This window comes from Paenibacillus hodogayensis (genome assembly GCF_039536325.1).
GTDB lineage: Bacteria > Bacillota > Bacilli > Paenibacillales > NBRC-103111 > Paenibacillus_AB > Paenibacillus_AB hodogayensis.
In genome coordinates this window covers 57672-115342 of record NZ_BAAAYO010000011.1, presented here as the reverse complement: position 1 = coordinate 115342, position 57671 = coordinate 57672, and the positions used below count along the sequence as shown (strand labels likewise).

Here is a 57671-nt window from a genome sequence, read left to right as displayed (position 1 = left end):
ATACATTATGTATCGCAAAATAGGTCCTCCGGATAAGCATCCGGGGGATTTTTGACGTTTACGGCCAGAAAATCGGGAAATTTGCAAGTTGCACGAAGTTCCATTTTTGAATATGATGGTACTATCACTCTGAAACAGAAAGGTGGGCAGGGGTTTCGTTAAGAGAAGCGCCAGCACTCGGCAGCGGCTGCCGGACGGAAAGGGCATGCCGCATGACAAGGCGAGTGGACGAGGTAGAGGTGTTCGAAACATTCGGCGGGGACCTCTCGGCCTTGCATCAGGCCGAAAGCGGATATGCAAAAGGTTCGGGCAACCGGGCTGCCAATCATACCGCACGATGCGAGAAGCGACGATAACCGGATCGAAGATGCCGGATTTTATAGGACTGTGGGCTTGCTGTGTTCTTTGACAACGGAATAGGCACGAAAAAAATCGTACGCACGTACGTTTGTTTTGTCATGCGCAACTCCGGGTTTACATGAAGAAGAACGCGCAGGTCCATACTCAATCCAAAATTGACGGAGGTATGGAATATATGTGCGGAATAGTGGGATATGTGGGAAAACGGAGTTCGCAGCGGATATTGTTGGAGGGCTTGAAGAAGCTGGAGTACCGGGGGTACGATTCGGCGGGCTTGGCCGTCTTTACGGAAAGCGGCCTGGTCGTGCGCAAAGCGCAGGGGCGTCTGGCCGTGCTGGAGTCGCGGCTGGAGCAGGAGCCGCTTGACGGTACGATCGGCATCGGGCACACCCGCTGGGCGACGCACGGAAAGCCGTCTGACGTCAATTCCCATCCGCATACGGATAATTCGATGAAATTCTCGGTCGTGCATAACGGCATTATCGAGAACTATATGGCTTTGAAGGAAGAATTGACGGCCAAGGGGCATGTATTCGTCTCGGAAACGGATACGGAGGTGATCTCTCACCTCATTGCCGACCTGTACGACGGCGATATCGTAACGGCGGTGCAGCAGGCGGTCAAGAAGATGAGCGGCGCATTCGCGCTTGGCGTTCTGACCGAATACGAGCCGGAGAAACTGGTGGCGGTCCGGCTGGCGAGCCCGTTAATTATCGGCGTCGGAGACGGGGAGAACTTCATCGGCTCGGATATTCCGGCCATTCTGGAGTATACGCGCGACGTGTACATTCTGAATGATGGCGAAATGGCGGTTTTGACCCGGAACGGTGTCGATTTGCGGACGATCGAAGGGAATTTTATTTCCCGGGAAACGTTTCATGTCGATTGGGATCTGACAACCGCGGAAAAAGCCGGATTCGATCATTTTATGCTGAAGGAAATATACGAACAGCCGAAGGCGTATCGCGATACGATGGGCAGCCGGATCGACGAAGCCGGACAGCGCATCGTGCTGAGCGAGGTAAAGCTGACTCCACAGCAGATTTGGGACATTCATAACATTCATATTGTCGCTTGCGGGACGGCTTACCACGCTGGCTTGGTCGGCAAATCGGTCATCGAGCAGTTGGTGCGCATTCCGGTGGAAACCGATGTGGCCTCGGAATACCGGTACCGTTCTCCGATCATTACCGCCCATACGCTTGTCATTGTCGTCAGCCAATCGGGAGAGACGGCCGATACGCTAGCGGCGCTGAGAGAAGCGAAACGCAATGGGGCCCGTGTCATAGCCATTACAAACGTAGTCGGGAGCTCCGTTTCCCGCGAAGCGGATGACGTCATTACGACATGGGCGGGACCGGAGATTGCCGTGGCCTCGACCAAAGCGTATACATCGCAGCTGATCGCTTTTTATTTGCTCGGCCTGCATCTGGCCCAGACGTTGGGTACGCAGGATGCGGCGGCCATTCAGGAGACGATCGCAGCGCTTCAGAAGCTGCCGGAGCAGGTGGAGCAGCTGTTGGGGCACGCCGAGGAGATTAAGCAATATGCCGAACAGATTGCAACGCATGACGATCTGTTCTTCATCGGCCGCGGAGCGGACTATGCGGTCGCCCAAGAAGGCTCGCTCAAGCTGAAAGAGATCTCTTATATTCATTCCGAGGCGTATGCGGCCGGCGAGTTGAAGCACGGAACGCTCGCTTTGATCGAGGAGGGCATTCCGGTGATCGCTCTGGCGACCCAGGAGCAGCTTCTCGAGAAGACGGTGAGCAATATTAAGGAAGTCAAGGCCAGAGGGGCTCAAGTGTTCGCTATCGCTTTCGAAGGCAATCACGAGATCGCCAAGTCGGTCGATCTGGTGTTCGAGATCCCGCGGACCCTCCCGCTGCTTGCTCCGGCGCTGTCGGTTGTCCCGCTTCAGCTGCTCGCTTACTACGCCTCGCTTGCGCGCGGCAACGACGTCGACAAGCCGCGGAACTTGGCTAAGTCGGTGACGGTGGAGTAAGGGGTTGTGGTGTTGGGTAATAAAAAAGTGTGGAACCAGTAAAGGAAGTCTGGAACCGCAGAACCCCGTCCCGATGAGATACCATCGGGGCGTTTTTTTTATAATGAGTCCTGAATTCGTTAAATACTGTTTGTAACTGAACAATATACTTTGTAACTGAATAAAGATTGTAACTGAACACTAAAGTGTAACTCTCATATAAAAGCCGAAACAAATTCAGGATTATCTCCTGAATTTGTTTCGGCTTTTTTCAAGAGTATGAGGGAGCAAAGTTGAAAAGAGATGGGTAACCCATTAATTATACTGATAAATATGAAGTATCAAGTGCACGCAATTGGAACAATTGGCTACCGACTATTGGCAGCCTATTGTGTAAAAGTAAGTTTTATTGACAGTTGAGTCATAACTGTATCAAACTTTGTCACATCGTGGTACAATTTTCCTATATATTTGATAGTCGGATGGTTAGAAAAATAATTACAAGCGCGAAGGTGAAGCTATGGTGAAGCAACTTGATGATAAATTACACAGTCGTATTGCAAATTGGAAAAAGAATCTTATTGATATGAGCAAAAGGAATACGCTGCTCAATTTCAAACCTAAGAGAACCAACAGCGTTAAGTTCCTGGATGACCCCTCCAATTTGTATAAACTGCTAGTTGATGATGAAAAACAGTTAAACTGCGAAAAGCTTTCCACAACATTTTCTGTTCAAATATCAAAGATTCAATCTATGGCCATTGATGAACATGAAAAGAAAAAGCGGATCGCGGAAGAAACGCAAAATTTAAAAAAAATCTTAAACAAGCTTAGAACCGCCGCGAAAACTCGAATGAATGAACAGGGAATAAACATCTCCTATTTTTCCTTCGGTTTATTAAAATGGAAAGAAACACAGACATCGGCAACTTCTGATTACTTTTTAGCGCCAATATTGTTGGTACCCGCAACTTTGAAAAGAAGTAGTGCAAATGACCCTTTTACAATTAGTCAGTTTGAAGACGAGATCGCAATTAACCCCTTTCTTGCGCATATGTTGCGTGAGCAGCATGGCATTAACTTGCCCGAGCTGGATGAAGATCCGTCGGCTCTTAATGTCGCTGAACTTTGGTTAGAAGTGCGAGATCTTATTTCAAACCTAGAAGATTGGAGCGTCGAAGAGGACGTTTATTTGTCTTTGTTTTCCTTCAACAAACTGGTTATGTATAAAGATATGGAAACGTATAAAGACCTCATTAAAAGCCATCCATTGATAAAGGAAATAGCAGGAGAGTCCGATAAGGAAAGTAGAAAGGGGACCTTCGATCATACCCGTATTCCAGATGAAAATACGATGGATTGCGCCGTTCCGTCCCAAGAAATATTTAATATTCTAGATGCTGACTCTAGCCAACAGCAGGCCATATTGGCAGCCAAAAACGAAATGAGCTTTGTGTTACAAGGCCCTCCAGGGACGGGTAAAAGCCAAACCATCTCAAATATCATTGCCGAAAACCTGGCCAACAATAAGAAAGTGCTTTTTGTTAGTGAAAAGATGGCCGCGCTCAATGTTGTTAAAACTCGTCTGGAAAATGAAGGGCTCGGGGATTTCTGTCTTGAAATGCATAGTCAAAAAGCAAACAAGAGACAGGTTTTGGATGAATTAAGTCATGTCATTAATATAGAGCCCTCTAAAAAGAGAATACCTAATAACGTGTATGGCCAGATCAACGTCATTCGTGAAAAACTTAATACATACGCTGAGAAGATGCATTTAACAAGGGAGCCGTACGGAAAAACAGTTTTTGAAGTTCATGGTACATTGGGCATGTTGGAAGATATCCCCGAAATAATGGTCGATTTTAACATTGCACCTGAAACAGAGCTCGAATCCATATACAGACTGCTAACCGATCTAGAAAGATATAGAGCATCGGTTTACAACGCTGATTTCCATCCGTGGGAAGGGTTTAACGATGAGAATTTCTCCCTTGAATTAAAATCGCGGGTCAAAAATTACTTAACGGAGCTCTTAGAAGACTTAAACAATACAATAAGAGTTGGTTCAACCATTGATGAAACTGTGGGGATTAAAGCTACTACATTGAAAGAACTAGAACAGGCCATTGAGATCCTGGACATGGCAATACATTCTCCGATGCCCCCAGCAGGGTGGTTTGATAAAAAGAATATTACTCAAATCATTGCTGACGCAAAGAGTTATCAAGAAAGTTTCTCTTACTTCTTGGATTACAAAAGAGAGTTGCTTGAGAAAGTAACAGAGAATGTGCTGGAGGATGAAAAACTAGAGCAAGTCTACAATCATTTGTTTGTTGAAAGTGAAACACTTGTTTCGGTCATCCCTGAGGGAAAACGTGCAGAAGTCCTCCTGAGCCAAAGTGAAATCATAAGATCCATTGAGGATTTTAATGCAACCACTGATAAGATATCAATCTACGCCGAAACAGCTTTACAATTGGGACTTCTGCAACTTGATAATCTGGAAGACCTGAATGGTTTATTGGTGTATATTTCGCTGATTAGTAAATCTGTTACTCCTTCTGCTGAATGGTTCGATAAAGAGAGATTTACTAAAGTAACAGATCACGCAATGGCAACAAAGAGTAAGTACGATGAGATTGAAGAGATTCGTCAAAAGTTATTGTCGAAGAATAAAGCGACTTTCCTTGGAATCAATGCTGAAAAAGTATTGGTTGATTTCGAAGTTAAGGAAAACTCATTGGGTTCGTTCAAACAAAGTCAAGAACCAGTCGACAACTTCTTGTATGACCAGAAATCAAAAATAACATTAGCTTTTAGCGATCTTTTTAATAAAATTAAACTTTTTAACACATATAAAGTTGAATTCGAAGAGTTATTCGGAACTCCAATCAACAATTTTACTTCAGTTGATAATTTAGAACTTGTTGTAGGGTTGATTACGAAGTCACCGCGTCCGCAGGAAAGTTGGTTCAACCTAGAAAATTACCATAATATTCAATCTGGAATTCGGGAAGGCAAAGATCTCTTTGGAAAGTACCTCAGTGAATACAACAAAGCGGTCAATTTATTTGAAGAAGAGGTTTATGACGAGCGAATATATGATATTTTCGAAAGATGCGAGCGCACATATCAATCATTTATGCGGATCTTTAATAGTTCCTTCAAAAGAGACCTAAAGTGGTTGAGAGCTAACCTGAAGTCCAGCGAAAAGATCAACTTTGAAACTTTCTACAAGTACATCCGAAATGTAAAAAGAGTAATGGATAACAAGAAATCCATTAGCCAAAAGGAAAGTGATTTTAGAACGACGCTTGGATGGCATTATCAAGAGACCGAAACAGATTGGTCTCAAATTGAGCAGGCAGTTGCTGTCACAAGAGAAATAATTGAGTGGCATCAAGGCAGAAACATTACAACTTCACTTAAACACTTGTTACTGCGTCCCACTGGTAAAGTGGAGCAAATATCTTCTTCCTTTAAACAACTGAAGCAAATCAGTAATGAGTTACGGTCTGGAATAAAATTGTTCCAAAATACATTCCCGAACTTAGTTCACTTATTTGGTGGGAACAACACGAGCGTAAACATTGAAGATTTGAACGCTCTTTTGCAAGTGGAATGGCATAAGGTTGATTCCTATTACAAGTTCATTGATGAATTCGCTACTCACCTGCAAAACCCGATGAGCCTCAGTGTATCGGGGCTCAAAGAAGACTTGAAAAGTTTAGACGAAATGAATCAACAAAACCAAATAATTGAAGATGGTTTTAATAATAGTTTGAGGATTCTAGGTGATTCGTTCAAGGGGAAAGACACGGAGTGGGATAAGTTTCTCAGTTTTATAAATGAATTCGCTAGCCTGTATGAATACAACATTAAAATCAATCAGGAGTTCAAGAATGTAATTCTCCGCGGTGGACTGGAATCTCAGATTGACGAGATATCACTTCGCAATTGCATTATTAGAATAGAGAAAGAAATGCCCATTTATATGGAAGCATTCCCAAAGGTGTTTGCTGGCTTCGAGGGTCCAGTGCGTAACTGGCCAATAAATTCTTTCAAAACTCAACTTAAGAAGTTAAAGCAACAAGTGTATGATTGGCAAGAATGGTTCTCTAAAATTGCTCCTTACTTCATTCGAGACTTAACATTTGAAGAATCAAAAGCGGCATGTGAAAAAGCAGTCCTTGTAAAGGGTTTAAAAGAACACTTGGATAGCGAACTTGAAGTTCTTAAAGAGGTTTTTGGTAATCGTTTTACTGGATACACAACGAACTGGGAACAGATCTTTGATGCGTTGGCTTGGACCGATGAATGGCACGAATTGTTCACTACTACTAATATGCCACAGCAGATTGTGGATTTTGTCAGTGCTGATGGAAATCGGGATAAAAACGAACTGAAAGGGGTGCTCGTTGAAGCCCAGAGGGAGTATGACCAATTATCTAGTCATGAGAAAAACTTCCATAAGTATTTCGCGATTTCGGTTATTTTTAAAGCCGATTTTTCAAACATTACACTAAATGAGTTTGTAGAATTTACAGAAGTAAGACTTGGTGCTATTGATCTGTTGGAGGACTGGGTCAGGCATCAGCGCATCGAAAAGCACGCGGCCTCAATGGGGTTAAGTCAATTCATTCTTGCCATAAAAAAAGAAAAAAACGGCGAGCATTCGTTTAAAGACCTCTTTCAAAAGCGATTTTTTAAACTTTGGCTCGATCATATTTATCAACAAGAACCGCTGCTTTTTGAGTTTGATGCGGACATCATGGATACTGACGTCATGACATTTAGAAAGCTGGATCGAACAAGCAATCAACTAAACGTGCATCGGATTAAAGAAAAATTAGAAAAGAACAGAAGTCAGGCAATAAATGCCTTGGCGTATCGACGAGAACTTCATATTATACAGGCTGAAATAGGGAAGAAAAAGCGGCACTTTCCGATTCGAAAGCTCATAAATTTAACGGCCCCGTTATTTAAGGAGATCAAGCCTTGTCTTTTGATGAGTCCACTTTCCGTCAGCCAGTTTTTAGATGCATCGGTGATTCAATTTGATGTGGTCATATTTGACGAAGCATCACAAATCTTTTCCGAAGATGCGATCGGCGCAATAGCCCGAGGGAAACAGGTAATCATCGTGGGAGATACAAAACAGCTCCCTCCCACAAACTTTTTCCACAGTAGTATGATTGATGAGGATTTCGATGAGGATGATCAGGAAGAAGAGGTCACGTATGAGAGTATTCTGGACGAATGCGCGCATGTTCTTCCGTCGATTAACCTGCGTTGGCATTATCGAAGTAAGCATGAATCACTAATCACCTTCTCCAACCAAGCGTTCTACCATAATAATCTGATTACATTTCCGAGTTCGGATAACGGGCATTACCTTGGCACGGAATTCGTACATGTGGAAGAAGGGTTTTATGACCGAGGCGGAAGCAAGACAAATAAGAAAGAGGCAGAAAAGATTGCGCAGCTCGTGTTTGAGCACTTCAGAGACCACTCTGATCAATCGTTAGGCGTAATCGCATTCAGTGAAGCGCAGGCTTCCGCCATTGAAACGGAACTTGAGAACATAAGAAACTCGAATTCGCTTTACGAACGGTTCTTCCAGGAAGGTGCACATGAGGAGTTCTTCGTCAAAAGTTTGGAGAATGTCCAAGGAGACGAGAGAGATGTTATTTTCTTAAGTGTTGGTTATGCAAAAGCCGCGGATGAATCTCTGCATTATAATTTTGGCCCTCTGAGTAAGTCTCGTGGAGAACGGAGGTTGAATGTTGCCGTAACTCGTGCAAAATACCACATGAAGTTGTTAAGCTCACTTAAACCAACTGACCTATCTGATACGAAAATTAGTGGAAACAGTGGCCTCAGACTGCTCAAAGATTACATGCAGACTGCGATGGATGGGAAGCTACCAGTCAGCATGACGAAACTTGCAGAGCAAGAATTTGACTCGCCTTTTGAAGAAGATGTTTATTCGGTCATCACGAGTATAGGATATAAAGTGATGACTCAAGTTGGATGTTCAGGCTATCGTATTGATTTAGCTGTTGTTGACCCGCTAAACGAAAATAAGTTCATTTTGGGGATTGAATGTGACGGTAAGGCATATCACAGTTCAAAAGTAGCCCGTGACAGAGATCGGCTCCGACAACAGGTGCTAGAAGGACTTGGGTGGAAGATTTATCGTATATGGTCGCAGGAGTGGTTTAAAAAGCGTAAATTTGAAATAACTCGGCTTAAAGACAAATTGGAAAGCTTAAGATATTTGGTCTAGATAATCGTAATGAAAGAGCTTTTAGTTGTCGGATGACTGGGATGTGGTTTAGCTTATTTATGGTAAGTGGGCAACGAATGAGTAAAGAACACAAAGTAGAACAAAGTGAATTCAAAAAGATTGAAGTTGATTGTGTTACAGATATTTACAAAAAGAAGAGGTTCGATATAATCAACTTTAGAACCAGATACTGGTACTGCGAAGCACGCAGAAACAATGGCTCAAGCCATTTTCTGCGTTTTTTTATTTCTTAAAAAGGAGTATTAACAGAATTAGTTTACGGAGCAAAATGAAATTTATGAACTGGAATTCATTTAACTGCAGTATCATTCGGTCTTTCAAAAGATATAACCTTACCATGGCGGCCGCCCATCATGTCGTGAAAGTGCTTTGCTCTTTCCAAATGAAATAGTCGATGTTGCTCGTGATAATGAGCCATTTGGTTATGCCAATCATGCATTTGACGGATATAAGCCGCATGATCTTGAGTATACATCGGCATTGCCGGGTGAGAGAAAGTCGGCACTATAATTTTCCTCCTAAAGCGATTTATTTATGTGTTCATCCACACATCGTTTATGGCTTGATAAACGGCATTGAGTGTGTGTTTACCTATTTTCAAAAATAAAAAAGGGCTGTAATGGAATAGTCCCACACTTAAAGCTATTTTCCCAAGCGTTTGGGAAACGACTCCCTGTCAGGTCAAAGCGGCTAGGCAGGGATTTGATTTTATTATTGTCTAATGCAAGATTGTTTTGGGCAATACTGAGTTGTCCCATCCCATTTCCCCCATATGCATCCTCTACATTTCTGAGGTTGTTTCGACTTGATTCCAATAGACGTAAAACTGCACGGGTCTTGCTTCACCGAGTGAATGATGAGGCCGCTGTTCAATGAAAATAAAGTTGTAGACTGGCTGCAGACGTTAAGCTAACGGGCAGTTTAGCGGAGTGATGATTTATTATTTTACAAATTAGTGAGATAATTATCTGAGGGAGTGAGAAATAATTAGTTCGTCTACTAGGGAGTGACTTCAAATGGATTGTTGTGCACCATCTAATAGTACAGAAGCCGTAAAAACGGAGTGCCCTACATGTGGTGAAAAGGGTAAAAACGTGCAACTCATAACGCTTAAGTCCCTGCTAAAAGCGTCGGCATTAGAAATCATTGAGCCAGATAACACTTACGTTTTTTGTTCTAATCCTTCTTGCTCTATCGTCTACTTCAGCGGGAACCATTCGCAATCGTTTGTGGAGAATGACATAAAGGTGCCAGTGTATCAAAAAAATCAGAGGGCAGATGTGCCTGTGTGTTACTGCTTTGATTGGACGAGAGAGCGACTTCTTCAAGCCATTAACACAGACCTAAAACCTGCTGATCACATCAAAGCTCATGTTCAAGCTGGTCGTTGTGGGTGTGAGGTAAATAACCCTCAAGGTGCTTGTTGCTTAGGCAATGTGAATGCTTTTGTACGAGGACTCAAATAGTTGTAAGCAAAAAACCTATATGGTAGACACAGTGCGGTGTGATTGAACTAACGGGTACGATAGTGAAGGAGCTCTTACGCGGCAGCTCCTTTTTCGTTTGCTCATCCCAGGAGTAATCTCCTGAAATTTGCTCGTTTTTTTCTTGCTTTTGGGTTTGATGTCCGGAAATAAGGTTTAGCATCAAGGGGATTCATACGCTCCATGAATATCGGCGTTCGTCACTTCGCATCGGACATCGCATATTGGTGGATAGCAGTCTGCACCCTGCTCTGCATCGACTGCAAGCCGGCGTCCACGGTCGAGCGGCCATAGAGGATGTCAAGCATCTCTTCGTCAGATATTTGCGAAATGCTTCTGGCTAATGGCTGGGGGAATCGAGAGCTCATCGTTTGAAACGGCTTGTGTGCGTAAAAAGGGTCCAGCGTTCGCCCCTCAATCGAACGAATCGCTTCGTTCCGGATCGACAGCACGCCGGGCTTCGTTTTTGCCAGTTGGGCGGCCATATCCGGTCCAGTTATGAATTTCAGGAATTCCCACGCCGCCCGCTGGTTCGGAGAATCGGACATAATGGCGAACTGATCGCCCACCAGTACGCTGGACGATTGTCCGGGGCGCTTCGGGTCGACCGGCTCCGTCACGATTTTCCAGTCGAACGAAGGAATTCCGAGCGTGGCGGCATTCAACAGGTCGTTTATAAACCCAGGCGTGTCGATCCGCATGGCAGCCTCTCCGGCAATAAACTTATTTCTCAGTAAACGCTCGGTCGTCGTCTTGGTGGGCTCGCTCGTCTCAGGAGGCAAGTAGACCGCTCCGCTGCGGAAAGCGTCGAGAGCTTCATCGAAAGCCGCCTTGAATTCGGGCGACGTATATTTCGCCTCGCGATTATCGGTGCTGAATGCAGCCGCGCCTATGCTCGTCGTATAATCACTTAACCAAATCCTAGGGGACCTGTTATTGTCCAGCCCGTACAGCTGCTTGCCGTCCTCCGTCCTAGCCGCGCTTTTGGCCAGTTGCAAGAGGGAGGGCCAGCTCATATCGTCCGACGGATACGGGAGCTGCAACCGGTCGAACAGCGTTTTATTGTAATATAACGCTGCGGTTTGAAGGGTGGGGGACAGCGATAACAGGTTCCCTCCGCCCGTCTGGCGAAGCGCTTCCAGCGCGCTTTCGGAAAACTGGCTCAGCTCGATCTGATCCTGCTTCATAAGCGCGGTCAGCTCCAGCAGCTTTCCCGCCTTAACTTGCTCGGTAACGAGCGAGGGGCTGTAGATCAGATCGGGCTTCTGCTCCAGAATAACGGAATTTTCAATCGCACGAGCGGCTTTCCCCGTCTCGAACACCATCATCGGAATAACGCGGATGTCGACGTTCGGGTTGTGTATTTTGTACGAAGCGCCGTACTCATCCATGAACTGCTTCTCGCTCCAGTACACGATTGACAAGCTTTTCCGGGCGTTGTCTGGGAGAGGTAGGGTCGCCTGTTCCTTGAGACTGCCCCGCCATCCGGCCAAGGCAAGCAAAACGGCTATGCCGAGCCCGAGCCCGGTCCGCCTCATCTTCCCCATTCCACTCATCTCATCGCTCCTTTTCTTCCTTTATCGGTGTGCGCGCATCCTTCTCTTCTCCTTGCGGCGGATAGGCGACCGAGGTGCCTGCTCTCTCGTTAAGCACCGCATTCAGTATCGACAGCACGCGCATGGCAAAGCTCCCCTTCAGGTTCAGCCGATACCCTCCGCGAATGCGTTCCGCAAATCCAAGCTCAATGCAGGCATCCATCGTCGCGTGAAAATCGAAGTCGTCCGACAGTCCGGCCCGAATCGTGCTTTCCGATATCACATAATCGGGCGGATTGGCAAGCTGATCTGGGATCAGAGCGGCTAGCACCTTCATAGGGTCGGGCGGAATCAAATTCAGCGGGAAATCGATATCTGTTGCCAAAGCCGCTTTGGATTGCCGCAAATAGTCCTCTGTGGCGATGAACACGGATTTTTGCTTTACCCACCACATCACGCTGCGGTTACCGATCATCAGGAAGGTCGTATTCGGCTTGGTGCTGTCCGGCAAGCGGCGTGCCTGCGGCGGCCGGATGGCATGAATGATTTGGCCGATAAAATCAATTTTTTCTTCTTCCTTCAGCCTGGATAATTGCGCGTCGATTTGCGGCAGCAGATGATGCAGCGTACTCCTGCTCCCGAGTAAATAATCGACTGTGCACTCAAGTAGACGAGCCAATTGAGGCAAGATGGCCACGTCCGGCAACGAATCGCCCTTTTCCCATTTCGAGACCGCCTGCGCCGATACGCCGAGACTTATGCCAAGCTGCTCCTGCGTCCAGGCTTTTTGCGAACGGCGCTCATAGATAATGACCCCTACTTTGCGTGAATCAACCACTTAGGCGACACCCTCTCTTGATATTGGAACATATATCCAATTATAATGGAGATAAGCCTTTTTGGTAATGGAGGCTTACTATCATTCTCAACCGATGGTTGAGTCGGCGATCCTTGAAGCTTGACGGTACGGGCTTTTGCCCCGCTCTTGGTCGATTGAATTTTGAAATTATTGCTGAACAAGTCGAGGTTATTTTATGAGTTGTTCGCTGAATCAGGGGTAGTAGCCCGTCCCCGCATCCCTATCCTTTTATTGGTTGGGTGAGCTCGTTTTCAACCCTTGACTTAAAGTGCGCTTTAAGGATTATGATGTATCTAGCCGGATACACTAACCCGGCAGATAACAAATCACGCCTCTTGGGTGTCTAAGATAACAAATCAAATTGTCGGGAGGAACAATCAATGAATATGTTTGATAGGGTCTATATAAATGGTCAAATAATCAAACCGATAGGCACAGAGGAACTGGAGCTTATCAATCCTGCGACCAAACAAGTAACTGGCAAAGTGGTGCTCGGAAACGTCGAAGATACGCGGCTTGCGATCGCGGCGGCGAAGTCGGCATTCAAGACTTTCTCAAAAACGACCGTTCAGGAACGAGCCGATATGCTGCTGCGTCTGCATCGTTCCCTAATGAATCGTTTAGACAGACTGACGGAGGCAACGGTCGAGGAATACGGTGCGCCGGTATCGGTGGCCAGAATGCTGACCCGAATAGCTGCCGACGCCTTTGTGCATACGAAGGAAAATCTAGAATCGTTTTCATTTTCACGAACTGCCGGTAAAGCGAGAGTACGGATGGAGCCTATCGGTGTCGTCGGGGCGATTACGCCTTGGAATGCAAATGCGACACATCTGGCTAACAAAATCGCGCCGGCTCTTGCCGCGGGGTGTACGCTGGTCGTGAAGCCAAGCGAGTTAAGTGCAAAGCAAACGCAAATTTTTATGGAAGCCATTCATGAAGCGGCTCTCCCAGCGGGTGTCGTCAATATCGTGAACGGCAAGGGAGAAGTCGTCGGGGAGGAGCTAACGCGCCATCCAGATGTTTTCGTTATGGCCTTTACGGGATCGACTGAAATAGGCAAACGAATCGCCGCAGGAGCGGCCGCTCATCTGAAGCGAGTCACGCTTGAACTCGGCGGCAAATCGCCGACGGTTATTCTGGACGATGCAGACTTGACTAAAGCGGTTCCGCTTGCGGTGAGCGCCGGCTTCATCAACAGCGGCCAAGCTTGTCTGGCCGGTACGCGGATAATCGTTCCGGAATCTCGCTTGGAGGAAGTCAAGCGGTTGATGGCGTCCGTCATCGATGATATAAAAGTCGGGGATCTCTGGAATGAAGCTACACTCATTGGCCCCATGGTGAATCAGAAGCAGTACGACAGGGTCCAACATTATATCCGGCAGGCGATCGAAGATGGCGCTGAACTGATAGCTGGCGGCCAAGGCAGCCCTGAAGGATTCGATGCAGGCTACTTCGTTAAGCCTACGGTGTTCGCTAATGTAACGAACGATATGACTATCGCGCAGGAAGAAGTATTTGGACCGGTTCTGTCTATCATTACTTACCGGACGGAAGACGAAGCGATCGAGATCGCAAACGATACGCCGTACGGCTTGCAAGCTTTCGTTTTCTCTGGCAGTACGGAGCGGGGAAATCGGGTCGCCGAGCAAATCGTGGCCGGACGCATATCCGTCAACGGCCTCCATGACGAACCGAATGCCCCGTTCGGCGGATTCAAGCAATCCGGCATCGGACGGGAACATGGTACGTACGGCATCGAAGAGTATTTGGAGCCGAAGGCGATTCTGGGCCATGACGCTGTTCTTGCGTAATTTCCAGTGAAAATTTAAAAAGAAACTAAAAAACCAGGCCCCGGAACGTTTCCGGAGGCCTGATTTGTACGGGCGCTCATTATTTCACTGTCTTATTATAAGTCCCTAGCTTCCCTGTAATCTCTTTGGCGGCGTTATCGAGCGAATCCTTCGGCTGCTTCTTGCCGTTGAGCACTTCTTCGATCGCGCTCTCCGTAAGCTGGCGGGCTTCCGGGAAGACGCCCATGACCGCCCCTTGAGTCGCGGTGTTCGCTTTGGTGGCATGCAGCTGATCCACGGCCGTTTTAAGCTGAGGGTACTTGGCCAGGTTGTCCTTGACGATTTGCTCGTCATACGCTTTTTTGGTAATCGGGAAATAGCCTGTGTTCACATGCCAGAACGCTTGCTGCTTAGGCTCGGCGAGGAATTTGATAAACTGCCAGGCGCCGTTCTGCTCCGCTTCGCTGCGGTTGTTCAAGATATAGACGCTTGCGCCGCCTACGATAACTCCGCCATCCTTGGCGTCGGACGGCTTTGGCAAATAGCCCGTGCCCACTTCGAATTTGCCTTGCGCGCCGTCGACGATGCCCCGCAGAGAACCGGTGGAGTCGAGCGTCATTGCCACTTGACCGGCGATAAAGGCTTTTTTCGTATCGTCGGTTTTCCGACCGAGGTTCAAGGAAACTTTATCGTCGACCATTTGCTTCCACCAAGTCAGCGTTTTGATGCCGGCGTCGCTGTTCAGCATCGATTCGGTAGCCAGACCTTTGCGACCGTTATTATTGTTGAGCAGTTCGGCCCCTTGATTGGCGAAAAATTGCTCCATAAACCAGCCGTAGATGGCAAAGGAATTGCCGTATTTGCCGTCTTTCGTCAGAGCTTTGGAAGCGGCCGCTACTTCTTCATATGTCACTGGAGGCTTCTCGGGGTCCAAGCCTGCGGCTTTGAACATGTCTTTGTTGTAATAAAGGATCGGATTGGAGGTATTGAACGGCATCGAATTCAGCTTGCCGTCGATCCGATAATAGTTGAGAATGTTTTCTTCCAGCTGGGACAAATCGAATTTGTCCGCGTCGATAAACTTTTGCATAGGCGTAATCGCTTTGGAATCGATCATAAAGCGGCTGCCGATTTCAAATACCTGAATCAGAGCGGGACCGCTCTTGGAGTCCATGGACGCTTTCATTTTGTTCAGGCTCTCGTCATACGTGCCTTGGAACACAGCCTCAACCACGACATCCTTCTGGGATGCATTGAAGTCGGCAACAAGTTTGTCGATCGCTTTGCCCAACTCGCCGCTCATCGAATGCCACCATACGACTTTAACCGGTTCTTTGCTTGCTGCGGACGCCGGGGCGGTTCCTTTGTCCGTCCCCGAGGACGCTGTCGTCGTTGGTTGAGAAGTTCCCCCGCAAGCTGCCAGGAAAAGCATCACGATGGCGATCCAAAGCGTTATTGCGCTATTTCTGCTCCACCTTGTCATTGTTCGTCTTCTCTCCCTTTATCATGGTTAATTATATAGAACGCCCGGTGGGCGAGCTATTTCTCTTCATGGCCAGCGCGGACCGTGTCGGCGGCGTTTTTCCGGGCTGGCGAAGCCGGTATTTTCGACTGGAGTAGTATGGCTCCGGGCTATCTTGCCGGCCTGGTCCGAATCAGCCTTTGACTGCCCCGGCCGTAATGCCCCTCACCAACTGCTTGATGCCGAGCACGAGCAGCAGCAGGGAAGGCAGCATCACCAGCGTGACGCCCGCCAATACCAGATTCCACGACGTCATTTCCTCGAATTGCAGCATGCTGATGCCGATCTGGACCGTGCGCATTTGCTGCCCGTTGGTAATCAGGAGCGGCCACAAATACATATTCCAATGCGTAAGGAACGAGTAGACGCCAAGCGTAGCCAGCCCCGGACGAGCCAACGGCAGCACGATTCGGAAAAATCGCCGCACATGGCCGCAGCCGTCGATCCGCGCCGCTTCGAACAGCTCGGAAGGCAGCTGCATGAAAAATTGGCGCAGCAAGAACGTGCCGAACGCCGTGGCGAGAAACGGAACGATCAGCCCCTGGTAGCTATCCAGCCAGCCCCAGCTTTTGACGGTCAAATAATTGGGGATCATCGTGACTTCCCAAGGAATCATCATTGTGGACAAAAACAAAGTGAACAGCACGCCCTTGCCCGCGAATCTCAAAAAAGCGAAGGCGTATGCAGCCGTACTAGCCGTGAGCAGTTGCCCGACCATGATGGCGGTCGATATGAGGACGCTGTTGGCAATGAATTTGAAGATCGGCACGAGCTGAACGACCGTTGCGAAATTATCCCAGTACAGTCCTCCGGGCAGCATCTTGGGCGGATAGGACGACGATTCCGCCGGAGTCATAAAGGCTGCGGAGAAGGTGAAGAACAAGGGATACAGCACCAGAACGGCGCATATGACGAGCAGGACGTAAACGACGGTATGTTGGAGGCGCAAAGTCATTGGTAGTGCACCTTCTTCTCCAGAAAGGCGAACTGCAGCAAGGTGAGGATCAGGATGATCGCGAACAACACCAAGGCCTGCGCGCTACCGATGCCGAACCGGAAATTCACGAAGGCATCCTGGTAAATGTTATAGACGATGACGTCCGTCGTGTACATCGGGCCGCCCTTGGTCAAAATGTGAATTTGGCCGAACGTCTGGAAGGCGCCGATGACCGAGACGATCGCTACAAAGAACAGGGTGGGCGATACGAGCGGCAGCGTAACTTGCAGGAACGTCCGAATCGGGCCGGAGCCGTCGATTTTGGCGCTTTCGTACAGCTCCTCGGGCACTCCCTGCAACCCGCTTAACAGCACGATGTAGTTGAAGCCGAGCGTCATCCAGACGGTCATCAGCGAGACCGACAGCAGCGCCCAGGCGGGATCGGTGAGCCAGCCGACGGGAGAAGCCCCAACGAGGCCCAAGAAATAATTGAGCGTGCCGACGGTTGGGTGGAACAACATCATCCAGATGACGGAGCCCGTGCCGAACGAGATGGCGATAGGCAGCGAGAAAATAAATTGAAAGATGCGCATGCCGCGCAGTTTGGACTGCGTAAGGGCGGCCAGCAGCAGCGCAAGCAGGATGCAGGTCGGCACGGTGAGCAGAGTGAAGGATAACGTTACCTTCAGGCTTTGGTAAAAGCGCTCCGACAGAAACAGCTCCCGAAAATTGTCCAAGCCGGCAAAGGCGGCGATGCGTCCCCTCGGATCGGTGAGATGAAGGCTTAAATAAACGGACTTCAGCAGCGGATAAAACAAAAACAGGCCGAATAGCAGCAGAGAAGGGGCCATAAAGCCATAGGCCAGCATATTTTCCTGCAGGCGCAGCCGGGCCAGACTTGACGTACGGCCAACGACGGCGGGTTTCGGCCTATTGGCGGAAATTCGTGTAAGTTGTTCTTCCATGAGGCTCACGCTTTCGCTCACTCCTAACGGTAAAAACCTCGGTCACGCAATTGGCATCTTCGTCAGTATGAGATGTATTTGTTATGCCGGGGTCAAGTACAAATAAAGATTTTATGGACGGAGGGAATTCGCAGAGGCTCGATTCGGTCCAGTTTCATCTCGGAAGGAAAAATACTACATGAAATCAAAGTTGATAAAATTAAGAAAATTAAACAGTTAAAAGTTTGTTTATATGGTTGATGTAAGAGATGCTAAAATAACTATTATGAAACAGCAAAAACATAATAAAGCAAATAAAGCATCTCCGTAGCGGATGCTTTATTTTACTTTACACAACTTCATGGTAATGAAAATTTTTATTTTAAAGTGGAGGTTGCAATGCGTAAATGTTATCTAATAATTGCGGCTATTGCCTTCGTGATCTTATCCGGGTGTGATAATAAAAAAGCAATAGTAGATGGAATTACCCAATATGAGCTGCCTCTAATGGAACGGCAAGAGTCTAATCAAATCACACATCTTATTAATCATGACGGTATGTATCGCTCCGAGCAGTACGCTGCAAACTCAACTCTGGTTATAGATCTTGATTATTATAAGAGTCAAAAAATCTCAAGGGGCGATGTAGTCTATTTTAAGACAGATGCAAAGGAAGAGGAGATTAGCAATAAAAAAAGAAAGGGATATGATGTCGCTAGAGTCGTTGCTCTGCCGGGGGAAACCCTTTTGGTGAAAAAAGGCCAAATATATATTAATGGCCGGGTACTTGACACCTTTTATGGGAAAGAGTATTACACAAACGGATTTATTAATGGAACCGACAAAGCACTGAGCATGGACAAAGAAACAGTGCTCCTGGATGGTCAATATCTACTGGCCAGTGATGTATGGTGGAGAGGTGGATTTACGGAACCGTTACCTAAAGATAAGATTACAGGTAGAGTTATTGGATGGATAAAAAGTCAGAATGAGTAACGACAGGTGACGTAAGGAAGCCTCGTACACCGTATAGGTGCCCGAGGCCTTTTTTACGTACTGCTAACGTTGGCATCTCGACTGTAAGAGAGGATTGGTCTGGTCGGGAATGGTGCGCCGCGGTCAGACCCCGTCAACCGACCCAGTGGGACGGGCGCGTCAGCGAGCGCGGGAGCTTTGTGGTGGCGTCTCCCTTGGCGGCATTAATCTGAGCTTGGGCAAGAAACATGCTGTCGGTAAGGTCGGCGCCGCACAGGTTGGCGTCGCGGAGATCGGCCCCGATCAGGTCTGCCGTCCGGAGGTCGGCGTTCCGGAGATCGGCGGCTATCAGGCAAGCTCCTCTCAAGCTGACGCCTCGCAGGTCCGCGCCTCTGAGCTTGGCTCCGATCAGATCGGCGCCCCTCTCCTGGAATTTCTGACGTCCCGGAGGGGTCTTCCGCCGCCGGCGGGCTTCGTCCCGCACCAGTTGGCTTGTCTGCAGCAGCAGAACGTTCACCTTGGCGCGGTGGGCGGCCACATCCAGACTCAGGATCGAGTCGGGATCGAGCCGGGTCATCGCCTCGGTTTCGTCCAGCGCTTCGCGGATCGCGTCGTGAATCGGATGAGCGGGCTGCAGCGTTAGCGCCTCTGTCAAATACCAGAGCAGCTCATGAAGCTGCCGCATGGCCGGAAACACATCGAACATCTGTTTCGCCGTTTCCGGAGCCTGCCGCCAATCGCGCCCGCCGTAGGTGAATTGGGCAACTTTTTGCCCGGCGCCGAAGCAGTCGTACACGGTACAGCCCCGAAAGCCTTTCTGCCGGAGGCTCAGATGAATGCCGCAGCGAAAGTCCGCTTGCAGGTTGTGACAAGGCTTGCCGGCGTCTTTATCGACCGCGAAGTCGACGGAAGCCGCGAAAGGCAGTGCCGCGCAGCACAGGCCGAAGCAGGCTTCGCAGTCTGACTGCAGGTGGGGGCGGTCTTTGCCGGGAGCCGATGAGGAATGGATGTGGTTGTTGGACACAACGTGGGCCTCCCTTGGATGCTTGCCGTTAGAATCTCTAATTCTTCTATAGTAGTACCGAATGTTCTGTCCGTCAAATGCTGTGGGTGCAGACTCGTAAGAAAGAAGAAATGACACCGAACGACCGTGGAGTCGTCGATGCCATTTCGGTTTATCGGAGGAGTTATCTCCATGCTTGCGGATGGTCGGCATTCACCTCGTCAAAGCCGGCCGCTCTGGCGTTGGCCTTCACCTGCTCAGGGCTTTTGCAGCCGGGAATGACGCATGTCACGGCAGGATGCTTCAAGCACCACGCCAACGCCCATTCCGCCATATTAACGCCCGGCGGCACTTCCGTCCGGCGGATGTCTCCGACCTCGCGCAGTCTGGCGGCCGTTCGTTCTTTATCGTGTCGGGAGCGGACGTCGTTATCCGAGAATACGGCGCCCGGCTCATATTTGCCGCTCAGGTAGCCGCTGGCGAGCGGTACGCGGGCGAGTACGCCCAAATCCTGTTCGATGGATGAAGGGAATACGCGCTTTTCCGGCGTCTGATCCAGCCTGTTGTATACGACCTGTATCGCCTTGGCGTTCACTTCCGACGCTTTTCCCGTTTGATGGATATTGTCGTTGCTGCCGATCGAGATCCCCAGATTGCGGATTTTACCGGCCTGCACTTGTTTATCGAGCGCAGTCCACAGCCCGTCGTTGTCGAATACTTCATCCGGTCCGGAATGGAATTGGTACAAATCGACATAATCGGTCCTCAGCGACCTCAACGACTCGTCCAACTGCTTCAGCACTTCGCCCGCCGACCAATAGTTCACGGAAGATTCGCGGTCCGCATGGTTATGTCCGAACTTGGTGGCGATGATCCACTGGTCGCGGCTCTTGGTCCGGTCCACATAATGGCCGATCAAGCTTTCGGACAAATGGTGGCCATAGCACTCCGCCGTATCGAGCAAATTGATGCCTTCCTCTTTCGCTTGATCCAGAATGGCGTCTACTTCATCCTGAGTAAAATCTTTGCCCCAAGCTCCGCCAAACTGCCAAGTTCCTACGCCAACGACCGATACTTTAAGCCCCGTTTTGCCCAGTCTCCGATAATGCATGAATCGCAGCTCCTCTCCAACGTGACGAATGGTTGCTCGCCCTCATTATAGAAAAAGCGGAAACAAGCGGCAATACGTGAAAAATAGTTGCGTTAGTTGCGTTCCCTTCAGTACCCGACATAAAAAAAGAAAAGTCGCCCGTTCCTGTACGGGCGACTTTCCTTGCGCGGCATATGCGGTCGGATAAGGCGAGCCGGAGCTTATCGGCAGTTCAGGACGGCGGCGAATCGGATCAAGCTTGTTGCCCCGTATAGATCAGAATCGCGTCTCTCAGAAAAGCGGCTGTGCCCGGCTTGGTCCGATCGTAGTAGGCGGTGAACCGTTCGTCGTCGACGTACATCTGCGCCAGCCCGGCGTGCGCCGCCGGGCTGTAACGATCCCAGTAGAAGCTGATCCACTGCCGGTGAAGCTCGGCTGCGTTCTGGGCCAGCTCGCCGGCCGGATCGCCTGTGGCGAACGCCGCGGCCAACGCCTCATGGATCGCTTCGCCGAGCCGCTCGACTTCGGCGTATTGCTTCTCGCTCATACCCTTTATTTTTCGGTTCGCCCGTTCCACCTGCTCGGTGCCGTATTTGGCGCGTATTTCGGCACCGTACATGCTTTCGTTGTCGTCGATCAGTTTTTGTTTGAAGCCCTCGAATTTTTGTTTGTCGCTCATTGTCGTCTCTCCCTTTCGCTGAGCCAACGTCAGCTCGACATTGGCGATCAGTATATTCAATTGCTGCCGTTTTTCCAGAAGCTTATCGCGATGCTCCCTAAGCGCTCGGTCGGCGTCGAAAGCCGGGGAGGCGAGCAGTTCCTTGATTTCTTCCAGGCCCACTCCCAGCTCCCGATAAAACAAAATTTGCTGCAGCCGGTCCACTTCAGGCTGCCCGTAAATGCGATAGCCCGTCGAACGGACTCTCGCCGGTCTGAGCAGACCGATCTGGTCGTAATACCGGAGCGTCCGGGTGCTGACGCCCGCCAGCGTCGCCAGCTTTTGTACGGTGTATTCCATCGGTTACCCCTCCCGCCGTTTTATCGTACAGCTTTACGCAACGTCAATGTCAACGCCAATCTTTGAACAAAACAAGTATTCCAGCCCGAATCGGTGACGCTTCGCAACTTTCCTCTTCTTTTTATTGTCCATACTTATAGCGGATCATTCCTGACACATCCATGAAAGGAATTGATACGAACGATTCGCAGATTGAAAGGGGGGACATTAAGGAAGCTTCCTTAGAAATCCGCTTTTTTCTCGAACGTCAGGCAAGCATCCAATCGGGAAAAAGGGGTGGGATCCAATGGAATGCTCGAAGTCTTTAATACTATTGACGGAACCGGAAAGGCATATGGTCGTACTGGCGCTGATGGCGCAGTCAAGGACAATGGCCAACCCCTATGAGTCGGAGATGTACAGATGGTTAGCCAAAAAAGTGTGGGCGATGGAAAGCCAATACCGACTGGATGGTCAGGAATTAATTATGATAGCGCTTTCTCTTAACAAAGAGGCCGATCGCTGCGAGCTGGGCGCGGCTGCCTGTTTGCACAGGCGACTGTCCCGCCGCATTTGGCAGGAGAAGGTGAAGTTCCATAAGCAGGCGTATGCAGAGCTCGCTTCCCGGTACTTGTTCTGACCTGCGTGATGAAGGGGAAAGGGAGCCTGCGCGTGCAGGCTCCCTTTCTATTGTACACCTTTATACCGCCCGATCATCCCGTTCTCGTACTCCGCAGCGCGGCGTCCCGGATACCTGAATTCCATTTCCCGCGCCGCGGAGGATATTCAGGCACGAGTGCGCATACCCGTTATTTTATGACGGGAAAGCAGTTTCCCGGCCTTTCTGATCAGCATAAGCGCGACGCGAATGCAGCTGTCCGCCCCGTAAGCGACGGCAATGGCAATGAACGGAATGCTGGGCGCGCGGTAGCGGTACATGCCGTCGACAAACACGACAATACAAAATATAAAGATGGAGAGCACGGTCAGCCAGACGATCGAGGCTTGCTTGAAACGTTTTTGCACGATAACGGCCACCGTACCGACAACGAACATCACGACAGGGAGCATATCGTAGGCGAATCTTTTGATGCCTCCAAGGCTGTTCAGGTCCGTTGTCCACACCCAGCGCCCGAGGAAGGCGACGGCTCTTCTGGCGTACAGCACCAGCACGTGGTCCCAATTATGAATGAGGAAGCTGGCGATCAGACTGTCGCCGATATCGATCTGGTAGTTCGGCCGGAAGAAGTGATCGTTGGGCGACGCGTGATCGTAAATCCAGCCTTTGGCATATACGTTGTACAACACCATCTTGGCATTGAGCTGCAGGGAAGCGATCAACGGGTTCAGCTTGCCGGTTAGCAGCAGGCCCGCGAACAAGGCGATGACGGCCACCGCGGCGGTACCGATGACATAACGGTGCTTCTTGACAAAAAGCAGCGCCTTGCCTTTATCCATACGGATAAACAAATAGATCAGTATGCAGAAGAGAGACAGGATGCCGGTCGGCCGGAAGATGCACATGTAGACGGCTGTTAAGGCAAACAGCACTTTATACGTTCTTTTACCGGTATCCAGACTTTTGAGCAGAAAATAGACGCATAACAGCAGAAGGCTGATGAAAAAGCTATCGGTCAAAATGTAAGTCGACCAGAGCGTAATGTCCCATGAATAGGCGTAGATTAAGGAAGCCACGACGGCGGTCGTCCGGTTGAACAGCATGCGGGCGATTTGATAGACAAGGAGGAGGCTTAACCCTGCGGTTACGGCTTGGATGAACAGAACGGCTACCGGGTCCTTGAACAAGGCCAACAGTACGGTCAGCAGCAGATTGTAGCCGAAATACATAATATCGTTCATATGCGCGCCGATAGAAAAATCGGACATGAGCGATCGGGCATAGGAAAGGTACCATTGGCTGTCGGCAGCATCGGGGAAACCTTTGCCCGATGTTTTCAAATAAAAAAAGTAGCGGAGCCGTATCCATAAGGATAACGACAGAAGCGGAGGAAGGAGGATGAAGTCCCAATACTTGAATTTACGCAGGAGAGGATGCATGAATCACGGCTCCAAATCTCAGTGTGTGGCTGGATGTCGAAAAAAGTAGAATAAAGTCGAGTTGTGGACCTATTTGGAGAAGTCAAACGGATGCATTTAGGTAAGAAAGCCGATACTTTTCATAACTATATCAAAAGCGTATAAAACAGACAATCCTAAAATTAGAGCTGCTAGACCTGCTTCCCGACTCCGCCGATCGCCCTATGGCGTCGCCCTGATGCCTGATGTAGCCATTCTTGCGGCCTAGGAAGCCCGTTCAGGACCAATTTCCAGCCCTTATTAAAAATTTTATGTAATATTTCGTTCACATAACAAGAAAACGGCAGGAAAACGGCAAATATACGTCGTAAAATAAAGATTAGAAATGTATTGCTGTTTGAAGGGGTGTATGGCAAAATTGTTCTGTTACGACATAATGCTGGACAGCGCCGGGGTGATGATGCAGTAAGCTACAGGCAACGATGTGCCTGATTCATCCTGCCGTTTTCTCCGTAAGGCAGTGTGTTCAATTTGGCTGTGTGCCCTCATTTCAGAAGTGGAGCTGTGTCAATTCCGTGTATCGACTATTCATCAGATTCAAGGATCGGGATTGGCTGTACCTGATCCCGCTCGTATTGCTGTCACTGGCGGTAAGATTCCGCTATTTTTTCGTCCAGCTTCGGTCGGAGCAAGGCTTGCCGACGTCTCCGGACTCGGAATGGTACTTGGATTACGCGCACGCTTTGATGGCCGATTTCCGTATCGGTCTGGATATGAACGATATTATGTATGCCGGCTACAATCTGCTGCTGACTTTGCTGCTGGCTATTTTTAAAGATCCTGTGGCTGTCGTGTTCATCCAGGTGGCAACGGCAGGTTTGAGCGTCATTCTCGTCTATAAAATCGCCAGAATGCTGTTTAACCGCACAACCGCTTTTATCGCTTCCGTCTTTTACGGTTATTCGTGGGATATTACGCTGTGGTCGACTTATATTCTGACGGATAGCTTTTTTATCAGCCTCCTGCTCACCAGTGTATATCTCCTTCTCAAAAGCTTTGAATCCGATAAGAAGCGCTATAAAATTTTGTTTGCCGCTTCGGCCCTATATATGTTTGTGTTTCGGCCGGCCGGTATATTGACGATATTGTTTATGCTCCTATATATATGGATTCGTATGGACAAACGGAAGCTGCTGCGCTGGATCGCGGATCGCCGGACCGTCGTCTTCTCGGTTCTGGCCGCGGCCGTCGCGGTGCTCGGCATTCTCCTCGCTAGCGGTCGTCTCGCGCCTTTCTTGGAGTCGCTTGAGGAAAACGCCTTAAAGGTACTTTATAATATGTACGCCCATGGCTGGGTATACGACAAACCTTCCGAACACGATTACCCGTTCAAGGCGGACTTTACGATCGATATTGCCAACAGCGCGATCGTCAGCTTCCTGGTCCATAACGGAGATCAGATCATCGGGCTTTACGGCAAAAGAATCGTCGCCTTTCTCGGCCGGTGGGTATGGGAGACGGACTTGGGAAGCGTGCACGGCGTGCTCCGATTCGTACGCTATATCCTTCCGACGGTATTGTTCGTACTGGGGACGGTTGCCGCCATCGTTGCGGGAACGTTCCGCAAAGCTTCCGTATTGTGGCTTGTCACCTTGGCCGTGTTCGTCTTTTGCGTTATCTTCTTCATCGACGGTTTATATCGGTACAAAGCGCCCAGCATACCTTTTATCGCTATTGCGGCTGCCTATGGGGCAGACAGAATTATTCGCGGATTGTTAGTCATCGCAAAAAAATATACGGGGATGCTGTTATGGAACAAGGAAAAATACTGATTGTAGTCCCGGCCTTCAACGAGCAGGGGAACATTTTGAAGGTAGTCGGCGATATTCGCGACAGCGTGCCGAATTGCGATATTCTTGTCGTCAACGACTGCTCTCTCGACAACACGTCATCCTACGCCCGCCGGGCCGATGGCGTCAAGGTCGTCGACCTTCCCTTTAACCTCGGCATCGGCGGTGCAGTGCAGACCGGCTTCAAATATGCCCAGGCCCAAGGCTATTCGTATATGGTGCAGATCGATGGCGACGGTCAGCATATTCCCCGCGAGGTCGGCAAGCTGTACGACACGATGCTTCGTACCGGAAGCGACATGGTGATTGGCTCCCGCTTTCTAGACGTGCACTCGTACCGGACAACCCGGTTGAGAAGGCTCGGCATCAAAGTGTTTTATTGGCTGTTCCGCGTGCTGATCCATACGCGGGTCACCGACGGCACTTCGGGTTTCCGCATGTACAACCGCAACAGCATCGAGCTGCTGAGCAGACATTATTCGGACGACTATCCGGAGCCGGATGCGATCATTTTGCTCAAGAAGAACGGACTGCGCATCTCCGAGGTCGGCGTGGAGATGAGGCAGCGGGAGCACGGCTCGTCATCCATAACCCCGCTCAAAAGTCCTTACTATATGGCGAAGGTCATCTTGTCGATCCTCTTCTCCTGCATCCGGACAAGGTGGTGAGACGGCTATGGAGGGCGAAACATTGAACAGCGTCCAGCTAATGGGTATTGCTTTCAGTCTCGTTATGATCATCTCGGTATTTTTGATGGTCAGAGCCCGTATGATCCGCGAGAAATACTCGTTGATCTGGTTTTTGATCGGACTGTTTACGCTTGTCATGTCCGTGTTTAAAGATTTGATGGACTGGTTTTCGCATATGATCGGGGTCTATTACGCCCCGTCCGCTTTTTTTGCGATTCTGATCGTCAGCGCCTACTTGCTGCTGCTTAATATGAGCGTCAGCATCTCCGGCCTGAAGCTGCACAATAAGGCGCTCACGCAGGAGCTGGGATTGACCAAGCTGCGGCTCGACGAGCTGGAGAAGAAAGTGAACGAGGGGGAGCCGCAATCAAATTTATAATGTTGGTCGCCAGTGTGATGATGACGGTAACGGGCAGCACGCTGCTCAAGCTTGGCAGCAGGGGAATTCATTTCGAAGGGGCGGTATGGGGCATCCTGCTCAGCTATATGACCTCTCCCGCTCTGCTGGCCGGGTTCGCCGCTTATGCGCTGGGCGCTATTCTGTGGGTGTATTGTTTGTCCCAGTTCGATCTGAGCTACGTAACGTTCGTGTCCAGCTTTCAGTACGTGCTGCTGCTGTTGGTTTCAATCCTTATTTTTCAGGAGCAGATCAGCATGATGAAATGGGTCGGCTGTGGGATCATTTTGGTTGGCGTATATTTTTGGCTGAAAGGATAACCGAAGCTCATGTTCAAGTTGGTGGCGTATCAGGACTCGATGCAAGAGGAGTGGGACCGATTCGCGCAGGCGACGGGCACGGTGTTCCATACGACGGCATTCCGCCGCATGCTGCTCGATTCGTTCGGCTATACGTGCCTGTACCATGCCGTATTGGACAGCGATGGAGCGCTATGCGCGATCTTGCCGATGGTAGGCGGACGAAACCTCGGGCTGAAGCGTGTCGCCGTGTCGCTGCCGTTCGTCAATTATACGGATATATGCGCGGTAAACGAAGAGGCGTTCCGTTTCGCCATCGATTCGGTGGAGGCGCTGAGAAATGACCGCGGGCTCGCCTACGTGGAGCTTCGCTGCAAAGAGCGAAGCTTGGAGGGGCGTCCCGGATGGAGCCGGAATGTGCACAACCATACGTTCGTCTTGCCGCTTGAAGGCGGGGAGGAACAGGTGCTGGCGCTCTCTAGCGGAAGCAACCGCAATCATGTGCGGAAGGCGTACAAGAACGACTGGTTCGACGTTTCATTCGATACGGGCCATCTGGAAGCTTTTTATGAGGTCTATGTCGGACGGATGAAACAGCTCGGTTCTCCCGCCCCGCACATTCGCTACTTCCGCAGCTTCTTCGACCAGCTTCCCGGGAACGCCCATCTGCTGACCGTGCTGGACAAGCAGACCGGGGTCGTCGTAGGAGGAATGGTGCTGGTGACGAGTCCGGGCAATTCGACGGTCTATTACCCGTACGGCTCCAATCGGGTCGAATATAACAGCAAATACGTGAACAATTTCATGTACTGGGAAGCGGCCAAGTTCGGCATGCGCGGAGGGTTCGCCAATCTGGACCTGGGCCGCTCGCAGACAGGCTCGGGAACCTACAAATACAAGCAGCAGTGGGGGGCCGTTCCCCGGCAGCTTGAATATGCGGTCTATGCGGGCGGCGGGAGCGCCGGCGGCCCGCCCGACAAGGAAAGCTTGAGCATGTTCGTCGGGATGTGGAAGGCGGCGCCCCGGTTCGTAACCGATCCTGCGGGTCGAATGCTTATCAAGTACATTTTCCCGTAAAACGGCTGTTCACAATGAGCGAACGACAACTATCGGAGGACTTGAAAATAATGGGCAATATTCACTGGAAGCAGTATTTTGACAAGAAGGCCGAAGTGCACGGAGCATCCGTCAAATCATCCGACTACTTCAACGAAGAAAGCTTCTTCATGCAGCGCGCCAATACGCTCCGCTGGCTCGGCTCTTGCGAGGGCAAAGTCATTCTGGACGCCGGCTGCGGCGTGGGCGCTTTCAGTGAGCCGCTGGTGGAGCAAAACACCGTTTACGGTGTAGATTTCTCCGAGAAAAGTTTGGAATATGCGGCCGCCCGGGGGCTGAAGACGCTGAACGGCGATTTGACCGCGCTGCCTTTCGAGGAGGGCATGTTCGATGTCGTCGTCTGTAACGGCGTCATTCAGTTGATCGAGCAATACGAAGACGTATTGCGCGAGCTGGCCCGAGTCACAAAGCCGGGCGGCACGCTGCTCGTGGAGACGCTCAACCGCAATTCGATTCAGCGCAAGCTGCTCCGTCTGCTGGAGAAAGACAAGAAGTTCGACCGGATGTACGAGATGGAAGAGCTGCGCGGCGTATTCGTCAAATACGGCTTCGAACAGATCGAGTTTCTGAATATGTATCACCCGTTCAAGTTCGTAACCGAGGGCAGCGGGCAGGGCATGGGGGCTAACCGTTTTAGCACCTCGTTCGCGATTAAGGGGCGCAAAAGAAGTTGAGGAAGCCGAACATGCAGGACGCTGCCAATATGCTGACATTCGATATTGAAGAATGGTTTCATGCGAATTACGAAGGGCTTGCGATGGATGGCGGAGGCAAGGACTCGCATTTCCGCGCCAACATGGAAACGCTGCTCGGCATGTGCCGCGACACCGGTTCCAAGGCTACGTTTTTCGTATTGGGCTGCATCGGCGAGCAGTACCCGGACGTCGTCAGGCAGATTGCCCGGGAAGGCCATGACGTGGCCTCCCACGGATACGGGCATGAACTGGCCTACAAGCAGAGCTTCGAAGCGTTTCATGACGACGTGAAGAAGTCGGTCGACATTTTGCAGAACTTGACCGGGAAGCCGGTGCTTGGCTATCGCGCCCCTTCCTGGTCGATCGTGGAGCGCAACCTGCATTACTTGGAGGCGCTGGAGACACTCGGCTTGAAGTACGACGCCAGCATTTTCCCGGTCCGCACGTTTCTGTACGGGATTCCCGACGCTCCGACCCATATTCATAAGCCCCGAGTAGGCGGGCGGGAGCTGGATCTGTACGAGGTGCCGATGTCGGTCATGAACGTGGCGGGCCGAAATATCGGGTATTCGGGCGGCTTTTATTTCCGCTTCTTCCCGCGATTCGTCATCAAGCGGGCGATTCGGGCGGCCAATGCGCGCGGAGCGGAATCGATCGTCTACCTGCATCCCCGGGAAATCGATCCGACGGAGCACAAGCTGGAATTGCCTCCGAAAGAGCGGTTTATTCATTATTACAACGTGGGCGGCACTCGAAGCAAGCTGGAGAATCTGCTGCGCAGCTTCCGATTTACGTCGATAGCGGACCATCTCCAGCGTCATTTCGATCTGGAACGGTGAACGCGACAACCGTTCACGAAGCAAGGGCGTCCTTCCCACGCTCCTGCTGAAGGCACCAATCGGCAGAACCCGTAATCGTTCCGCGACGGCGGACTAAGATATGACATGTTGGCAGGGCCGGCTTGTACGAAGGATGGAATACCGTGACGAAGCAGCTTTTTGGCGCAACCGTCACGCCCGCCTTGTACGGCTGGCCCTGCTTGTTGTTCCTCGCCCCTTGCAAGCATCCCCGATCAAACGAATTGTCACCTCTAAGCTGCGGAACAGCCGCGAATGCCCCGTCTTTTTCCGGCAATCCCCTTGGTTATTTTGAAGAAGAGATGTGCTATGATGGCCCCGTGTGTTTCAATTCCAGAGAGAGTGTGGGAAAACGATGAGGCAGCTGAGAGAGAAATGGAAGTTGTGGTTGGTTGGGAACGGTCGGGCATTATGATCCAAGGAGGCGGGCGGGAACAGCTCGACCATCCGATTAAAGCTGGCTATCAGCCAATCCCCATAATATTAGACAACAATCCATAATCCGACCCGATTGTTCCCTCTCTCCTGCAAGACGTACAATACAGACATACCAGATAAAACTCGATGGAGAGAGGGAACAAGGAATGATTCAGGAACCGCCTCATCCTCTGCGCGACAGTCCTCTCGCAGCCAAGACGAAAGAACAGAGCTGGACCCGGCATATCCGAAACAATCCGGGATTGTATGCCATGCTTGTCCCCGGTATCGTCTACTTTCTTGTATTCCGCTACATCCCGCTTGCAGGGAGTGTCATTGCTTTTCAGAACTACAATATATTTCAGGGCATATGGGAGAGCGAGTGGGTAGGCTTTCAATGGTTTGAGCAAATGTTTTTGTTCGCCAACTTCAAGCGTCTGCTCGTCAACACGTTGGTCATCAGCCTCTACCAGTTGGTTTTTACATTCCCGGCCCCGATCATTCTGGCTTGCATGCTTAACGAATTCAACAGGGCCAGAGTCAAGCGCTGGATGCAGACGATCTTATACTTGCCGCATTTTTTGTCTTGGACGATTATTTTCGCTCTGGTGTATGCGCTCCTCTCCTCCCAGTCCGGGCTGGTTAACCATTATTTGACGCAGTTAGGGATGGAGCCGATCCCGTTTTTGCAGAAGGCCGACTATTTCCGCACGATGGTCATTTCTACGGGCATGTGGAAAGAGATGGGGTGGGGAACGATTATTTATTTGGCAGCGCTGGCCGGGATCAACCCTTCCTTGTATGAGGCGGCCACTGTCGATGGCGCGAACCGCTGGAAGCAATTCCTTCACATTACGGTTCCCGGACTTCTGCCGGCTACGATGATTTTGCTGCTCCTCAAGATCGGGCATATTCTGGATATCGGGTTTGAGCAAATTTATGTGTTCTTGAACCCGGCTAACTACTCGGTAGGAGATGTCATCGATACGTACGCGTACCGATCCGGGCTTCTGAACGGACAGTACAGCTTTGCGACGGCAATCGGGCTGTTCAAGTCCATCGTAGGCTTCCTGCTGCTGCTGATCGCCAATCGCATAAGCAAGTCCACTACCGGCGAAGGCCTGTACTGAAGGGGGATCTACATGTATTCCAAGTCATTCGGGGAACGCTGCTTCGACGGATTGAACGTAACGCTCCTTACCATTGCCTGTCTGCTGGTTATTCTTCCCTTTCTTCATCTGTTGGCGGCTTCGTTCAGCTCGCGCGACGCATTGATTCACAATTTGGTTACGTTCTGGCCGGTGAATTGGACCTTCGATAACTACCGACTGGTCTGGAACAATCAAGTGTTCTGGTCTGCGTTTCGCGTGTCGATATTTGTCACCGTAGTGGGTACCGTTATCAATATGTATTTGACGCTGCTGACGGCCTACCCGTTGTCCAGACCGATGTTGAAGGGGAAAAAGTTCATTCTTCTCGGCATTGTATTTACGATGATTTTCTCGGCTCCGCTGATTCCCACGTATCTGGTCATCAAGAGTCTCGGGATGGTCAACACGCTTTGGGCGCTTATGATCCCGAATGCGATAGCTGCCTTCAACCTGATTCTGTGCATTACGTTTTTCCGCGGTCTTCCGGAAGAACTGTCCGAAGCCGCCAAGGTGGACGGCATGGGCGAGCATTCTATTTTGTGGCGCATCTATATGCCGCTTTCCATGCCGATCGTGATGACACTGATGCTTTTCTATGCGGTAGGCCATTGGAACAATTACATGGGCCCGCTATTCTACATCACCGATCCGTCCATCAAGCCACTGCAGCTCTACTTGTACACGGTGCTCAGTCAGTTCAACACGCAGGATTCCATGCTGAATATGCCGGAATCGGTCACCGAATTCTCGCCGCTCGGCATCCAGATGGCAACGGTGGCTGTGGCAACCGTACCGATCCTGTTGATTTATCCGTTTATCCAGAAACACTTTATCAAGGGAGCCTTGCTCGGTTCCGTCAAAGCTTAAAGCGTGGCGCAAAAGCGCTTAACCATGGATTGTGCGGGCAGATTGCCTTCATGATAGGTTCAACTACAATTAGAGGGGGCAGGTAACATGAAGCGAGGCATTCAGAAAACTTACTTGACAGCGCTTTCCATTGCCTTGGCAGGATCGATGCTGGCGGCATGTAGCGGCGGGAGCGGGGCGAACGAGAAGAAGGCTGCGGATAACGCCGCGACCGGAAAGGGCGAAGCTTCCAACGCGCCAGTCAAGCTGAAGGCATATGAAACCGATATCAACAATCCGATTCCGCCCGGCGACTCGATGAGCATTCCGATGCTGGCGTATTTGGCTAAGAAGACGAACACCATTCTTGACGTTTCCTTCCTTTCCCACGGAAAGTATAACGAGCAATTGCGCCTCAAAATGGCGGCCGGCGAATATCCGGATTTTTACTGGACCGGAGGCTTCGCCAACGAAGAGACGCTGGCCAATGACATGGTGCTGCCGCTGAACGATTTGCTGGATAAATACGGTCCGAACTTGAAAAAAGTAATACCGCAATCCGCTTGGGATGCCGTAACCCTGAAAGGGAAAATTATGGCGATTCCCCGCTTTGCCGGCGGCGGAACGGACACGGAACGCCTGATCTACGTGCGCAAGGACTACTTGGACAAAATCGGCGCCAAAATCCCGGCTACCTCCGACGAGTTTCTGACGCTGCTGCGTATGCTGAGAGACAATGACCCGGACGGTAACGGCAAGAACGATACTATTCCGTTCAGCGGCCGGCAAAGCTTCGGCTGGATGGAAAATATATTCGGCATGTGGGGCGTCGACCCGTCGGCCAATACGATTTATAACGGCCAGGTCATCCCGGGCTATCTCCATCCGAATATGAAGCAAGGTCTGGAATTTATCCGGACGATGTACAAAGAAAAATTGCTTGATCCGGAATTCCTCACGAACACGGGCAGTATTTGGAGCCAGAAGCTGCACTCGGGGCAAACGGCGACCTACATCCACACCGTAGAACAGGTGGGCGATTTTCAGAAAGCGATTCAGGATGCCAACCCGAATGTGAAGGTCGATGTTGTGGCGATCCCGACTCCTAAAGGCAAAGGGTATGAAGGTCCGGTCGGCAACCGTAAAAATCCGATCAGCGTTTCGACGATTGTGATGAAAACAACCAAGCATCCGGTTGAAGTCATCAAAATGTTCGATTGGATCGCCTCCGAGGAAGGCCAGGTTTACATCGATCTGGGCATAGAAGGCGAGACTTACAAGAAGGAGGGGGACAAATACGTGTACGATGCTGCCGCCGACAAAAACAAGACCAACCTGCGCACCGTATTTGCCGTCACGCCGCTGTATTACAATCCGAAGACGATCCCGGCCCGTTACTCGCCGGAAGCGACGAAGCGAATCGACCAGGCGTACTCCGTTGCCAGAAATGAGGGTCTTGCGAATCCGACGGTAGCCATGCCTAAGCCGAAAGCACTCTCGATGAATCCGGAATTGAATTGGTATTCCAGCAGCATTATTCAGGAAACGATGACGAAGATCGTGTACGGGGAATTGCCCGTCGATTATTTCGACACGTTCGTCGAAAATATGAAAAAGCAAGGCGCGGACCAATGGATCAAGGAAATGACCGAATGGTACAATGCCAATAAAACCAAATAACGGAAAAGCAACGGCAGGACATACCGTTTCGGGAAGGCGGAAGCGGTATGTTTGCCGTATCTTCGCAGAGGACCGTCGGGGGCGGCGATTGCGCGTTCATATCGATGACGTTACAATGAAACGGTAAGGCAGGCTGACGAAGGAAGAGATGACACATGAGATGGGCTCGCTTTATACGGGAATCGATCCGGAGGAAATTCATCGTTCTCATGGTATCTGTTATGCTGCTGCTTGTATCCACGATCGGTATTACGCAATACGTGCTGACGTCGTCCATGCTGAAGCTTGACCTGGAGAAGTACAACCGGCAAATTCTGGAACAGGCAAACCTGAATATTAACCGTTATTTTATGGAATATGAGCAAGCGTTCCTATTTATTGAAGGCAGCGACGAGTTTTATCAATGGAGCCGGCAGAAGGCCAATTATACGTCGACGTACCTTCGGTTGACCAATATGATTTACCAGAATTCCATTCAGCCCTTCGTGATGCAGCACCCGGAGGTTATTTCCATTTCTCTGCTGAATCCGTACGGACACGAATTGATCTACAACCCGAAGCTGGCCTTTAAGCTGGACTACTCCTTCGCCGAGCGCGTGAAGCAGGCTTCCCCCGTAATCGGAGGGCGCCCCGCGATTTCGGTGAGGCACGCATCGGAGTATGCGGGGTCTGATTCGATCGTCGTTTTGACGATGATCAAGGCACTGAATTTTTACGGGGAGAAAGCTTATGTCCAGATGGATATATCCGTGAATCCGTTATTGAACATTCTACAATTGATGAGCGCAGGAGGCCATAACGCCCGGTATATTGTGGATGTGGACGGCACGATCGTGGCGCATCCCGCCGAGGGGGCTATCCTGACCCGGATCGACGAGGCGTTGCATCAAAGGCTGCAGGCGGACAATGCGGGAGCGTTCATGGATAAACGCACCCAAAAGTTTATCGTCTTTGCTTCGATCCCGTACGCGCCCGGCTGGAAATCGGTCGTTGAGCTGCCTTACAAGGAAGCGGCTCAAACGGTTTATGTCGTACGAAACCTGACCTTGACCGTGACGGCGCTCGGAGTCGTCGTAGTTGCGGTTCTCGTCTTCTTCCTCAGCTCTTCGCTGACCCGGCGCATTATTATGCTGAAGAAGCAGGTGCTGTCCATGAAGCTGGGCCATATTCGACCTGGACCCGAGGTAGGGGGAGTGGATGAAGTGGCGCAGCTGGGACATGCGTTCAATGACATGCTGGGCCGCCTGGATACGTCCATCGACGAATTGGCGCGCGCCCGGGTTCGGGAGCAGACGGCTATGTTTACGGCGGTGCAGTCGCAAATTCATTCTCATTTCCTGTACAATACGCTGGAGACGATTAACGCCATGGCCAGCTTGAACGGGATCAAGCCTATCGAACAGGCGGTCGTTTCCTTGTCGTCCATGATCCGGTATTCTTCCCGAATCGGGGATATCGAGGTGACGCTGGCCAACGAGCTGGAGCATGCGAGGCATTATCTGAAATTGGCCAACATCCGCTTTGAAGCGATCTCGTACCAGGAACGCATAGACAGCTCCCTGCTCGCCGTTCGGTGCCCCAAGCTGATTTTGCAGCCTGTGCTGGAAAATGCCATCAAGCATAATGTCGAGAAGGCCGGGCGCATGCTGCATGTGGCCGTAACCGTTCGAAACTGGCGGAACCGGTATGTTATCGTTCGTATTTGCGATGACGGCGAAGGGATTCCCGGCTCGGAGCTTCCCGCTCTGACTGCGAAGGTGAAAACCGGCAAGCTGGATATTCCAAGGGGTGACGACGGGATTGGACTGGCCAACGTAGCTTACCGCATCCGGCAATTTTACGACAGATACGGCTTACGGGCGGATTTGATTATAGGCAACCGGCGCTCCGGCGGAGTCAAGGTCTATCTCATCTTACCGGTGTTGACAACATGAAGCGAGGTGACGGGTCATGCTGTTCTGTCTCATCGTAGACGACGAGAAGTGGATTTTGAACGGAATGGTCAACCGGGTGAATGCCTGCGAAGGTTTCGCGACGGCGGGTACGGCCCGCAATGGGCAGGCGGCTCTGGACTGGCTGCAAAACCATTATGCGGACATCCTGATTACGGACGTACGCATGCCCGTGATGGACGGATTGGAGCTGGTGAAGGAGGTCAATGCGCGGTATCCGTGGATGAAGTCGGTTCTGATTTCCAGCTACGACGATTTTGAATATGCCAGGCGGGGCATTTCGCTGGGAACGATCGATTATATCATGAAACCGGCGGACCAGGAGAGGCTGGAGGGGGCTTTACACGCTGCGGCTCAGCAGCTGAGCACGATGCGCTCGATGGAAGCGAGAGCTCTGATGCTGAAGCGCTATGACAGCGCCTTGCCCATGCTGAGAAGATGGCAGGAATATCCGGTCAGGATGCAAGCCTCTTCCCCTCCGCTGCTTGTCATGGAAACGTTCAAGCTGCTGGAAGCGTGGGCGGAGCCGCGCATTGAATTGCTTGCCGCCTTGGCGGACGAATGGATTGCGGGAGCGGCGGGCAAGAGGGCGGAGGCTTTATTCGCCTGCATGGCGGAGACGTTCGATCGGGCTCCCATCCCCTTTACCGAGGATGTGAAGCTGTACTGGCGGTTGAACAGTGTGTACAGGCTGGAAATCGCGCTGGAGTGGTTGAACAGCCCGAGCGGGATGAATGGAATGACCGCGGGGAGGCGGGCGGTCTCCGATGTGAAGCGCTTCATTGAGAGCCATTACCAGGAAAAGCTGAACCTGCAGCAAATAGCCGATGCGGTCAATGTCAGCAAGCCCTATTTGGCCAATGTATTCCGCCAGGAGACGGGCTTGACCATCTGGGGTTATTTAATTGAAGTCCGTATGCGCAAAGCCAAGGAGCTATTCCTGATGACCGACAAAAGGATGGGGGAGGTAGCGGAGCTGGTCGGGTATACGGACATGGCTCACTTCGCCAAAACATTCAAAAATTACTACGGCATGAGCTCTACGGGACTCAAGAACCGATTCTCGGGGGCTGATGCCGATCATGCGTAAACAAAGCGAACCGTGCCAGTCCCTTTCGGGAGCTTGGCACGGTTGTTTTATGCGTTAGCCGCGGATTTTGCGGAATACGTCATGGGTGCGTTTTGCGCATTCGGAGATGGAGATCGGGTGAAAGCCCGTAACTTCCGCGTACAACGTATCGTTAAGCGGTTCGATCCATTTGGACGGAATCTTGCTTGCACCGAGCATGGCGCCCATAATCGAGCCGACGGTCGCCCCATTGCAGTCGGTATCCCAGCCCCCGAGTACGGAAGTGGCTATGGCCGTCTCGAAATCCCCTTTGGCGAAGAGAATGGAAGCTGCGACAAGCGCTGCGTTGTTGTTCGTATGAACCGGATGATAGTGCTTGAACGCTTCCCAGATGCGCTCGACCAGCTCCAACTGACTGCCCGCTTCCTTCGTGATGGAGATGGCTTGCTCGATATCGTGCGTCAGCCGGCAATTGCGCGGAATTTCGCTTAAGCCGATCCGCACGATCCGCTCTGGATCGCTTTCCACGAAAGCCGCCGCGATCATGGCCGCGCAGAACATCTCTCCGTAAATCCCGTTCTTGACGTGAGAGAACGATGCGTCGCGCCAGGCCAAGTCCGCGGCAAGCTCCGGATTGCCGGCCGCCCCATAGGCAAAGCCGTCTGCGCGGATTTGCGCCCCGATCCATTCCCGGTAAGGGTTCAGATACGTGCGGACCCAATCCTTGCGTTGCGCCCAGTCGTCCCGCAGCGACTTCTGATGCGAAGTGGCTTGGGTAAAGTTCATATAGGCTTGCGTCTCGGCCGTACAGACTTGGCGATACGCCAGATGGCTGTGCCACAGCTTGCCGATGTCGTAAGAGTCGAAATCGAGCCCGTGCTTTTCCAGCGTGATCAGCCCCAAGACGGTGTAGCGAATATCGTCATCCGTCTCCATGAAGCGAATTCGTTCCTTGGTGCTGAGCATGCCGCCCGTAGCCAGCGACAAGCCGTGCTCTTGCTCCGCCCGCGATTGAGAAGGGGTATATCCTTGGATGGGCCAAGCGTCGGCTCCTTCGAACCAATGCTTGACGTTAAGCCATCCGGGATTTCCGCCGGCTCCCGCCATATAATGCCAAGCCTCCAGCGGCTTGCCGAGGGCGCAGCCGGCACTCCGGCCCAACCAGGCGCCGTAGAATTTGTCCTGCCATTCGGACTCGCTCAAGGAGTCTTGCAGCACCCTCGGCCCATCCGGCCGCAAGGCGCGAATTTCGGAGAGCTCCGAAGGCTCCTCGAAGGGGAAATCGGTGCGGATCGGCAGCGCCATCAGTTCCTGATAAATCGCCATCAGTTGGGCCTCGTCCTTCCCCGCAGCCGCCACTCTCTCGGCAAACCCTTCTACTTCGCAGCCTTCCTGCCTTCTTTGCACGACTTCCTTCTCAACCAACTCATCCAGTAATGTCCAGCCTGCCATCGATGTCCCTCCACGAACGTAGTAGTTACGTTTTCATTATAGGCAGAGCCTGTCGGGTCATCTACTCAGTTCGTCATTTGCATTCTCAAATATTGCGTGTATGGGAAATTGGCTGCGATATTCGAGTGGAGGAAGACCGACATGCCGGCGGAATAAGCGATAAAAGGAAGGGACGCTTTGAAAGCCGCTCTCGAAGCACACGTCGGCTACACTCAAATGAGTGCTATGGAGCAGCCGCTTCGCTTCGTTGATGCGGAGCCCGAGCAAGTACTCCTTAAAGCCCCGCCCCAATTCCTGATGGAACATGCGGCTGGCGCGGGATGGGCTGATATGAAGCGCCGCCGCTACCTCCGTCAGATCTAGAGGACCGCGGAATCGTTCTTCGATCAGGGTGAGAGCCGGCCGCATTCGGCGAAAACTGTCGCTCATCTTCTTCCATTGGCTTTTGGACACGTTCGTCGCGTAATGACGCAGAAGCAGCACGCATAGATGGAGGAGGGCGCTTTTCGCCATACTCCGGTAGCCCTCCGGCTTCTCCGTAAGCTCTCGCCAGATGGTCTCGATCAAGGAGCCGATCGTATCGGCGAGCGAAGTTCCCGCCGGAATGCGGTTATCAAAATGATCGGAGCGATAAGCGAACGGCAGCAGCAAAGCTTCTTCTTCTTCCAGCAGCATGCGCGGCTCGAAGTTGAGGAACAGATACGTGCTGGGGTCGGATTCATCCGAGCTCGCGATGTGCCGCTCCAGGTTGTTGACGAGAAAAATATCCCCGGCCGTGACGGTATACCGTTTATCCCCAAAAAAGAAGAAACCGCTCCCGGACAGGCAGAGGCCGATTTCCAGACTGGAATGATAATGCAGCGGGGCGATAGCCGTTTTGGGCGTCCAACGGAAAGCGTTGATCGGGATATCGTTCTCATAATGAATATTTAACTTCATAAATGACCTCGGTATGGTGTAATCGATCGGATCAAAAACCTATATAGGTTAGCATACCACGGAAATGCGGCGCAAGCGGCAGTTCATATGGAACAATTTTGGCGAAATTTCCAAAGTGGAAGCGGATTCATTAGCAGATGGCTTCTGTTCTTGAAGCCAAAGCTTCCTGAAGCTGTTTTTTTCATCATTTTCATGAAAAACGGTGAAAAAGGGAGCGCGATAAAGCATTTGGCAGATCGGTATCGGATTGCTTCCAGCTAGTGACGGATTGTGCCGGAATTGAAAGTCCGCCACCCTTTACAGAACGACCCGGCAAGCGTAAGATACGGTTCATGAATTGAATAAGATTCCTGACGTCGCACGCCGCTTCGGGAGAGAGGATGATGAAGTTTGCGAGACGTCGGCGCGGCCGCGAGATTCAGGCTGCCGTAGGTTATTTGCAGCGCCGTTTTATGAAAAAGGGTTTCATCAAGAAAATCGCAGTATCGCTGAGTCCTTGAATGGAAAAGGAACGGGGGAACCAAACGAAAGCCGCCCGGCGGCTTTCATGGGGTGAATCCTTCGGCATGCAGCCATGCCGAAGGTAGGGCGACTCTCACGCCCGAATCCGACAGCTAACCTCGTAAGCGTATCGAGAGAGGCAACGATCGCATGTGCTGAGCGCGCAGGGTGTATATCTCTGTGTGTCTGGAGAAGCCGCGAGAGGAGTTTCTACTCTTATCGCAGGCTTCTTTTTGTTGCCTTCTCTATTCAGGAGGAGAAGATGAAAATGGAAAAGCAGGAAGTATTTCTCGTGTCGGCCGCAAGCAAGGCCGGCGAAGCGTTTATCCGCAAGCTAATTCAGCACCGCATTCCACTGGTGGCGCTAGCCAACAATGCCAAGGAACGCGAAAAGCTGGAAGAAATGGGCGTAAAGAAGATCGTCATAGTGGATACTACGGACGAAAGCACGTGGGTTGCGCCGGAGTACAGCATCACCAAAATCTTTTTGTTCGAGAGCAGCCAGAACTTGAGCTGCCGGTATATCCGCTTATGCAGAAGCTGGACCGCCAACGCCATCGTGGTCATTACTCGCTCCAATAAGCCGAGGCTGATGTACAGGGCGCTGGGCGCCAACTGCGTTATTCATACGACCAATGACGACGTCTCGTCGTTATTTCAGTCGTTGGTCGGGTAAAGATAGAGCAACGGAACGGAAAAGAAGAGGAGGAACTTGACATGGCCGATCTGTATATGCTGCTGCTTCTGGCCGCCTGCTTCGCGCTTGTCGCCGGTTTCCTGAAAGGGTGCGGCCGCGTGGTCGAATCGGGGGGAGGCGAGCGCCCGTGATCGTCGTTTACGCATTCACCGCGTTTTTATTCGTCTACCTGGTGTACGCGCTGCTCAACCCGGAAAAGTTTTAAATACATTCGGATCGGTACAAGGGAGGCCCTTTGGATGATGGGCATATTGCAAATTGCCGCGGTCATCGTCATCGTCGTGCTGCTGGTGAAGCCGCTAGGCACTTATTTGTATAACGTATTCCGCAACGAGACGAACGCGACGGATCGCCTGTTCGTTTTCGCGGAACGGCCGATCTTCGCGCTGATCGGGCTGAAGCAGCCTAAAGGCATGACATGGAAAACGTACGGCCTCAGCTTTCTAGTCACCAATATCGTCCTGGCGACGGTCAGCTACCTGCTGTTGAGAATCCAGAACCTGCTGCCGCTCAATCCGAACGGCATCGACGGCATGGAGCAGACGCTGACGTTCAATACCGTCATCAGCTTTATGACCAATACGAACTTGCAGCATTACAGTGGCGAGACGGGACTCTCGTATTTTTCCCAGATGGCCGTCATCACGATGATGATGTTCACCTCGGCCGCAACCGGACTGTGCGTGGCGATCGCCTTCGTTCGAGCCATTACCGGCAAAGGGGAAACGGTCGGCAATTTCTTCGAGGATTTCGTCAAGGCGCACACCCGCGTGTTTTTGCCGCTGGCTTTTATCGTGGCGATCGTGCTCGTCGCTTTGCGGGTTCCGCAAACGCTCGGCCCCTCCCTGACGGTAACGGGGCTCGAGGGGCAGCAGCAGAGCATTCCGGTCGGGCCGGTAGCGTCGCTGGAATCGATCAAACATCTGGGCACGAATGGCGGCGGCTTCTTCGGGGCGAACTCGTCCCACCCGTTCGAGAACCCGAGCCCGCTTACGAACGTGATCGAGATCGTCTCGATGTGGTGTCTGGGGGCGGCGCTGCCTTACACGTACGGACTGTTCGCCAAAAACCGCAAGCAGGGCTGGGTTATTTTCTCCGCGATGATGATCCTGTTCGTCGCCTTCCTGTCGTTGGCGTACGCTGCCGAAACGAGCGGCAATCCGGCGATCGACCGGCTGGGCATCGACGCCTCCCAAGGCAGCATGGAGGGCAAGGAAGTGCGCTTCGGCATCGCCCAATCCGCGTTGTTCACGACCGTGACGACGGCGGCAACGACCGGCTCGGTCAACAATATGCACGATACGCTCACGCCGCTCGGCAGCATTACGCCGCTTGCGCTGATGATGTTGAACAACGTATTCGGCGGCAAGGGCGTCGGGTTGGCGAATATGCTTATGTATGCCATGCTGGGTGTATTTTTGGCAGGACTGCTCGTCGGACGAACGCCGGAATTTCTCGGCAAAAAAATCGAAGCCCGCGAGATGAAGCTGATCGCGATCGCCATTCTGGTGCATCCGCTGATCATTCTGGCTCCGGCGGCCATCGCTCTTGTAAGCGGAGCGGGTCAGGCGGGCATTACGAATCCGGGTTACCACGGCATCACGCAGGTGCTGTACGAATACGCGTCCTCCGCTGCGAACAACGGCTCTGGATTTGAAGGGCTTGCCGACAATACGACGTTCTGGAACGTGACCACCGGGCTCGTCATGCTGTTCGGTCGGTATATCTCGATGATCGCGCTGCTCGCGGTAGGCGGCTCCCTGCTGCGCAAGCAACGGGTGTCGGAGGCGATCGGCACGTTCCGCACGGACAACGGCCTGTTTGTCGGCGTACTGGTCGGCACCGTACTGATTATCGGCGCCTTGACATTCCTGCCGGGCATCGTGCTGGGACCGGTTGCCGAATATTTGACGATCCGTTAAAGGAAGAGGGGACAACCAATCATGGCTACGGCTCGTACAAAACTGCTTACCGGGGATATCGTCAAGCGAGCGATCGCGGATAGTTTTCTCAAGCTGAATCCGGTGAAAATGATGAAAAATCCGGTTATGTTCGTCGTCGAGGTCGGAACGCTGGTCGTGCTGCTGATGATTGTCGCTCCGGGCTTCTTCGGCTCGGAGAGCAGCATCGGCTTCAACGTTACCGTGTTCCTGATTCTGCTGTTCACCGTGCTGTTCGCCAATTTTGCCGAGGCGCTGGCCGAAGGCCGCGGCAAGGCGCAGGCGGATTCGCTCAAAAAGTCGAAGCAGGAAATTACGGCAAACAAGATTGTCGGCGGCACGGTGAAGCAAGTGCCGTCCACGGAGCTGCGCAAAGGCGATATAGTCGTCGTCGAGCAGGGGGAGATGATCCCCGGCGACGGAGAAGTCATCGAAGGGCTGGCTTCTGTCGACGAGTCGGCGATTACCGGCGAATCCGCTCCGGTCATCAAGGAGGCCGGAGGCGACTTCAGCTCCGTTACGGGCGGCACCCGAGTGGTCAGCGACCGGATTACGGTGAAGATTACGAGCGATCCCGGCGAATCGTTCATCGACCGGATGATCTCGCTGGTGGAAGGGGCCAAGAGGCAGAAAACGCCTAACGAGATCGCACTCAATACGCTGCTCACGACCTTGACGCTGATTTTTATGATCGTCGTCGTGACGCTTGCGCCGATGGCCCGGTATCTGAACATAGAGCTGACCGTTCCGGTCTTGATCTCGCTGCTCGTCTGCTTGATCCCGACGACCATCGGCGGACTCTTATCCGCGATCGGCATTGCCGGCATGGACCGTGTGACGCGCTTCAACGTGCTGGCCATGTCCGGAAAAGCGGTAGAGGCCTCGGGAGATATCAATACGATGATTCTCGATAAAACCGGCACGATCACCTTCGGCAATCGGATGGCGAGCGAGTTTGTGCCGGTCGGGACCGGGGATGGAGCGACCGTGGCCGCCTGGGCGGCGGTCGGCTCGGTGAAGGACGAGACGCCGGAAGGACGGTCCGTGCTGGAGCTGATGAAGAAAGAAGGGCTGGCTTACGACCCTTCGATCGCAACAGGCGGCGAATTTATCGAATTCAAGGCGGAAACCCGCATGAGCGGCATCGACCTGCAGGACGGCCGCAAGGTGCGCAAGGGCGCCGTCGACGCCGTGCGAAAATGGGTGGCATCGCAGGGGGGCGCCATCCCGGACGATCTGGAGGCGAAAGGGGATGCGATCGCCCGGGAAGGCGGGACGCCGCTGGCCGTGGCGGTGGATGGAACCATTTACGGTCTGATTTATTTGAAGGATACGGTGAAGCCGGGCATCAAGGAACGTTTCGAGCAGCTGCGCAAAATGGGCGTCAAAACGATCATGTGTACCGGGGACAATCCGCTGACCGCGGCTACGATTGCCAGGGAAGCCGGCGTGGACGATTTTATCGCCGAGAGCAAGCCGGAGGACAAGATCGCCGTTATTCGCCGGGAGCAGGCAGAAGGCAAGCTGGTGGCGATGACCGGCGACGGGACGAACGACGCTCCGGCGCTGGCGCAGGCGGACGTCGGATTGGCGATGAACAGCGGCACGGTGGCGGCGAAGGAAGCGGCGAACATGGTCGATCTCGATTCCGACCCGTCCAAGATGATCGAGGTAGTGGCGATCGGCAAGCAGCTGCTGATGACGCGCGGCGCCCTGACGACCTTCAGCATCGCCAATGACGTTGCGAAATATTTCGCGATCATTCCGGCTATGTTTACCTTGGCGATCCCGGAGATGAGCGCCTTGAACGTCATGAACCTTGGTTCTCCGCTGTCGGCTATTTTATCGGCGCTGGTCTTTAATGCCATTATCATTCCGCTGCTCATTCCGCTGGCCATGAAGGGCGTCAAATACAAGGCGATGAGCTCGGCTAAGCTGCTGCAGCGCAACCTGCTCGTCTACGGCCTTGGCGGCATCGTCGTCCCGTTCATCGGCATCAAGCTGATCGACCTCGTCGTGCACGTATGGATTTGATGTACCGAAGGAGAAGGAGGAGCGTTCGATATGGACAAAACGGCAAAGGCTGAGCCGGCTGGGGCCGGTATGTCGCTGGTCATCGTGCTGCGGCTATGTCTGGTATTCATCGTGCTGTGCGGTATCGTGTACCCGCTGGTGTGTACGGGGGTCGGCCAGGCGCTGTTTCCGGGCCGCGCGGGCGGGAGCCTGCTTACAGGGAGCAAGGGAGAGGCGGTCGGTTCCGAGCTGATCGGCCAACGCTTCGCCGATCCGAAGCATTTTCAGGGACGGGTATCGAGTATCGACTATAAAGCGGAAGCTTCGGGCTCGAACAACTACGCGCCCTCCAACCCGGACCTGCTGAAGCGGATGCGGCAATCGATCGCGGAGTGGACGGCCCATAACCCGAATGTGCCGGCCGAGCGGCTTCCGGTCGCGCTCGTGACGAACTCCGGTTCCGGGTTGGATCCGCATATCACCCCGGCTTCGGCCGACGTTCAGGTGTCCCGCATCAGCAAGCTGACGGGGCTGTCCGAAGACCAACTTCGGCAGCTGATTGCGGATCATACGGAAGGACGCGACCTCGGCCTGTTCGGCGAACCCCGGGTCAACGTGCTGAAGCTGAACTTGGCGTTGGACAGCCTGCTGCGCAAATAAAGGACGGGGAATGCCCATGGACACGTTCAAAAGGAAAACGCCGGAGGAACTGCTCCATTCGATCTCCAAGCTGCACCGCGGGCGGCTCAAGGTATATATCGGCGCGGTGAGCGGCTCCGGTAAAACGTATCATATGCTGCGGGAAGGCAGGGCACTGAAGGAGCAGGGAATCGATGTCGTCATCTGCGCGGTGTCGACGATGCAGCGCCCGGAGACGGTGGAGCAGGTCGGCGACCTGGAGCGAATTCCGAGCATTCACTGGCAGAAGGCGGGCGTAGAGAAGAAGGATCTCGACCTGGATGCGCTGCTGCGGCGCAACCCCGAGGTGCTGCTTGTGGACGGTCTGGCTCACCGCAACCGGGAAGGAGCGCGCTTTCCGACGCGGCTGGAGGATATTCGTTTCCTGCTCGGCAAAGGGATCAGCATCATTACGACCATAAACGTATATGAGCTGGAGGACGTGCGGGCGATTGCCAAAAAAATGACCGGTATCGAGGTGTTCGAAACGGTGCCGACGGATACGCTCGAGACGGCCGACGAAGTCGTGCTCATCGACGTTACCCCGGAGATGATGCTGAGCCGGGTCGCGGAAGGGGCTCTGCGCGGGCACAGCAGCGAAATGCTGAAGCGCGGCAATTTGGCCGTCCTGCGCGAGCTGACGCTCCGCCTCGTGGCGGAGGGCGTCAACGATTCGCTGGAGAAGCACCGCGGCGAGCTGGGGCTGATCGGCCCCTCCGGAGCGACGGAACGCATCCTCGTCTCTACGCAGTATCATTGGAACGGCTCCATTTATGTACGCCGGGGACAGCAGATCGCCAAACGGTTAAACGGGGATATGCTCGTCGTCACCTTCGTCAATCCGAAGAAAGAGCCGGGCAAGGAGGCGGCCGCCTTCAAACGCTCGATCGTCAAGCTGGCAGAGCGGATCGGGGCGAAATTCGAGGAGCTTCCGCTTCGCTCGAGAAGGTCGCTGCCGGCTATGCTGGCCGACTATGCGCTGAACAATAACGTAACCCGCATCGTGCTCGGGCATTCCCGGCAGACGCGATGGCAGGAGCTGTGGCAGGGCTCGATCGTGCGCGACATGCTGAAAAAGACGCGCAACGTCGATATGTTCATCGTGGCCGACCGCGCGGAGCATGAGGGCGAGCGGATTATGCCGACGCAGCTGGGCAAGCCCGGAGAGGAAGAGGTCGAGCTGTTCCGGCGGCTGGGCGCCGGCGAGCTGGACCGCAAGATTGAGCGGATCAAGCGCGGCCGGTTCAAAGTGTATATCGGCTCGGCTCCGGGAGTCGGGAAGACGTATACGATGCTGCGGGAAGGGAACGACCTGCTCCGAAAAGGCATCCAGGTTTGCGTCGGCTTGCTGGAGACGCACGGCCGCTCCGAGACGCTTGGCCAGGTCGGGGCTCTGGAGGTGCTGCCGCGCAAAGTGATCGAATACAAGGGGACGCGGCTGGAAGAAATGGATACGGAGGAGATTATCCGTCGCAACCCCGAGGTCGTTCTGGTCGACGAACTGGCTCATACGAACGTGCCGGGGAGCCAATATCGCAAAAGGTACGAGGATGTTCTGGATATTCTGGCTGCCGGCATCTCGGTTATTACGACGGTCAACGTGCAGCATCTGGAAAGCCTGAACGATGCGGTCGAGCAGATCACCGGCGTACGGGTGCGGGAGACGGTGCCGGACCATATTTTGCGGCTTGCCGACGAGGTGCAGCTGATCGACGTAACCCCGCAATCGCTGCAGCGCCGGATGAAGGAAGGGCGCATTTACGCGCTGAATAAAGTCGATCAGGCCTTGAGCCACTTTTTCAAGACCGGCAACCTGATCGCCTTGCGGGAGCTGGCACTGCGGGAGATCGCCGACGATGTCGACGAGCGTCTGGAGGCGTGGGAGCGCAGCAGCTCTCTGAGAGGCCCATGGAGGCGCAAGGAAACGATCTACGTCTGCCTGAACAACTGCGAGCAGGCCGAAAGGCTGATTCGCCGCGGCTTCCGGATCGCGTACCGGCTGAAGGCGGTCTGGTACGTGGCGCTGGCGCTGAACGAAGCCGCTGACGGAAGGCCGGAGCAGGCCGGCACGTTCGAGGCGCTAAGGAAGCTGACGGAGCGGCTGGGCGGGACGTTCCAGATCGAACGCGTCCGGCATGTCAGGGAGGCGTCCGCTACGTTTGTGGCGAAGGCAACGGAATACGGGGCTACGCAAATGATCGTCGGCCAGTCGAGAGCGTCCTGGTGGAAGGAGCTTCGCGAAGGCTCGGTGGTGAAGGAACTGCTCCGGTCGGCGCGGCATACGGATGTGCTCGTGGTGGCGGATTACGACGCGGCCGCTTGTATGGGCACAGCGGGAGGCACCGGAGATCGGGAGGATGGAAGAGGCTGATCGAGTCGCTGGGCGAGCGGCGGGACGGCCTTTCTTTTTTAGTTAAAAAGCGAGTGATTACTCACTATACAAAAGGCTTATTCTGCTGATATAATAGACTCAAGAAAAATGAGTGATTACTCACTTTTAGGAGGCGTATAGAGTATGCCTATCGAAGTAATGCCATCCCCGGTTATCGATCTGTACCAAATTAAGCGAACATTCGGCAAAAAGACGGTACTGGACGGTATCACGCTGCAGGTGGGACGCGGAGAGTTGTTCGGCATGCTGGGCCCGTCGGGCTCGGGCAAAACAACGTTGATCAAGCTGATCACCGGTATCGATAAGGCCGACGGCGGAACGGTCCGGATGCTCGGCGAGACGATGCCGAAGCTGGCAATGCTCCAACGGTTCGGTTACATGGCACAGGCCGATGCGCTGTACAGCGAGCTAACGGCGAAGGAGAACCTGCAGTTTTTCGCCGCCTTGTACGGCTTGACCGGAACGCGCTGCAAGGAACGGATCGAGAAGGCGATGGCTGTCGTCGACTTGCTCGATCATCTGAACAAACCGGTCGCGGCCTATTCGGGCGGGATGAAGCGGAGGCTGTCGCTGGCGCTCGCGCTGCTGCACGAGCCGGAGCTGCTCGTGCTCGACGAGCCGACGGTCGGGATCGATCCAGTGCTGCGGCAGTCGATCTGGCGGGAATTGCTTGCCCTGCGGGAGCAAGGGACGACGATTTTGCTGACGACGCATGTGATGGACGAAGCGGACAAATGCGATCGCATCGCGCTCATTCGCGAAGGACGGCTGACGGCAATCGACAGCCCCGGAGGATTGAAGGAGCAGACCGGCAAGGAGACGATCGAAGAGGCATTCATCGCGCTTGGAGGAGGTGGGCGGGCATGAGAATCCAGGCTTTGGCATTGCGCATCATCCGCCAGTTCGTGCGCGATAAGCGGACGCTGGCGCTGTTGTTTCTCGCTCCGCTGCTCGTATTGACCTTGCTGCATTTTGTATTCGACGGTCAGGCGATCCGGCTGGATATCGGAACCGTCGGCGTTCCGCAGCAGTTGACGGAGCGGTTGGAAAACGCCGGCGCGAACGTATGGTCTTACGAGAACGCGGAACAGGCCGGCCAGGCGCTGGCGGACAGACAGCTCGACGCCGTATTGTCCATCGATAACGGGAAGCCGTCGCTTCGGTTGGAAGGCAGCGATCCGTCCGTCGGCAAGGCCGTCATGCTGACGGTTCAGAAGGCGATGCAGGCCGGCGCGCCGGCGATGCAGCCGGACGTGTCTTACCTGCACGGCAAGGAAAGCTTGTCTACCTTTGATTCATTCGGACCGGTGCTGATCGGCTTCTTTTCCTTCTTCTTCGTCTTCCTGCTGGCCGGGGTCGCCTTCCTGAGAGAACGGACGACGGGCACGCTGGAGCGGCTGCTCGCCACGCCGATTCGCCGGTATGAGGTGGTAGTGGGATATTTGGCCGGGTTCGGCGTGTTTACGCTGCTGCAGGGCGTGCTGATCGCCTGGTTCTCGGTAGGCGTGCTCGGCCTGTACCTGGAGGGCTCGATCTGGCTGGTGCTGCTTATCAATTTGCTGCTAACGCTGGCCGCGCTGACGCTAGGCACGCTGCTGTCCACCTTTGCCGGGAGCGAATTTCAGATCATCCAGTTCATCCCGCTCGTCATCGTGCCGCAGGTGTTCTTCTCCGGTCTGTTCAACTTGGAGGCGATGCAGCCTTGGCTGCAAAAGCTCAGCTATGCGATGCCGCTTTATTACGGAGCGGACGCCATGCGCGGCATTATGCTCCGCGGGGAAGGGATCGGGGATATCCGGCTGGACGTCTTCATCCTGCTCGGATTCTCCCTTTTGTTCGCGTTGCTGAATATTGCCGCGCTGAAGAAGCAGCGGGCGATTTGAACAACAGCCCTGCCGGCGGAGACGGATGGCGGTCGTACTTCGGACCAAGCGCAGGAGCGGCTTAGCGGCAGGGCACAGATTGTGATATGATCGAATCAAGGCACGTTTGCAACGTATTTGAAGCTAGAGGGCGAAGGAGGAGCTGGCATCAATGTCGGACACGATGGAGCCCTGGATCGCCGAGCTGCTGCAGTCCGGGACGAGTGGGGACAAAATGACGGAAAAGCAGCGGCGTATCTTCGAATCGGCGATCGAGGTTTTCGCCGAGAAGGGCTACGCCGCCTCGTCGACTTCGGAGATCGCCCAGCGGGCCGGCGTGGCCGAAGGTACGATTTTCCGCCACTACAAGACCAAAAAAGAATTGCTGCTCTCCATCGTTGCCCCCGCGATGGTCAAGCTCGTCGCCCCATTCGTGCTGCGCGAGTTCCGCGAAGTGCTGGAGGACGAGTACGACAGCTACGATCAGTTTTTGCGGGCGCTTATCGGGAACCGGCTGCTTTTTCTGCAAAACAACATGAGCCTGATTAAAATTGTCGTGCAGGAAATTCCGTTCCATCCCGATCTTCAGGAGCAGTTCAAGTCGGTTGTGGTGTCGCAGGTGATGGAGCGAATGGAACGCGTCATCGAGAAATTCAAATCCGAGGGCAAGCTGGCCGATTTGCCCGCCACGACCATTATGCGGCTGAGCGCAACGGCGGTCATGGGTTATGTGCTCGCCCAAGCCTTCTTCGGTCCGAAGGAAGGCGCGAACTGGAACGGGGAACAGGAACTGGAGGCGACGATCGCCTTCGTTATGAAAGGCTTGGCGCCTTAAAGACCGGTCATGTGAAAGAGAGGCGGAGAATATGGCGGACAACGAATCTTGGTTCGAAGCCGGAGTGCTGTCGGTTACGTTCCGGCAGCTATCGGCGAAACGGATCGCCGAGCTGACCGCGCAAGCGGGGTTGCAGGCGATCGAGTGGGGGGGCGATATACATGTGCCTCCCGGAGCGTCGGCGGTTGCCGCGGAGACGGCGCGCATCACGGCGGAAAGCGGCTTGCGTGTGTCTGGCTACGCGTCGTATTACCGGACGGGCGACGAGCCGGAAGGGGAATTCGACAAGGTGCTCGACACCGCGCTGACGCTTGGCGCGCCTTCGGTTCGGGTATGGGCCGGCCGGGTCGGGTCTGCAGAAGCGGACGACCGCTTATGGCACCGCACGGTAGAGGACGCCCGGCGCATCGGCGAGAAAGCGGCGGCACACGGCTTGCGCATCGATCTCGAATTCCACCGCAACACGTTGACGGATACGATCGATTCGACGATCAAGCTAATGGAGGACATCGGCTCCCCGCATGTCCGCTCCTGCTGGCAGCCGCCGGTGGACATGCCGCCCGGACAGCGCGAAGCCGAGCTGAGCCGACTGCTGCCGTGGCTGTCGGGACTGCACGTCTTCCACTGGGTCGGCGTCGAGAGGCTGCCGCTGCGGGAAGGCCTGGACGAGTGGAGGCGGTACTTGGATATGATCCGTCCGCTGAAGGAAAGGCGCTCCGCCTTGCTGGAGTTCGTGAAGGACGACGACCCGGAGCAATTTATCCGTGATGCGGCGGCGCTGAAGGAGCTTCTGGAAACATAGGGGCAGCAAGGTTCGTATGAGGGGAAGAATTCGATTGGACGAAAGGGGAGCGGCAGCCGCTCCTCTTTTTGCGTCGGATGGAAGGCCTCAGCCGTATCAAGGTTTCGTCGGGGGGAGCGACGGACTGTCGAGGGTGCTGCGGTATTCGTTGCGGCGGTAAGACAAGGGCGTCTCGCCGATTTCCCTTCTGAACAAGGTGCAAAATTGCGCATCGTTGGAAAAGCCGCATTCCAGCGCGACGGCCGTGACCGGCAATTCCGTGTAGCGAAGCAGGCTGCGCGCCTTTTCCAGCCGTTTGTCGAGCAAATAACGGATCGGGGACATGCCAAACTTCTGTTTGAACAGGTGCCGGAAATGATCGTAGCTGTAACCGACCATATCGGCCAAGTCCTCCACGGCGATTTTCTGACCGCAGTTCTCGTCCATAAATGTTTTCGCGTACAGCAAATGATTGCCGGGATGGCCGGATTGCGCAGGCGCGACCGAACGCGAGTGTTCAATCAGCGCTTCGCTGATCCGCATGTTCAGCTTCTGGGCGTAGAAGGCGTTCTTTTCCTGCATTTCCGCCTTCATGCTCAGCAGCAGGGCGAGCACCGGCGATCGCGGCCCGTCCTGAAACAAACCGTGCTGCAAAGCCGGCATATCGCGGCTCGTCAGACTGAAGCCGATGAAGAGGACCTCGGTGTCTTCCGTGCGCCGCTCGTCATGCGGCATGCCAGGAGGAATAATCGTGTACGTGTTCGGCTCGTAGCGATATTCCAGCTCTTGCAGGCGGGTCAGTCCCGCACCGCCGATATAGTACACGAGTTCGAAGCAGCGGTGCCGATGCAGCGGCATATACGTATCGCCCAGTCTTAGCGCGTGAAACAGAAAATCCGTCTGAGCCAGCATCGCGACGCTGCTCCTTTCTCTCCCGGCGAAGGAGAATAGCCAGATCGTATAAACAAATCGCCATATTGTGAAACTATTGGCCGGCGGCGCCGGGGTAGAATGGATCAAGAAGAGTCAGCATGAAACACAGCGATGTTCCGATACGACGAGGAGGATGGATCCATGGCCGATTTTCCGAAACTTTCCCCAAGCAAGCTTCTGCAACGGTTGACGCCCCCCAAGCGCAAAGTTCGCATGGTGCTCGATACCGACACCTTTAATGAGATCGACGATCAATTCGCGGTCGTCTATGCGATGAAATCGCCGGAGCAACTGCAGGTCGAAGCGTTCTACGCCGCTCCCTTCCACAACCAGCTGTCCACGGGACCTCAGGATGGGATGGAAAAAAGCTACAACGAGTTGCTGACGATTTCCTCCCATCTGCCGGAAATGTCCGGGATTCCGGTATACCGCGGCTCGGGCTCATATTTGTCCGGTCCGGATACGCCGGTGGAGAGCGAAGCGGCACGAAATCTGGTGGAGCGAGCTATGGCCAGCACCGACGACGATCCGTTGTACGTCGTGGCGATCGGCGCCATTACGAACGTCGCTTCGGCGATACTCATGGAGCCGCGCATCATCGAGAAGATCGTGGTCGTCTGGCTCGGCGGTCACGCTTTGCACTGGCCGACCACGAAGGAGTTCAATCTGTTCCAGGATTTGCACGCTTCCCGCCTCATTCTGAATTGCGGCGTGCCGCTCGTGCTCATTCCTTGTCTGGGCGTCGCCTCGCATCTGCTGACCACCTTGTCCGAGGTGAAGGATTATGTCAAAGACAAAGGACCGGTAGGCGAGTATTTGCACGATACGTTCGAAGGGTGCAGCAAGGACCATGTCGGCTATTCCAGGGTAATCTGGGATCTAGCGGCTGTCGCTTACCTGATCGACGATGCCTGGCTGCCGAACGAGCTGGTGCACAGCCCGCTATTGTCTGAAGAGTTTCGCTGGAGCTTTGACGCTTCGCGCCATTTGATCCGCTACGTCCATTATATTCATCGGGATAGCGTGTTTAAAGATTTATTCGGCAAGCTTGGCTGATTCCGCTGTACCGTTGACGCGCTCATCCGAGCAGGTCGACGAGCCCGATCATGGTCAGGGTGCCGAGGATGAACGCGAAGGTGGCGGGAATTTCGTTGCCGTCGCCGTGGCTCTCGGGAAGCAGCTCTTTGTAAACGACATAAAGCATCGCTCCGCCGGCGAACGCCAGACCGTAAGGAACAAGCACCGAAAGCTCCGTGCCGAAATAATAGCCGAGGCAGCTGGCGGCCCATTCCGCAGCGGCGATGGCTAAGGAGTACAGGAACGCCTTGGCCGCGCCGGCTTTCCGGGTAATCAGGAACAGTGAGACGAGAAAGCCTTCCGGTATGTTCTGCAAACCGATCGCCGTTGCCACGAGCTTGCCCGTCTCGGCCGCTCCGCTCGCCAGACTGATGCCGGTGGACAAGCCTTCGGGCAAATTGTGCAGCAGCATGGCGACGAGCAGCAGGCTTTGTTTGCCTTCTTCCGGCCCTTCCGTATGGGAAGGGTCGGTATGCGGAATGTACAGCTCCATGGCAGTTAGCAGCAGCGTGCCGAACAGGACGCCGGCTGTCAGGACATACAGATTGGACAGCTTGAGCGCCGAAGGCAGCAGACCGTAGGTCGAGGCGGCCACCATAATGCCGGCGGTATAGGCGAGCAGCACGTCTTTGCCGCGGTGGGAGATGTTGCGGACTACCAGAGAAGGCAAAGCGCCGACCAGGGTGCACAAAGAAGAACAGGCAGCGAACAGCAGAAACGTATTCATGGCTCCTCCGGACTACTTCCGTCATATAGTTAATCATATGTGACGGCGTCCGGAACATGTCCATGACGTGGGGCGGAACGGTCAGGAGGTTTTTAACGCTTCAGCGGGATCGTCCAGCTACCTTCCGCGATCCACGTCCGGTCCATGAACTCGCGCGCCCTAAGCACGACCTTGTCGGCGTACACCTGGACGTACAACCCTTGCGCAGTCGGCGTATTATCTCCTTGCTGGACTGGTCGGGTGCGGCCAACCGAGGCGTTCTGGAACCAGTGAAACGTCTCCTTGGAGTAATGCTCGCCGCTGCGAAAGTTTTGATGACGATGGCCCGAGAACACAAAAACGTTGGCGTACGGCTTCAGGAGGCTGCGAAACGCTTGGGCCCGAATCAATTGATGGGAGCCGCCGTCCTGGCCGATGGCCGGCAGCGGCTGGTGAATCATGACGAATACCGGGCTGCCGTCTTTGTGCGGCTCCAATGCCTTCTTGAACCAGGCCAACTGCTCGTCGGAATACCAGGCTCCTTCGCCTACCTCGGGCTTTTCCTGCACGTAGGCTTCCTGCGAAAGCATAATAAAGTGAAAGCCGTTTACATAAAAGTCGTGATACGTCCGTTCAAGCCCGAACTGCGACATAAAAGCGCGTCGGCTATGCTCGTCCGACTTGCCGTTCGGCATGGAATCCTTGCTCCATTGTCCGTCTTTATCGATCCAGATGCCGTAGTAGTCGTGGTTGCCCATGTTGGCATGAACGGCGGGAAGCTTTTTGTACGCTTTCATCACATTCGCATACTCGCGGTAATCGGCGTCCGTTCCGGCGTCGGTAATGTCCCCGGTAATAAGCAGCGCATCGATCCTTGAATCGAAACGGCTTGTATCGTCAAGCGCCTTGCGCAGCTTGTCGCTTTGCTCCTCAAAGCCGCTGTTGACATGGGTGTCGCTCAAAATCATCACGCCAAGCAGCGAGCCGTCCGCCAGAGGCGCCGGCCGTTCCGATCCTTCCGAAGACCCGGAGGGCGCCACGGCCGTCCCGGAATCGTTGGGCTCTGACGTTCCGGCGGGCTCGCGGCGGAGCCAAAACCGCCATCCAGCAAAGGTCGCGGCGCATAAGGCTGCCAGGGAAAGCAGCCATTTGATAAATTGTCTGCGAGACATGTCCGGTCTCTCCTCTGTTCCGAACGTTTCTTACGTATCCGGATTATCGCTACTTTAATTATAGGGAATTGCCGGCCTTTCTGGAAGAGCGTTCAACGGCGAAGGCGGAGTCCAGGTCAGACTTTTACCCGTATCTACAAGATTTTTTTCAACGGGCAAAAGGACGGTTCCGGGAACCGTCCTTGTTGGGCTTCTATTCGGTTAGCTGGGCAAGGTTCAGCTTGTTACCGTTGCGCTGGAAGCTCGAGTTTGCTTCTCGCTGCCGGTACCGCTTTGATCGCCGGCAGCGTTTTTGCCGCCGCGGCCGTTTTTGTCCCCCTTCGGGAAGCCTTCCTTGCCAGGGCCTTTCAAACCGCCCCTCAGATCCTCGTTGACGAACTTGGTCGCTTTCTCCTTCAGTTCCGTTTTGTGCTTGTCGGCTTGCTCTTGAGTGAGCTTGCCGTCGGCGAGCTGCTTGTCGATTTGCTCGGTATGGGCTTTTGTCAGCAGGCTGACGACCGAGTCGACGGATACGCCTTTTTCGCCGGCGATAGCGGCCAGTGTTTTACCGGACTGGAGCGCCGTATTCAGCTCATCCTTGGTAGTGCCGAGCAGCGTAGCGAGTTCGTCCGAAGATCCGATGCCGAGTCCTCCGCGACCGCCGGGGAAGCCGCCCTTGAAGCTTTCGCCCATACCGTCTCTGCCTGGTCCCTTCAAGCCGCCCTTTAGATCCTCGTTGACGAACTTGGTCGCTTTCTCCTTCAGTTCCGTTTTGTGCTTGTCGGCTTGCTCTTGAGTGAGCTTGCCGTCGGCGAGCTGCTTGTCGATTTGCTCGGTTTGGGCTTTTGTCAGCAAGCTGACGACCGAGTCGACGGATACGCCTTTTTCGCCGGCGATAGCGGCCAGTGTTTTACCGGACTGGAGCGCCGTATTCAGCTCGTCCTTGGTGGTGCCGAGAAGCGTAGCGAGTTCGTCCGCAGACCCGAAGCCGAGTCCTCCGTGACCGCCGGGGAAGCCGCCCTTGAAGCCTTCGCCCATACCGTCTCTGCCTGGTCCCTTCAAGCCGCCCTTCAGATCCTCGTTGACAAACTTGGTCGCTTTCTCATTAACTTCTGTTTTGCGCTTGTCGGCCTGCTCTTGAGTGAGCTTGCCGTTGGCGAGCTGTTTATCGATTTGCTCGGTTTGAGCTTTCGTCAGCAGGCTGACGATCGAATCGACGGCTACGCCTCTTTCGCCGGCGATAGCGGCCAGCGTTTTACCGGACTGGAGCGCCGTATTCAGCTCGTCCTTGGTAGTGCCGAGCAAGGTAGCGAGTTCGTCCGCAGACCCGAAGCCAAGTCCTCCGTGACCGCCTTTGAAGCCTTCGCCCATAGGGCCGGTTCCTTCACCGCGTTTGCCGCCGAACGGCTTGCCGCTCTTGTCCTTCTGCTGGGTCTGGGTCTGGTTGTCGGCGGAAGCCGCGCTCGCATAATAATGCGCCCACAGTCCTCCACCCAAAGTTAAAGCCAGTGTCATCGTGCCTGCTACTATCGTTTTCAAACGTTTCATGGTTGCTCCACCTCTCGCATTTGTTTGTATGTGTTCGGTTGCTATGTAGCTATGGGGTCGAATGTTTGCTGCGTCTAAGGGGGGAATCACCTCCTTGGCGTACTCTTAGAATAGACCTGAAAACTTAAACGGAAGTGAAGATGGGCTGAACGTTTGCTGAAAGTTGCTTTGTTCTCCTTTCTAACGAGGTGTTACCTGATAACACCAACCGGGCGGCCCGCACTGCGTAAGCGATATTCCGGAACGGCGCTATTTTGTGCTACAATGGGCTCACAATGAGGTCGGGGAGGCGGAGAGATGGGCATCGCGATAGGTTTTATCGTTCTGATCGGCTGCTGTCTATTGTTTCCTGCCTTCTGCTCGGAACGTTTCGTCTTGCGGATGAAGGCTAGGGTATCAGCCTGCATGGCGTTTTTCATACAGCGGACGGCTTATTGGACCAACGGTCCGGTTCTGGCGCAAACTACCGGTCGGCTGCGTTATCCGAAGCGTTCCAATCATGGCGTCCAGTGTCTGCTCTTGGTGCGCAACAAAAGCCTCATGCTGTTGATCGAGCTGCACCGGTTGAAGGAACCGGACCTATTCTCTTCGCGGGCTGTCCCACGTACAGGCTGTCAACGAAGAGGAGGTTTTCTGTGGGTATATGGAAGAGAACGGGGATCTGGTCTGCGCGGAGTTGGAGGCCGTATGCAGACGCCTTGAGCCGGATCAAAAGCCGGCAGAGGGAGATCGAGTCCTGGAGCGGCGAACGAATACGCCGATATTCTCTAGAGCTGAGATACCTGTCCAGGTCGGACGCTGCGGCAGACGTTTCAATGACCGAGGCTTACGCTTTGGTTTGCGAGGCGGCGAGAAGAGCGATCGGCATGGAGCCGTACGATGTGCAGATCGCGGCGGCGCTTGCGCTTGGCGCGGGCAAGCTGACGGAGATGCAGACGGGAGAAGGAAAGACGCTTGCGGCGGCGCTCGCGGTCTACTGGCGGGCATTGTCCGGCCGTGGCGTCCATGTCGCTACCTTCAACGATTATTTGGCCCGGCGGGATGCGGAACGGCTCGGCCCGCTTTACCGCTATCTCGGCTTGAGCGTCGGTTGCGTGCAAGAAGGGATGGGGGCGGCGGAGCGCCGGCTGGCCTATGCCGCCGACGTTACGTATTTGACTGCAAAGGAAGGCGGCTTCGACTATTTGCGGGACGGCTTGTGCTTGACGAAGGGGAGCCTGGTGCAGAGGCCATACCATTTCATCGTCGTGGACGAGGCGGACTCGATCCTCATCGACGAGGCTCGAACGCCGCTGGTGCTCGCCGGGGAAGCCGATGC

At 53.3% G+C, this 57671-nt stretch carries 48 protein-coding genes and 1 riboswitch (1 of these 49 only partly in view); of the genes, 31 read left to right on the top strand and 17 right to left on the bottom strand.

Going from position 1 to position 57671, the window contains the following annotated elements:
• The first annotated feature begins 535 nt into the window (after window positions 1–535).
• Window positions 536–2365: a glutamine--fructose-6-phosphate transaminase (isomerizing) gene (gene glmS, locus ABD796_RS25110; protein ID WP_344913159.1), complete on the top strand. Its 1830-nt coding sequence runs from the start codon at window positions 536–538 to the stop codon at window positions 2363–2365.
• Between the two features lie 499 nt (window positions 2366–2864).
• Window positions 2865–8633, top strand: a complete 5769-nt coding sequence (locus ABD796_RS25105) for a DUF4011 domain-containing protein (RefSeq protein ID WP_344913157.1) — start codon at window positions 2865–2867, stop codon at window positions 8631–8633.
• Between the two features lie 310 nt (window positions 8634–8943).
• On the opposite strand, the gene ABD796_RS25100 is transcribed toward ABD796_RS25105, so the two are convergent.
• Complete coding sequence (locus ABD796_RS25100; protein ID WP_344913155.1) at window positions 8944–9159, bottom strand: hypothetical protein; 216 nt, start codon at window positions 9157–9159, stop codon at window positions 8944–8946.
• An 82-nt stretch (window positions 9160–9241) separates the two neighbouring features.
• Complete coding sequence (locus ABD796_RS25095; RefSeq protein WP_344913153.1) at window positions 9242–9412, bottom strand: hypothetical protein; 171 nt, start codon at window positions 9410–9412, stop codon at window positions 9242–9244.
• A 258-nt stretch (window positions 9413–9670) separates the two neighbouring features.
• Between ABD796_RS25095 and ABD796_RS25090 the strand changes: the two genes are divergently transcribed.
• Window positions 9671–10120, top strand: a complete 450-nt coding sequence (locus tag ABD796_RS25090; RefSeq protein WP_344913151.1) for a putative iron-sulfur cluster-binding metallochaperone — start codon at window positions 9671–9673, stop codon at window positions 10118–10120.
• Window positions 10121–10338: 218 nt separating this feature from the next.
• On the opposite strand, the gene ABD796_RS25085 is transcribed toward ABD796_RS25090, so the two are convergent.
• Both ABD796_RS25085 and ABD796_RS25080 read right to left on the bottom strand, forming a co-directional pair.
• A complete protein-coding gene (locus tag ABD796_RS25085; protein ID WP_344913149.1) occupies window positions 10339–11694 on the bottom strand; it encodes an ABC transporter substrate-binding protein in 1356 nt (451 codons plus the stop codon).
• A 1-nt stretch (window position 11695) separates the two neighbouring features.
• On the bottom strand, window positions 11696–12511 hold the full coding sequence (locus tag ABD796_RS25080) for a helix-turn-helix domain-containing protein (protein ID WP_344913147.1): 816 nt from the start codon (window positions 12509–12511) through the stop codon (window positions 11696–11698).
• Window positions 12512–12912: 401 nt separating this feature from the next.
• On the opposite strand from ABD796_RS25080, the gene ABD796_RS25075 reads away from it, so the two are divergent.
• Complete coding sequence (locus ABD796_RS25075) at window positions 12913–14346, top strand: aldehyde dehydrogenase family protein (protein WP_344913145.1); 1434 nt, start codon at window positions 12913–12915, stop codon at window positions 14344–14346.
• A 79-nt stretch (window positions 14347–14425) separates the two neighbouring features.
• On the opposite strand, the gene ABD796_RS25070 is transcribed toward ABD796_RS25075, so the two are convergent.
• From ABD796_RS25070 to ABD796_RS25060, 3 genes are all read right to left on the bottom strand, one after another.
• Window positions 14426–15808, bottom strand: coding sequence for an ABC transporter substrate-binding protein (locus tag ABD796_RS25070; RefSeq protein WP_344913143.1), 1383 nt, complete (start codon window positions 15806–15808; stop codon window positions 14426–14428).
• A gap of 172 nt (window positions 15809–15980) precedes the next feature.
• On the bottom strand, window positions 15981–16802 hold the full coding sequence (locus tag ABD796_RS25065; protein ID WP_344913141.1) for a carbohydrate ABC transporter permease: 822 nt from the start codon (window positions 16800–16802) through the stop codon (window positions 15981–15983).
• Window positions 16799–17653, bottom strand: coding sequence for a carbohydrate ABC transporter permease (locus tag ABD796_RS25060; protein WP_344913185.1), 855 nt, complete (start codon window positions 17651–17653; stop codon window positions 16799–16801). Before ABD796_RS25060 ends, ABD796_RS25065 begins: the two co-directional genes overlap by 4 nt.
• Window positions 17654–18127: 474 nt before the next feature.
• Here ABD796_RS25060 and ABD796_RS25055 point away from each other — a divergent pair, with 474 nt between their 5' ends.
• Entirely contained in the window at window positions 18128–18724 is a 597-nt protein-coding gene (locus ABD796_RS25055) for a S26 family signal peptidase (RefSeq protein WP_344913139.1), read from the top strand.
• A gap of 133 nt (window positions 18725–18857) precedes the next feature.
• Here the strand turns inward: ABD796_RS25055 and ABD796_RS25050 are convergent, their stop codons facing one another.
• The 3 genes from ABD796_RS25050 to ABD796_RS25040 form a co-directional block, all read right to left on the bottom strand.
• Entirely contained in the window at window positions 18858–19727 is an 870-nt protein-coding gene (locus tag ABD796_RS25050) for a pentapeptide repeat-containing protein (protein WP_344913137.1), read from the bottom strand.
• A 163-nt stretch (window positions 19728–19890) separates the two neighbouring features.
• Window positions 19891–20817, bottom strand: coding sequence for an aldo/keto reductase (locus tag ABD796_RS25045; protein ID WP_344913135.1), 927 nt, complete (start codon window positions 20815–20817; stop codon window positions 19891–19893).
• Window positions 20818–21049: 232 nt separating this feature from the next.
• Entirely contained in the window at window positions 21050–21814 is a 765-nt protein-coding gene (locus ABD796_RS25040; RefSeq protein ID WP_344913131.1) for a MerR family transcriptional regulator, read from the bottom strand.
• Between the two features lie 286 nt (window positions 21815–22100).
• Here ABD796_RS25040 and ABD796_RS25035 point away from each other — a divergent pair, with 286 nt between their 5' ends.
• The gene (locus ABD796_RS25035; RefSeq protein ID WP_344913129.1) at window positions 22101–22433 is read left to right on the top strand and encodes a hypothetical protein; all 333 of its coding nucleotides are present in this window, start codon (window positions 22101–22103) and stop codon (window positions 22431–22433) included.
• 146 nt (window positions 22434–22579) lie between these two features.
• On the opposite strand, the gene ABD796_RS25030 is transcribed toward ABD796_RS25035, so the two are convergent.
• Complete coding sequence (locus ABD796_RS25030) at window positions 22580–23851, bottom strand: glycosyltransferase family 39 protein (protein ID WP_344913127.1); 1272 nt, start codon at window positions 23849–23851, stop codon at window positions 22580–22582.
• Between the two features lie 554 nt (window positions 23852–24405).
• Here ABD796_RS25030 and ABD796_RS25025 point away from each other — a divergent pair.
• From ABD796_RS25025 to ABD796_RS24970, 12 genes are all read left to right on the top strand, one after another.
• The gene (locus ABD796_RS25025; protein ID WP_344913125.1) at window positions 24406–25662 is read left to right on the top strand and encodes a glycosyltransferase family 39 protein; all 1257 of its coding nucleotides are present in this window, start codon (window positions 24406–24408) and stop codon (window positions 25660–25662) included.
• Entirely contained in the window at window positions 25641–26348 is a 708-nt protein-coding gene (locus ABD796_RS25020) for a glycosyltransferase family 2 protein (protein WP_344913123.1), read from the top strand. Before ABD796_RS25025 ends, ABD796_RS25020 begins: the two co-directional genes overlap by 22 nt.
• Window positions 26349–26355: 7 nt before the next feature.
• Window positions 26356–26748, top strand: coding sequence for a DUF2304 domain-containing protein (locus tag ABD796_RS25015; RefSeq protein WP_344913121.1), 393 nt, complete (start codon window positions 26356–26358; stop codon window positions 26746–26748).
• A gap of 17 nt (window positions 26749–26765) precedes the next feature.
• Window positions 26766–27086, top strand: coding sequence for an EamA family transporter (locus ABD796_RS25010; protein ID WP_344913119.1), 321 nt, complete (start codon window positions 26766–26768; stop codon window positions 27084–27086).
• A gap of 9 nt (window positions 27087–27095) precedes the next feature.
• Entirely contained in the window at window positions 27096–28142 is a 1047-nt protein-coding gene (locus tag ABD796_RS25005; RefSeq protein WP_344913117.1) for a GNAT family N-acetyltransferase, read from the top strand.
• 50 nt (window positions 28143–28192) lie between these two features.
• Window positions 28193–28855 (top strand): class I SAM-dependent methyltransferase, encoded by a 663-nt coding sequence (locus ABD796_RS25000; protein WP_344913115.1) that lies wholly within the window; start codon window positions 28193–28195, stop codon window positions 28853–28855.
• Window positions 28852–29715, top strand: coding sequence for a DUF3473 domain-containing protein (locus ABD796_RS24995; protein ID WP_344913113.1), 864 nt, complete (start codon window positions 28852–28854; stop codon window positions 29713–29715). The genes ABD796_RS25000 and ABD796_RS24995 overlap by 4 nt, the downstream gene beginning before the upstream one ends.
• 602 nt (window positions 29716–30317) lie before the next feature.
• On the top strand, window positions 30318–31280 hold the full coding sequence (locus tag ABD796_RS24990; RefSeq protein ID WP_344913111.1) for an ABC transporter permease: 963 nt from the start codon (window positions 30318–30320) through the stop codon (window positions 31278–31280).
• Between the two features lie 12 nt (window positions 31281–31292).
• The gene (locus ABD796_RS24985; protein ID WP_344913109.1) at window positions 31293–32168 is read left to right on the top strand and encodes a carbohydrate ABC transporter permease; all 876 of its coding nucleotides are present in this window, start codon (window positions 31293–31295) and stop codon (window positions 32166–32168) included.
• A gap of 87 nt (window positions 32169–32255) precedes the next feature.
• Complete coding sequence (locus tag ABD796_RS24980) at window positions 32256–33827, top strand: extracellular solute-binding protein (protein ID WP_344913107.1); 1572 nt, start codon at window positions 32256–32258, stop codon at window positions 33825–33827.
• 155 nt (window positions 33828–33982) lie between these two features.
• Window positions 33983–35761: a cache domain-containing sensor histidine kinase gene (locus ABD796_RS24975; protein WP_344913105.1), complete on the top strand. Its 1779-nt coding sequence runs from the start codon at window positions 33983–33985 to the stop codon at window positions 35759–35761.
• Window positions 35762–35777: 16 nt separating this feature from the next.
• Window positions 35778–36869: a response regulator transcription factor gene (locus tag ABD796_RS24970; RefSeq protein ID WP_344913103.1), complete on the top strand. Its 1092-nt coding sequence runs from the start codon at window positions 35778–35780 to the stop codon at window positions 36867–36869.
• A gap of 54 nt (window positions 36870–36923) precedes the next feature.
• Here ABD796_RS24970 and ABD796_RS24965 read toward each other — a convergent pair whose 3' ends face one another.
• Window positions 36924–38300, bottom strand: a complete 1377-nt coding sequence (locus ABD796_RS24965) for an ADP-ribosylglycohydrolase family protein (protein ID WP_344913101.1) — start codon at window positions 38298–38300, stop codon at window positions 36924–36926.
• A 57-nt stretch (window positions 38301–38357) separates the two neighbouring features.
• The gene (locus ABD796_RS24960) at window positions 38358–39239 is read right to left on the bottom strand and encodes an AraC family transcriptional regulator (RefSeq protein ID WP_344913099.1); all 882 of its coding nucleotides are present in this window, start codon (window positions 39237–39239) and stop codon (window positions 38358–38360) included.
• Window positions 39240–39715: 476 nt separating this feature from the next.
• Window positions 39716–39884: riboswitch (cyclic di-AMP (ydaO/yuaA leader) on the top strand.
• A gap of 118 nt (window positions 39885–40002) precedes the next feature.
• Here ABD796_RS24960 and ABD796_RS24955 point away from each other — a divergent pair.
• The 10 genes from ABD796_RS24955 (at window position 40003) to ABD796_RS24915 (ending at window position 50959) form a co-directional block, all read left to right on the top strand.
• Window positions 40003–40416, top strand: coding sequence for a hypothetical protein (locus ABD796_RS24955; RefSeq protein ID WP_344913097.1), 414 nt, complete (start codon window positions 40003–40005; stop codon window positions 40414–40416).
• A 109-nt stretch (window positions 40417–40525) separates the two neighbouring features.
• Window positions 40526–40642, top strand: coding sequence for a K(+)-transporting ATPase subunit F (gene kdpF / locus ABD796_RS35710; protein WP_379121071.1), 117 nt, complete (start codon window positions 40526–40528; stop codon window positions 40640–40642).
• A gap of 37 nt (window positions 40643–40679) precedes the next feature.
• The gene (kdpA, locus tag ABD796_RS24950) at window positions 40680–42359 is read left to right on the top strand and encodes a potassium-transporting ATPase subunit KdpA (protein WP_344913183.1); all 1680 of its coding nucleotides are present in this window, start codon (window positions 40680–40682) and stop codon (window positions 42357–42359) included.
• A 21-nt stretch (window positions 42360–42380) separates the two neighbouring features.
• Entirely contained in the window at window positions 42381–44411 is a 2031-nt protein-coding gene (gene kdpB / locus ABD796_RS24945; protein WP_344913095.1) for a potassium-transporting ATPase subunit KdpB, read from the top strand.
• Window positions 44412–44441: 30 nt separating this feature from the next.
• On the top strand, window positions 44442–45050 hold the full coding sequence (gene kdpC, locus ABD796_RS24940; RefSeq protein WP_344913093.1) for a potassium-transporting ATPase subunit KdpC: 609 nt from the start codon (window positions 44442–44444) through the stop codon (window positions 45048–45050).
• 16 nt (window positions 45051–45066) lie between these two features.
• On the top strand, window positions 45067–47439 hold the full coding sequence (locus ABD796_RS24935; protein WP_344913091.1) for a universal stress protein: 2373 nt from the start codon (window positions 45067–45069) through the stop codon (window positions 47437–47439).
• A gap of 144 nt (window positions 47440–47583) precedes the next feature.
• Window positions 47584–48327 carry an ABC transporter ATP-binding protein gene (locus ABD796_RS24930; protein WP_344913089.1) on the top strand — a complete coding sequence of 248 codons (744 nt, stop codon included), beginning with the start codon at window positions 47584–47586 and terminating at the stop codon, window positions 48325–48327.
• Window positions 48324–49343, top strand: coding sequence for an ABC transporter permease (locus tag ABD796_RS24925; RefSeq protein WP_344913087.1), 1020 nt, complete (start codon window positions 48324–48326; stop codon window positions 49341–49343). The genes ABD796_RS24930 and ABD796_RS24925 overlap by 4 nt, the downstream gene beginning before the upstream one ends.
• A 151-nt stretch (window positions 49344–49494) precedes the next feature.
• On the top strand, window positions 49495–50157 hold the full coding sequence (locus ABD796_RS24920) for a TetR/AcrR family transcriptional regulator (RefSeq protein ID WP_344913086.1): 663 nt from the start codon (window positions 49495–49497) through the stop codon (window positions 50155–50157).
• Window positions 50158–50188: 31 nt separating this feature from the next.
• Window positions 50189–50959 carry a sugar phosphate isomerase/epimerase family protein gene (locus tag ABD796_RS24915; protein ID WP_344913084.1) on the top strand — a complete coding sequence of 257 codons (771 nt, stop codon included), beginning with the start codon at window positions 50189–50191 and terminating at the stop codon, window positions 50957–50959.
• A gap of 96 nt (window positions 50960–51055) precedes the next feature.
• Here ABD796_RS24915 and ABD796_RS24910 read toward each other — a convergent pair whose 3' ends face one another.
• Window positions 51056–51850, bottom strand: coding sequence for an AraC family transcriptional regulator (locus ABD796_RS24910; RefSeq protein WP_344913082.1), 795 nt, complete (start codon window positions 51848–51850; stop codon window positions 51056–51058).
• A gap of 162 nt (window positions 51851–52012) precedes the next feature.
• Between ABD796_RS24910 and ABD796_RS24905 the strand changes: the two genes are divergently transcribed.
• Complete coding sequence (locus tag ABD796_RS24905) at window positions 52013–52927, top strand: nucleoside hydrolase (RefSeq protein ID WP_344913080.1); 915 nt, start codon at window positions 52013–52015, stop codon at window positions 52925–52927.
• Between the two features lie 22 nt (window positions 52928–52949).
• Here ABD796_RS24905 and ABD796_RS24900 read toward each other — a convergent pair whose 3' ends face one another.
• The 3 genes from ABD796_RS24900 to ABD796_RS24890 all read right to left on the bottom strand — a co-directional run bounded on the left by ABD796_RS24900 (window position 52950) and on the right by ABD796_RS24890 (window position 56353).
• Window positions 52950–53675, bottom strand: a complete 726-nt coding sequence (locus ABD796_RS24900) for a ZIP family metal transporter (RefSeq protein ID WP_344913077.1) — start codon at window positions 53673–53675, stop codon at window positions 52950–52952.
• Window positions 53676–53767: 92 nt separating this feature from the next.
• Window positions 53768–54826, bottom strand: coding sequence for a metallophosphoesterase family protein (locus tag ABD796_RS24895; RefSeq protein ID WP_344913075.1), 1059 nt, complete (start codon window positions 54824–54826; stop codon window positions 53768–53770).
• A gap of 216 nt (window positions 54827–55042) precedes the next feature.
• Window positions 55043–56353: a hypothetical protein gene (locus tag ABD796_RS24890; RefSeq protein WP_344913073.1), complete on the bottom strand. Its 1311-nt coding sequence runs from the start codon at window positions 56351–56353 to the stop codon at window positions 55043–55045.
• 297 nt (window positions 56354–56650) lie between these two features.
• Between ABD796_RS24890 and ABD796_RS24885 the strand changes: the two genes are divergently transcribed.
• Together ABD796_RS24885 and secA2 are read left to right on the top strand one after the other, a co-directional pair.
• Window positions 56651–57055, top strand: a complete 405-nt coding sequence (locus tag ABD796_RS24885) for a hypothetical protein (RefSeq protein WP_344913071.1) — start codon at window positions 56651–56653, stop codon at window positions 57053–57055.
• On the top strand, window positions 56989–57671 hold the 5' end (the start) of the coding sequence (gene secA2 / locus ABD796_RS24880; RefSeq protein WP_344913069.1) for an accessory Sec system translocase SecA2. It continues 1597 nt past the right edge of the window; only the first 683 of its 2280 coding nucleotides appear in the window; it begins with the start codon at window positions 56989–56991; its stop codon lies beyond the right edge, outside the window. The genes ABD796_RS24885 and secA2 overlap by 67 nt, the downstream gene beginning before the upstream one ends.

What these genes read in the sequence shown, in the direction of transcription:
- glmS (WP_344913159.1), top strand. Translation starts at nt 536, where the DNA reads ATGTGCGGAATAGTGGGATATGTGGGAAAACGGAGTTCGCAGCGGATA.
- ABD796_RS25105 (WP_344913157.1), top strand. Translation starts at nt 2,865, where the DNA reads ATGGTGAAGCAACTTGATGATAAATTACACAGTCGTATTGCAAATTGG.
- ABD796_RS25095 (WP_344913153.1), bottom strand. Translation starts at nt 9,412, where the DNA reads ATGGGACAACTCAGTATTGCCCAAAACAATCTTGCATTAGACAATAAT.
- ABD796_RS25090 (WP_344913151.1), top strand. Translation starts at nt 9,671, where the DNA reads ATGGATTGTTGTGCACCATCTAATAGTACAGAAGCCGTAAAAACGGAG.
- ABD796_RS25085 (WP_344913149.1), bottom strand. Translation starts at nt 11,694, where the DNA reads ATGAGTGGAATGGGGAAGATGAGGCGGACCGGGCTCGGGCTCGGCATA.
- ABD796_RS25075 (WP_344913145.1), top strand. Translation starts at nt 12,913, where the DNA reads ATGAATATGTTTGATAGGGTCTATATAAATGGTCAAATAATCAAACCG.
- ABD796_RS25070 (WP_344913143.1), bottom strand. Translation starts at nt 15,808, where the DNA reads ATGACAAGGTGGAGCAGAAATAGCGCAATAACGCTTTGGATCGCCATC.
- ABD796_RS25065 (WP_344913141.1), bottom strand. Translation starts at nt 16,802, where the DNA reads ATGACTTTGCGCCTCCAACATACCGTCGTTTACGTCCTGCTCGTCATA.
- ABD796_RS25060 (WP_344913185.1), bottom strand. Translation starts at nt 17,653, where the DNA reads ATGCTGGCCTATGGCTTTATGGCCCCTTCTCTGCTGCTATTCGGCCTG.
- ABD796_RS25055 (WP_344913139.1), top strand. Translation starts at nt 18,128, where the DNA reads ATGCGTAAATGTTATCTAATAATTGCGGCTATTGCCTTCGTGATCTTA.
- ABD796_RS25045 (WP_344913135.1), bottom strand. Translation starts at nt 20,817, where the DNA reads ATGCATTATCGGAGACTGGGCAAAACGGGGCTTAAAGTATCGGTCGTT.
- ABD796_RS25040 (WP_344913131.1), bottom strand. Translation starts at nt 21,814, where the DNA reads ATGGAATACACCGTACAAAAGCTGGCGACGCTGGCGGGCGTCAGCACC.
- ABD796_RS25035 (WP_344913129.1), top strand. Translation starts at nt 22,101, where the DNA reads ATGGAATGCTCGAAGTCTTTAATACTATTGACGGAACCGGAAAGGCAT.
- ABD796_RS25030 (WP_344913127.1), bottom strand. Translation starts at nt 23,851, where the DNA reads ATGCATCCTCTCCTGCGTAAATTCAAGTATTGGGACTTCATCCTCCTT.
- ABD796_RS25020 (WP_344913123.1), top strand. Translation starts at nt 25,641, where the DNA reads ATGGAACAAGGAAAAATACTGATTGTAGTCCCGGCCTTCAACGAGCAG.
- ABD796_RS25015 (WP_344913121.1), top strand. Translation starts at nt 26,356, where the DNA reads ATGGAGGGCGAAACATTGAACAGCGTCCAGCTAATGGGTATTGCTTTC.
- ABD796_RS25010 (WP_344913119.1), top strand. Translation starts at nt 26,766, where the DNA reads ATGATGACGGTAACGGGCAGCACGCTGCTCAAGCTTGGCAGCAGGGGA.
- ABD796_RS25005 (WP_344913117.1), top strand. Translation starts at nt 27,096, where the DNA reads ATGTTCAAGTTGGTGGCGTATCAGGACTCGATGCAAGAGGAGTGGGAC.
- ABD796_RS25000 (WP_344913115.1), top strand. Translation starts at nt 28,193, where the DNA reads ATGGGCAATATTCACTGGAAGCAGTATTTTGACAAGAAGGCCGAAGTG.
- ABD796_RS24990 (WP_344913111.1), top strand. Translation starts at nt 30,318, where the DNA reads ATGATTCAGGAACCGCCTCATCCTCTGCGCGACAGTCCTCTCGCAGCC.
- ABD796_RS24985 (WP_344913109.1), top strand. Translation starts at nt 31,293, where the DNA reads ATGTATTCCAAGTCATTCGGGGAACGCTGCTTCGACGGATTGAACGTA.
- ABD796_RS24980 (WP_344913107.1), top strand. Translation starts at nt 32,256, where the DNA reads ATGAAGCGAGGCATTCAGAAAACTTACTTGACAGCGCTTTCCATTGCC.
- ABD796_RS24975 (WP_344913105.1), top strand. Translation starts at nt 33,983, where the DNA reads ATGAGATGGGCTCGCTTTATACGGGAATCGATCCGGAGGAAATTCATC.
- ABD796_RS24970 (WP_344913103.1), top strand. Translation starts at nt 35,778, where the DNA reads ATGCTGTTCTGTCTCATCGTAGACGACGAGAAGTGGATTTTGAACGGA.
- ABD796_RS24965 (WP_344913101.1), bottom strand. Translation starts at nt 38,300, where the DNA reads ATGGCAGGCTGGACATTACTGGATGAGTTGGTTGAGAAGGAAGTCGTG.
- ABD796_RS24960 (WP_344913099.1), bottom strand. Translation starts at nt 39,239, where the DNA reads ATGAAGTTAAATATTCATTATGAGAACGATATCCCGATCAACGCTTTC.
- ABD796_RS24955 (WP_344913097.1), top strand. Translation starts at nt 40,003, where the DNA reads ATGAAAATGGAAAAGCAGGAAGTATTTCTCGTGTCGGCCGCAAGCAAG.
- kdpA (WP_344913183.1), top strand. Translation starts at nt 40,680, where the DNA reads ATGGGCATATTGCAAATTGCCGCGGTCATCGTCATCGTCGTGCTGCTG.
- kdpB (WP_344913095.1), top strand. Translation starts at nt 42,381, where the DNA reads ATGGCTACGGCTCGTACAAAACTGCTTACCGGGGATATCGTCAAGCGA.
- kdpC (WP_344913093.1), top strand. Translation starts at nt 44,442, where the DNA reads ATGGACAAAACGGCAAAGGCTGAGCCGGCTGGGGCCGGTATGTCGCTG.
- ABD796_RS24935 (WP_344913091.1), top strand. Translation starts at nt 45,067, where the DNA reads ATGGACACGTTCAAAAGGAAAACGCCGGAGGAACTGCTCCATTCGATC.
- ABD796_RS24930 (WP_344913089.1), top strand. Translation starts at nt 47,584, where the DNA reads ATGCCTATCGAAGTAATGCCATCCCCGGTTATCGATCTGTACCAAATT.
- ABD796_RS24925 (WP_344913087.1), top strand. Translation starts at nt 48,324, where the DNA reads ATGAGAATCCAGGCTTTGGCATTGCGCATCATCCGCCAGTTCGTGCGC.
- ABD796_RS24920 (WP_344913086.1), top strand. Translation starts at nt 49,495, where the DNA reads ATGTCGGACACGATGGAGCCCTGGATCGCCGAGCTGCTGCAGTCCGGG.
- ABD796_RS24915 (WP_344913084.1), top strand. Translation starts at nt 50,189, where the DNA reads ATGGCGGACAACGAATCTTGGTTCGAAGCCGGAGTGCTGTCGGTTACG.
- ABD796_RS24910 (WP_344913082.1), bottom strand. Translation starts at nt 51,850, where the DNA reads ATGCTGGCTCAGACGGATTTTCTGTTTCACGCGCTAAGACTGGGCGAT.
- ABD796_RS24905 (WP_344913080.1), top strand. Translation starts at nt 52,013, where the DNA reads ATGGCCGATTTTCCGAAACTTTCCCCAAGCAAGCTTCTGCAACGGTTG.
- ABD796_RS24900 (WP_344913077.1), bottom strand. Translation starts at nt 53,675, where the DNA reads ATGAATACGTTTCTGCTGTTCGCTGCCTGTTCTTCTTTGTGCACCCTG.
- ABD796_RS24895 (WP_344913075.1), bottom strand. Translation starts at nt 54,826, where the DNA reads ATGTCTCGCAGACAATTTATCAAATGGCTGCTTTCCCTGGCAGCCTTA.
- ABD796_RS24890 (WP_344913073.1), bottom strand. Translation starts at nt 56,353, where the DNA reads ATGAAACGTTTGAAAACGATAGTAGCAGGCACGATGACACTGGCTTTA.
- ABD796_RS24885 (WP_344913071.1), top strand. Translation starts at nt 56,651, where the DNA reads ATGGGCATCGCGATAGGTTTTATCGTTCTGATCGGCTGCTGTCTATTG.